Genomic DNA, 50904 nt, shown 5'->3' on the forward strand with positions numbered 1-50904 from the left:
TCGCGGCGAGCAGCTCCCACGGAAGGTGGCAGCCGGGGTCGGAGACGCCCACGGCCGCCGCAGCGGCCCGGTAGGCGGCGAACACCGTGGCCGGCACCGCGGCCTGACCCCCCGTCGGCGTCACCGCGGCCGTCCAGCCCGCGCCGGGCGCGCCGGGCACGACCGGTGCGGCAGGCGGCTGGGCCCAGGCCCGGCGGGTGCCGCCGTCCATCGGCAGCGATGTGTCCGCCGCCCCCGCCGGCGGCTGCTCGGCCGCGACCGCCGCGGCCGGCACCGGCCCGACCGGTCCGCCCGGTGCGGCCACCGCCGCGATCACCACTGCCGCAGCCGCTGCCCGCAGCAGCCCGGCCCACTTCCGTCCGACCCCCACGCCCGTCCCCTCCCACATGATCATGACTGACGTATTACATCATCAACGGGCGACATCGATGCAGGTCGGCCGGGCAACGGCCGTCCACCGGCGGGCGGTTCCACCTCCGGCGGGGCGGAGCAGGGGCGCACGTCCGTGCGGATCAGGGGCGCACGGCGCCCACGTACGGCATGTAGTCGATCGGGAGGATCTCGATGTTCTTGCCGGTGCGCGGCGCGTGGATCATCTTGCCGCCGCCGATGTAGATGCCGACGTGCTGCAGGTTGGAGAAGAACACCAGGTCGCCGGGCTGCAGGTCGCTCTTGGCGACGTGCCGGCCCGCGTTCCACTGGTCCTGCGAGACCCGCGGCAGCGAGACGCCGCCGGCCCGCCAGGCGGCGCCGGTCAGCCCCGAGCAGTCGAAGCTGTCCGGCCCGGTGTCCCCCCATCCGTAGGGCTTGCCGAGCTGGGCGTAGGCGAACTGGAGGGCCGCCGCGGCACGTCCGGTGGCCGGGCCGGTGTACGTCTCGCGGGCGGAGTCGCGGGAGGACCGCGGGTCCTGGGCGTTCACCTTGGCGCGGTCGGCGAGCGACAGGGTGTTGAGCAGCCGGGTGGCCTCGCCCAGCTTGGCCTGCACCTGCTTCTTCTCGCCGGCCAGCGCCCGGTCCGTCTCGTCGAGCCGGGCGAGCACCGCCGTCGCCTCGGACCGCCGCTGGTCGAGGCGACGCTGCTGGTCCTGAAGCAGCCGCAGCAGGTCGCTCTGCGAACTGGCGGCGATGTCCTGGGAGGAGGCCCGCTGAAGGTAGTTGGTCGGGTCGGACGACAGCATGAGGGCGACGGTCGGATCGACGTTGCCGGTGCGGTACTCGTCGGCGGCGACGGCCGACAGCCGCTCGCGGAGGCCCGTCATCTTCTCCTGGGCGGTGGCGACCTGGTCCTGCAGCTGGCCGGCCTCCTTCCGCAGGCGCTCCTGCTCCTCCTTGAACTTGTCGTACTTCTCGGTGGACGCCTCGGCCTGCTCGTTGAGGTCGTCCACCTGTGCCTTGACGGTCGCCAGGTCGGCCGTCGGCTCGGCGTGCGCGCCGCCGGCGGAGGAGAGCAGCGCGGAGCCGGCGGCGGCCGTGGTCAGCAGTGCCATGCGGGTGCGGCCGGGCTGGGCGGGCTTGCGTCGGGTCCCCATCGTCTGCGGTCACTCCCTGGCTCGGGCGGGCCGCCGCGGATGCGGCGGGCCGTCGTCGGCTGTGCGGCGGCGACCGCCGACCGCGCATGTGCGAAGTAACTTAGTAGGCCGGGGTGGGGTGTTGGCAACCCGCCCCCGGAATCACTGACGGCGGATCAGGCGACGTGGCCGATGACCAGCGGCAACGGCGGCGGCGCCACCGCTGCGGCCCGACAGGCGTTCAGCGCTGTTGCGAGCGAGCTGATGTGAGTGATAGTCAGCCGCGGCACGCGTTCCGGCCCGGCGGGGAGCGCGAGGGTCGTCACGGGCGGTCGTCGGGCGCCCGGTCGGCCAGGGCCTCGCGCAGCGCGGCGGTCTGGTCCTCGTCGATGCCGTCGACGAACAGCATCAGGGCGGCCCGCGGGTCCGCGGCCCCGCCGAGCACCTCGCGCATCACCTCGGCGGTGTGGGCCTCGTGCGAGCGCACCGGCTCGTACACCCAGGCCCGGCCCTGCTTGGCCCGGTGCAGGTAGCCCTTGCGGAACAGGATGTCGGCGACCGTGTTGACGGTCGTGTACGCCACCGGCCGCACCCCGTTCAGGTCGTCGACCACCTCGCGGACGGTCGCCGGTCTGCCCCAGGACCACAGTCGTTCCATGATCTCGGTCTCCAGCTGACCGAATCCGCGCATCGAGCCACCGGAACCCTTCACCGCACCCGCTCCGCCACGCCAACGCAGCACAGAGTGCCAGGCCGGGCCGCACCCGCCAATCCCCGGTCGGCGGGACGGGCCCCGACCGGCCGACCGGGACCGTGACGCGGACGTCAGGACCGGGCGGCGGTGGTGCGACCGGCGGCGGACCGCCCGGAGGCGAGGGCGAGCACCAGGGCGACGGCGACCAGCGCGGCGGCCACCGCGAAGGTCGTGTGCAGGCCGGTGGCGACGGCGGCCGGACGCGCGGCGGTGAGGTCGTCCGCCCCCGCCGCGGCCGCGAAGACGGCCCCCATCACCGCGGTGCCGGTGATCAGCCCGAGGTTGCGCGACAGGTTGAGCACGCCCGACACCACGCCCCGGCGGTCCGGCGGGACGTCCGCCATCACACCGGTGTTGTTGGCCGTCTGGAACGTCGCGTAGCCGACCGTCACCAGCACGACGGGCGCGAGGTAGCCGGGCGCGCCGAGGCCCGCCGGCGCCGCGCACAGGGCGAGACAGCCGACGGTCATCGCCGCGAGGCCCGCCGCGGTCGTCCACCGGGTGCCGATCCGGTCCACGATCCGCCCGGCCGGCACCCCGGTCACGGCGGTGACCAGCGGGCCGACCGACATCACCAACCCGACGCCGGCCGCCGGGAGGCCCAGCGCACGGGACAGGTAGAACGGCCCGACCACCAGCGTCGCCATCACCACCGTGGACACCAGCGCGCTCATCGCGAGGCTCGCACGCAGGGCGCCGTCCCGGAACATCGCGGGCCGGACCAGCGGCGCGGCCGAGCGGCGCTCCACCAGCACGAAGAGCACCGCGCCCAGTCCGGCCGCCGCGAGCAGGCCGAGGCCGAGCGTGCCGAACCGGCCGCGTCCCAGCGTCATCGCCAGCGCGTACGCGGCGAGCGTCAGGGCCAGCAGCAGGGTGCCCGCCCGGTCCGGCCGCGGTCGGGCGGACGCCGTGCCGCCGGGGGCGTCCGGGGCGTCCGGCGGCAGATGACGGTGTGCCAGCAGCAGGCCGAGACCGCCGAGTGGCACCAGGACGAGGAAGACCGCCCGCCATCCCGGCCCCGCGACCAGCAGGCCGCCGAGCGAGGGGCCGAGCGCGGTGCCCACCGCCGACATGGTGCCGAGCAGCCCCATCGCGCGGCCCGTCCGCTCCTTCGGCACCGTCCCGCCGACGAAGGCCATGGTGAGCGCCATCATCACGGCGGCCCCCAGGCCCTGTGCCGCCCGGGCGGCGATCAACAGCCAGAGCGCGGGCGCCGCGCCGCACAGCAGCGACGCCACCGTGAAGAGCACGATGCCGCCGAGCAGCAGCCGGCGGCGGCCGACGACGTCACCGAGCCGGCCGGCGCCGACGATCGTGGTGGTGGTCGCCAACAGGAAGGCCAGCACGACCCACTGCACCGCCGCGAACGGCGCCGAGAACGCCACGGACAGGGTGGGCAGGGCGACATTGGCGATGCTGATGCCGAGCGAGGGCAGCAGCATCGACAGCGAGAGCGCGGCCAGCGCCCAGCGGGCGGAGGACGGCGCCGGTGCGGGCGCGGTCGCCCGGGCGGTGGTGGCCGCGGTCGAGGGCTTCACCGGGCGGCCTCCTCACCGGTCGGCGCAGCGGGGGCGGACGGGGAAGCGGGGGCGGACGCGCGGCGGACGGCGACCACGACGGTGTCGTGCACCGTGACGGGCCGACCCGCACGGTCCTCGGCGGGGCGCGGTCGGGTCTGCGCCGTCCGCACCCGCCAGTCGGCCGGGTCGAGGGCGGCGGCGGCCTCCTCGGGGGTGAAGAGCATCTCCGGGAACAGCCGAGGGCCGCCGCCGCCCGCCAGGTCGCGCGGGTGGTGACCGGTGATCAGCAGCGTCCCGCCGGGCGCCACCGCAGCGGCGAGACCCGCGAACAGGGCCGGCCGGGCCGCGGCCGGCACGTGCAGGTACTGCGCGGTGACCAGGTCGAACCCCCCGCCCGCGGGCGGCCGTTCGCCGAGGTCGGCGCGGATCCAGGTGATCCGGTCGGCGACCTGCGGGCCGGCGGCCGCGGCCCGGGCGGCGGCCCGCTCCAGTGCGGTGGCGGCGAGGTCCGTGGCGGTGACCCGCCAGCCCCGGCCGGCGAGCCAGAGCGCGTCGGCGCCCTCGCCGCAGCCGGCGTCCAGCGCCCGCGCGGGGGCCAGCCCGGCGGCCTCGGCGACCAGTTGCGGATTGGGGAGTCCGCTCCAGAGCGAGGTGCGGGTGCGGTACCGCTCCTCCCACGCCTCCCGTCCGAAGTCCGCGTCCGTCCCGGCGGGTCCGCCGGTGTTCCCGATGCCGTGCTCGTGTTCGTCCATGCGGCCGAGACTGGCGCCGACCGTGCCGGACCGGCAACGATCGTTGCCGTTTCCGGGACGTCCGCGGTGGAATGGCCCCATGGACCACACCCCGGCCGTCGCCGCCGCCCTCGCCGAGGTCGGCCCCCGGCTCAGACTCCTGCGCACCCGGCGCGGCATCTCCCTCGCCGGCCTGGCCGAGGCCACCGGCATCTCCAAGAGCACGCTGTCCCGCCTGGAGTCCGGGCAGCGCCGGCCCAGCCTGGAACTGCTGCTGCCGATCGCCCAGGCCCACCGCGTGGCCCTGGACGAGCTGGTCGGCGCCCCGGAGACCGGCGACCCGCGGGTCCGGCTCAGACCCCGCCAGGTCAACGGCCGGACGGTGCTGCCGCTCACCCGGCAGCCCGGCTCGCTGCAGGCCTGGAAGGTGATCGTGCCCGCCGCCCAGAGCGAACCTGAACTGCGCGTCCACGAGGGCTACGAGTGGCTCTACGTGCTCTCCGGACGGCTGCGCCTGGTGATCGGGGACCGCGACACCGTCCTCGGCACCGGGGAGGCCGCCGAGTTCGACACCCGGCTGCCGCACTGGTTCGGCAGCACCGGCGAGCACCCGGTCGAACTCCTCAGCATCCTCGGCCGGCAGGGCGAGCGGATGCACGTCCGCGCGCGGCCCCACCGCACCGCCGCGGACGGGTCCGCCCACTGAGCCGCCGAGGACGTCTCCGCTCCCGGTGCAGCCCGGCCGGGCCGTCACCCGCTCCGGCAGTCACCTGCTGCGGCCGTCACCCGCCGCGCGAGGAGATCAGGCCGGTGGTGAGGACGCTCTCGTCCGACAGGTCGACGATCGCGAAGGCCGACGGCAGCCGCCGGTCGGCCGGACCGAACCGGAGGTCCACCAACCGGTGCCGGTAGCGCGGGCTGTGCAGGTCGACCTCGGCCAGTACCCGGCCGGCGCCGGCGTCGATGTCCACCCCGGCGGCCGCCAGCAGCCGGCTGTCGCGGACGAGGTCCCGGGCCAGGCGCTGCTCCGCCTCCGCCAGGGCCGGCGGCGGGCGGCCGGTCGCCACCTCCAGCACCCGTCCCGCGGCGAGGCCGACGGTGGCCTCCACCGCCGCACCGTCCGTGTAGTTGTAGACGACCACCAGCGGATCCCCCCGGTGCCGCCCGGCCGCCGTGGTGTGCACCCCCAGCACCCGGTACCGGCCGCCCTCGATGCTGCGCCGCACCTCCGGGTCGGCGAGGGCGAGTTCGGCCGCCCGGTCGCGGTCGGCCGCGGTCAGCCCCGGCCCGGCCTCCTCGGCACCGAACCGCCGGGCCGGTGCCACCGGCGTCAGCAGGCCCCGGCGGTACCGGGCGTCCCCGCCCGGCGGCGCGGCGGGGCACGCGGCGGGGACGGCGTCCGTCCCGGCCGCGGGCACTACGGATTCCTCGCACATGGCTGCGCCCTCCGGGCGGTACGCGCCTGCCGGCCGATGCCCTCCGGCGGGCCCGGGGCGGGCCGCGTGCGGCCGACGTCGGGGGCCGGCCGGAGGGGAGGGACGACCGGTCCTCCCTCCATCCTGAGCGCCCGGCCGGGGCCGGGCAACCAGGTCACCGTCCGCCACGCCGGACCTCCGCGGCCGAGGTCACCGAGCGTCAGCCCCGCGGTGGATCCGGCCTCCTGGGCCCGTGGCGCGTCGGCCGACACCGGCGACCACCGTCGCTCGGGCGCTGCCGACGGTGACGCGCAGTGGCGACCGCCACCCGCACCGGCGCTGCGGACGGTCGCCCTCCGTGCACCCGGGCCGTCGCATCCGGTGGCCGCATTCGGCCGCCGCGTCCGGTGGCCCTCCCGGCGGCCGCGCCCCGGATCGGCCGCCCGTCGGATCCGCGGGCGTCAGACCGTCCAGGTGCGGGTGCACAGCACGAGGCGGTAGCCGTCCGGATCGGCGACCGTCACCCCGTACTCGTCCCAGTACGGGTTGTGCGCCGGGACCCGGGTGCCGCCGTGGGCGGTCAGCCGGTCGACCAGGGCCTCGTCCACCGGGGTGCCGAGGTAGAGGACGAGCAGGTCGTCGGCGGTCGGCACGGGCGTGACCGGCAGATCGGGGTCGTGGGTGAGCTCCAGGTGCCAGTCGGCGCCGGGCAGGCCGACCATGAGCAGGTCGTGCTCGCCCGCCACGTGCTCGGTGGTGCGCCACAGCACGGCCATGCCGAGCCCGCCGACCCAGAACCGCTCGGCGGCGGCGAGGTCGAGGGACGGGCGGGCGATCCGGATGCGGACGGAGGGCTCGATCATGCCGACCGCTCCAGGGCCGCACGCCAGACCGGGCTGTCCACGTAGTGGTTGTCGTACTGCTCCGAGGAGGCCGCGATCTCGGCCGGGTCCGCCTCGCCGCGCATCACCCGCCCGAGCAGCCGCAGGTAGTCGAAGCGCCCCATGCCGGGGGTGAACACGAACAGCACGTCCGCCTCCTCGCCGGGGGCGGCGGCGAAGGCGTGCGGGGTGTGCGGCGGCACCGCGAGGAAGTCGCCCGCGCCGAGGACGCTCACCTCCTCGCCGACCAGCACCTGGAGGGACCCGCTGATCACGAAGAAGAGCTCCCACGCCTTGGTGTGGAAGTGCGCCGGTGCGCCCGCCGCTCCCTTGGCGAAGCCGGAGCGGTAGCTGGTGAACCCGCCCCCGGTGCGGGAGGAGTCGGCGAGCAGCGTCATCACACTGCTCGGGTCCGCGCAGGTCTCGGCCTCGGCGCACCGGGTGAGCACGGGTTCGAGCATGTCGCGGGCGGTGCCGGTGTTCTGATCCGTCGTCATGATGATCACTGTACCGAGGCAAAGACCCGCCGGCGCGGGGCAATTCAGTGCCGTGATCCTGGGCCAATTGCGGCCCGCGGCGGTCGCGTGCCCCCGCCTGCGCAGCACCGCTCGCCGCGGCCGCGGCTCAGGTCTCGGGCTTCGGGGACCAGCCGGGCGGGCCGAAGAGGTGGCCGGCGCGGTCCCGCCAGCGGGCCGCCGCCCTGACGTCCCGCCAGACGGCCGCGTACTCGTGGAAGGCCACCCGGAACGGGTTGTGGGTGGTGATGTTCTTCGTCAGTCCGTAGACCACCCGCTCGCCCTCGGGCTCGAAGCTGCCGAACAGCCGGTCCCAGACGATCAGGATGCCGCCGTAGTTGCGTCCAGGTACACCTGGTTGGAGCCGTGGTGCACCCGGTGGTGCGACGGGGTGTTGAAGACCAGCTCGACGGGCCGCCAGAGCCGGTGCACCCGCTCGGTGTGCAGGAAGAACTGGTAGATCAGGCTGATCGACTGCTGCAGCAGGATCATCCACGGCGGGAGACCGAGCGCCGCCAGCGGCAGCCAGAACGGCAGCGAGGTCATCGGCGTCCAGCTCTGCCGCAGCGCCGTCGAGAGGTTGTACCGGACGCTGGAGTGGTGCACCACGTGGCTCGCCCACAGCACCCGCACCCGGTGGTGCGCCCGGTGGAAGGCGTAGTACGCCAGGTCGTCGGCGAGGAGGAGGAGCAGCCAGGTCCAGGCAGACGAGGGGGAGGGGTGCCAGGGCGCGAGGGTGTACACCCCGGCGTACGCCAGGACCGCGGAGACCTTCCACGGCAGGCCGACCACCTGGCTGCCGGCGCCCATCGACAGCGAGGTGGCGGTGTCGCGGACCTCGTAGCCGTACTCCTCGTCGTCGGGCAGGAAGCGGTACGACAGCGCCTCGACGGCGACCAGCAGGACGAACGCGGGTATCGCGTAGACCACCGCGGGAATCATCCGGCCGCCTCCCGTCCTGCCGCGGCGGACGGCGCCGGCTCCGCGGCGGGGGACGGCACGGCGCGCGAGAGCAGCTCCCGGGCGGCCCGTTCGGCGGCCGCGGCGTCACCGGCGGCGATCAGCTCGGCGAGACGCAGATGGGCCGTCACGTCCAGCAGCTCGTCGGCGCGGTGCGCCGGGGGCACTTCGCCGACCGGCAGCGCGCCGCCCACCAGGCTGTTGAACGCCAGCAGGTAGGCGAGGTTGCCGGAGCCGGTGACGATCAGCCGCCACCAGGCGATGTCCGCGGTGCCCAGTGCGGCCAGGTCCGGACCGATCCGCCCGAGGGCGGCCGCCGCCGCGGTGATCTCCGCCGCCTGGTCGGGCGAGCAGCGTTCGGCGCACAGCCGGGCGGCGTCCGCGCCGATGCAGGCCCGCATCTCCAGGGCGTCGCGCTGCAGCCCGGCGAGTGCGGGCGGCACCCGGGACCCGGCGGACGCCTGCAGCACCAGGTCCAGTCCGGCCGAGGCGCGCCAGTCCAGGACGCGGGTGCGCCCGCCCTGGCTCACCTCCACCAGCCGGGCCTGCTGCAGGCGCTTGACCGCCTCGCGCACCGCGTGCCGATTGACCCCGAACTCCGCCGCCAGCTCCCGCTCGGCCGTCAGCGCGCCGCCGGGCGACAGCACACCGTTCAGAATCCGCTCCTCCAGCAGCGAGAACAGCTGGTCCGAGACCGCTTCCCGCCGGATGGTCCGCTCCGTCATGGCCGTCAGCATGCACCCGCCGCGACCACTGGTCAACTGGTTGGACCAGTTGAATGCCCGGAGCCGGCGGCCGCCCGCGGCGGACGGTCAGCGGCCGGTGGCGAGCGTCGCGCCGCCGGCGCAGTCGAGGACGGTGCCGGTGGTGAAGCCGTTGCCCGCGAGGTAGGCGATGGCCTGGGCGACGTCCTCGGGGGTGCCGCTGCTGCCGCAACGAGGCCGCGCGCGAGGCCGTCCTGACCGCGACCATGCAGCTGCTGCGCGAGCCGGGCCGGGAACTGACGATCGACCGGATCGCCCGCGCGGCCGGGGTCGGCAAGCAGACCGTCTACCGTTGGTGGCCGACCAAGGGCGCCGTGGTGGCCGAGGCGATGGCCGACAGCGCGACCGCCGCCGTCGGCCTGCCCGACACCGGCGACCTCCGCGACGACCTCGCCGCCTTCTTCCGGGCCAGCTTCCAGGCCCTCCAGGACCCGGGCATGGTGTGGCTGCTCGGCGAGGCCGTCTCCGGCGCGCAGCGCGAGCCGGCCGTGGCGGAGGTGCTCCGGGACTTCACCGCCCGCCGCCGTGCCGCCCTCGGCGAACTCTTCGCCCGCGCCGCCGCCCGCGGGGTGCTGCGTCCCGGCACCGACCCGGAGGTGCTGGTCGAACTCGGCTACGGCTTCCTCTGGTACCGACTGCTGGTCGGCCACGCACCCCTGGACGACGCCGCGGCCGACACCCTCGCCGCCCACCTGACCGCCGCCGCCACCGCCTGAGTCCCGCCCGGGAGGGCGGCTACCAGGCGACCGGCAGCTCGTGCACCCCGTACACCACCATGTCGGCGCGGTAGCGGACCGACTCGTACGGCACGGCCAGCCGCAGCCCCGGCAGGCGGCGGAACAGCGTCTCCAGGGCGATCTGCAGCTCCGCCCGGGCCAGCGGCTGCCCCAGGCACTGGTGGACGCCGAAGCCGAACGCGAAGTGCCGGCGGGCGTCCCGATCCAGGTCGAGGCGGTCGCCGTCGGGGAAGACCGCCGCGTCCCGGTTGGCGGTCGAGATCATGCAGAGCACGCCCTCGCCGGCCCGGACGAGGGTGCCGCCCAGGTCGACGTCCTCGACCGCCACCCGCGGGACGCCGAGGTGGACCACGCTCAGCCAGCGCAGCAGCTCCTCGACCGCCCCCTTGACCAGGGCCGGTTCGGCCCGCAGCCGGGCCGCCTGCTCCGGGTGGCGCAGCAGGGCGAGGGTGCCGAGCGCCGTCATGTTGGCCGTCGTCTCGTGGCCGGCGACCAGCATCAGCAGGCCGGTCGCCGCCGCCTCCTCGGGGGAGACGTCGGGGCGGGCGGCGAGCCGGCCGAGCAGACTGTCGTCGGGCTCGCGCCGCTTGCGGGCGGTCAGTTCGGTGAGGTAGTCGGTGAGTTCGCGCTGCGCGGCACCGACGCGCTCCGCGGGCGCGGCGATGTCCAGCAGGACGCCGCTGCGGCCCTGGAAGAAGCCGTGGTCCTCGTAGGGCACGCCGAGCAGGTCGCAGATGACCAGCGAGGGCACGGGCAGCGCGAACGCGGCGACCAGATCGGCGGGGGAGCCCCCGGCGATCATCCGGTCCAGCGCGTCGTCGACGATCCGCTGGATCCGCGGGCGCATCGCCTCGACCCGCTTGACGATGAAGTCACCGGTGAGCATGCGCCGTTGGCGGGCGTGCTCGGCGCCGTCGAGGCGCAGGAACGACGGGGTGGCCCGGTTCACCAGCTCGCGCCGGCCGGGGGAGAGGAACGGGAAGCCCGGGTGCCGGGCGTCGGCCGAGAAGCGGTTGTCCGAGAGCACCGTACGGACCTCGGCGTGACCGGTGACCAGCCAGCAGTCGGAGCCGTCCCACAGTCCGGCGCGGGTGACGGGGGCGGTGCGGTGGGCCTCCCGGTAGGCGGGCGGCGGGGCGAACGGGCAGCCGCCCCGGTCGGCGGGCAGCGCCGGCCGGGCGGAGCGCGTGTCGGGGGCGGAACGGGCGGATTCGGTCGGGGTGGTGGTCATGCCGGTCCTTCCGCGTGGGGGTGGGTGGTCACTCGTCGAGCGCGGTGTCGAGCACGGTGATGGCACTCCCGGGGCAGAGCGCGGCGGCGAGCCGGACGGCTGCGCGCTGCTCCTCGGCCGGCCCGGGGCGGACGAGCCGGACGAGCCCGTCCTCGTCGGACTGGTCGAAGACCCCGGGCGCGGTCAGTACGCACTGGCCCGAGCCGCAGCAGCGGTCCTGATCGACGGTCACCTGCATCGCGCGCCTCCAGCGGCAGCGGGAACGGTTGCCTAGGTCAACCGATAGCACGCCGACCATCGCCGTGAGTACGTACCCGGAGAACTTCCGCGAACGTGTCCGATTCCGGGCGCCCGGTTTCGGCCGCCCCCGGCCGAGGGCGGAAACCGGCCGGGAGTTCCGCCCGATGTTTCGTTCCCGGATCGATCGCCACAGCACGGCCGGCCAGCGCAGACGGGTGTCCGGGTTTCGCTTCCGGCCCATTCACCTGCACCGGTCCACGCATGTTCGTCCGACGGTTGACGCCGGTGTTCGACCCGCTGCACCGACGCGAGCTGCTCCTCGTACAAGGGCGCCTTCGCCCGGATCCGCTCGCTGATCGACGGCCGGAGGCGCCAGGCCGACGTCGGCTACGTCCACCATCCGGTGCGCGGCGAGTACGCGCAGCTCCACCCCGGCGACGGGCAGGCCGACCGGATCGGCGTGTCGGTCTTCTCGCACGAGCTCTGCCGGTGGCCCCGCGCGGCGGCCGTCCCATACTTGAAGGACGGATCCTCGCCCGCCGCCGCGCCCGGTGGCGGGGCCCGAAAGGACGGCACGATGTTCCAGGAACGACGGGAACGCCGGGAGGCCAACCGCGCCTTCGACCACGGCGACGGCGTGACCCGGTACCGCATGCAGCAGAAACTGGTGTCGATCGGCGACGACTACTGGATCGACGACGAGTCCGGTGACCACGTGTACAAGGTCGACGGCAAGGCGCTCCGCGCCCGCCGCACCTTCCACCTGGAGGACGGGCAGGGCCACCGGGTCGCGACCGTGCAGAGCAGGCCGCTGCGGATCAAGGACTCGATGGCGATCGACGACGCCGAGGGGCACCGGGTCGCCGTGGTCAAGAAGGCCGTGATCAGCCCCGTCCGCGACCGGTGGACGATCAAGCAGGAGGACGGCGACGACCTCACCGTGGACGGCAACGTGGTCGACCACGAGTACACCATCGAGCGAGACGGCTACAAGATCGCCGAGGTCTCGAAGAAGTGGTTCCGGGTCCGCGACACCTACGCCGTGGACATCGGCCCGGACGCCGACCACACCACCGTCCTGGCGGCGGCCGTGGCCATCGACTCCATGGCCCACCCGGGCGACTGAGACCGGCACCTCGGCGGGGACGCCCGCCGTCCCGCGGCACGGCGGGGTTCCCGCCGGCGGCCGTACGGCAGGATTCCCGCCGTCCCGCGGCACCGGGAGGAAGCGGTCAGCGACCGTGGGCCGTGGGGTGCCGCGGCTCGTACACCGCGAGTTCCGCGCCGCTCGGGAGGCGGATCGCGGCGAGCCGGCCCCAGCCCCGGTCGCTCGGCTCGCGGGCGATCCCGACACCGCGGGCGCGGAGTTCGCCGAGCAGGGCGTCGAGGTCCTCGCACATCAGGTACAGCTCGTGCGAGGCCCCGCCCTCGGTGGGGTGGACGGCGAGCTCGGCCGGCGGCAGCCCGAAGACCAGCCAGCCGCCGCCCGCGTCGACCCCGGGGAACCCGAGGACGTCCCGGACGAAGGCCCGGTCGGCCTCGGCGTCCTGGCTGTACAGGATGACGTGCGCCCCGCTGATGCCGCCGACCCCGCTGCCCATGCGCCGTCCTCGCTCCCGGATCGGGGCGCGGGACCGCGCCCACCCTCATCCTCGCAGCGCGGGCGGCCCGCCCCGGCCACGGACACGCCGACCGTGCCCGGGCTGGAGAACCGTGCCCGGCCGGAGGGCGGTACGGGGCCGGGCGCGGGCTCAGGTCAGGCAGCCGAGATGGGCCAGCGCCCGCTTGAGCAGCACTCCCTGCCCGCCGGGCATCTCCTGCAGCACCAGATCCGAGGCGGCCTCCTGCGGGCTGAACCACACCAGGTCGAGCGCGTCCTGACGCGGCCTGCAGTCGCCGGCCACCGGCACGACGTACGCGAGCGCGACGGCGTGCTGCCGCGGGTCGTGGAAGGAGGTCACCCCCTGCGTCGGGAAGTACTCGGCGACGGTGAACGGCTGCAGCGAGGCGGGGATCCTGGGCAGGGCCACCGGCCCGAGGTCCTTCTCCAGGTGCCGCAGCAGCGCGTCCCGGACGCGCTCGTGGTGCAGGACGCGTCCGGAGACCAGCGTCCGACTGACCGTGCCGTCCGGCCCGATGCGCAACAGCAGCCCGATCTCGGTGACTTCGCCGGTGTCGTCGACGCGCACGGGCACCGCCTCGACGTAGAGGATCGGCAGCCGGGCGCGGGCCGTCTCCAGCTCCTCGGGCGCGAGCCACCCCGGATTGGTTTCCGTCATGTCAGCCATTGGCTGATCGTACGTTCCAGGGCTGTCCTGCGGGATCATCCTGTCACTGCGGGCCGGCGAGCTCTGCGTGTCGCGCCCCCGGCGAGGACGACCTGCCGGACCGTCAGCGTGCCACCGGGCCTCGCGCCCAGGCCCGGGACGTGTCTTCCAGGGCGCTCGGGTGGTCCATCCAGGGGCCCCCACGCGCCCCCATGTGGCATCCGTACGCCCTTGAAGACACGTCCTAGCGGCGGTCCCGGCGCCGGGTGCGCACCGCGACGTAGCCGGTCAGCGCGCCCAGGGTGACGCAGAGCGGCGAGTAGAGCGACAGGTCCCAGTGCCGGAACCCGGCCGGTGCGTCGCCGAGGCCCAGCCCGGAGACCACCAGCCCGCCGGCGCCGCGCAGCGCGAGCACCCCGGAGACCGTCCACACGCCCGAGCGCACCAGCCGGGAGGCGCCCAGCGGGCTCCGGGGCCGGGCGGCGGTGACGACCAGCCAGGCCGCCGTACCCAGCAGGCCCGCGACCGCGACCGTCGCAGGCCCGGACGGCAGCCGCGACTCGTCCACCCCCACCACGACGGTCGCGAACTCGGCCCGTGACTCCAGCGGCCAGGGCGAGAACGCCCACACCGCGTGCAGTGCCGCCGCCGCGCCCAGCCCCGCCGCCGCGGCGACCGCGGCCGCGCGACCCCCCGCGCCGGCCGGCGCCCGCTCACCCTGCACCGCACCGAGCAGCCACTCCCTGGCGTTCACCGCGCCACCCCCGTACTCGTCGACACCGAATCCGTACACCACTGTACGGATGTTCCGTACAGTACTGTACGGAACATGGCCAAGGGGAGAGTCAGCAAGGACGACTGGACGATGGCGGCGCTGCGCGCCCTCGCCCGCGGCGGGGTCGCCGCCGTGGCGGTGGACGTGCTCGCCAAGGAGCTGGGCGTCACCCGTGGCAGCTTCTACTGGCACTTCGACAACCGGGAGGCGCTGCTCGTCGCCGCCCTGGAGGCCTGGGAACGGCGCACCACCACCGAGCTCGTCGAAGCCGTCCGCGCCGAGCCCGACCCCTGGGTTCGTGCCCGGGTGCTGTTCGCCGAGGCCCTCGGCGGCGAGAAGATCGCCGGACTCGAGCCCGCCCTCGTCGCCCAGACCGCCCACCCGGCCGTCGCCGCCGTGGTCACCCGGGTCACCCGCACCCGGCTGGCCTTCCTCGCCGAGGTGTTCGCCGGCATCGGACACGACCCGCAGAGCGCCAGGCACCGTTCCCTGGCGGCCTACGCCGCCTACCTCGGCTGGCTGGAGCTGCGCCGCACCGCGCCGGAGACCGCCCCCGAGGCGCGGCCCGGCGACCCGGACGCGGCGGCCGCCCTCGACCACCTGGTCGCCATGATCCTGACCCCCGCCGCCCCGGCCCGTCCCTGAGCGGACGCCGGGGCGAGCCGCTCCCCGGGCGATCCGCGGAACCCGTCGGCGCCGAGTGCGCGTCAGAGACGGTGCCTGCCGCGTGCGTTCGGGCGGGCCGTCCCGCGGGGGTCGTGGGGGCGTGGTCATGAGGGGGACGGTATGGCCGGTTGGATCTTCTTCTTCGCCCTGCTGCTGGCGCCCGTCGCGTTCGGGCTGGCCCGGGAGGTCGGCACCCTGCGGCGGGCGAAGGCCGCCGATCGGCTGATGCGGCTCCTCGGCGGCAGCCCCGGATGGCGGACGATGGCGCCCGGTGAGACCTGGAACGAGTACGTCCCGCACTACCCCTGGCTGGACGTCCCGCGCGGCACCGCCGTCACCGGCCCGGGTCCGGACGGGCGCGAGGTCACCGTCGCCCGGTTCGTGCGCCTGGAGCAGCGCCGGGGCCTGCACTGGCTGCTGTTCCGCTACGAACTCCCGGAGCACGTGCCGATGATCCGGCTCGAACGGGCCTGGAGCGCGGCCGCCCTGGGACTCCCGGTCGTCCAGCCGGGGCTCTACGTCCCGATGTCGGCGACCGGTACGGAGGCGATCGCCGAGCCCCTGGTGCGCAGCGACCTGATCGACCGCCTCGCCGCCCTGGGCGCGCCCGCGGTCAGCCTCCAACGCAACGAGGCGTGCTTCCTGTACCACCCGCTGCCCGGCGGTCCCGGGACGGAGCGGTACGCGGCGGGGCTCGCCGCGCTGCTCCCCGACCTGTGCCGGCTCGCCTGCGCCACCGGGGAGGCGGAAGCCGCCCCGCCCGCCGACGGCACCGAGGACGACCGGAGCCAGGGCGGCGCCCGCCGCTGAGCCGATCCCCGGGTGTCGAAGCCCTCCCGCCATGAGCTAGGTTAGCCTTGCCTAAATTCGCGTGGTGGGAGGGTGTCATGGGGCACGGCTGGGAGGGCGTCGTCCTCAAGCTGATGCGGGGCAGGGACTTCGAGTTCACGGTGACCGCGGTCGAGGAGGTCACCGACCACTACCGGCGGGTGCGGTTCACCGACGGCGGGATGCTCGCCGCGACCGGCGTCCACCCGACGATGTGGGTGCGCATCTGGTTCGACGACGCGGGGCGGCCGCACCAGCGCGCCTACACCCTCGTCGACCCCGACGCCTCCGGAGGAACGTTCAGCCTCGAATTCGCGCTGCACGACGGCCGCGCCAGCGACTGGGCGCGGAAGGCCGCACCCGGCGACACCGTCCAGGCCACCGTCCAGGGCTCAGCCTTCACCGCGCCCGACCCGCAGCCCCGGCAGCTGTTCGTCGTCGGCGACTCGGCCTCCGTCCCCGCCGTCAACTCGCTGCTCACCGCCCTGTCCGAGGTGCCGGCCACGGTCTGGCTGGAGACCCAGCACGACTCGGACGAGGACCTGCCGCTGCGCGCCGACCCCGAGCGGCACACCGTCCGCCGGCTGCCCCGCCGCGACGCCGGCGCCCACCTCGTCGCCGAGGTCCGGGAGGCGCTGCCGGCGCTGCTCACCGACCCCGCCGGCGCCTACGTGTGGATCGCCTGCGACACCGCGACCACCCGCGCCCTCACCCAGTTCGCCCGCAAGGACCTGGCCCTGCCGAAGCAGCGCGTCAACGCCCTCGGCTACTGGCGGCCCTGACGATCCGTGGTGCCGGCGAGGGGGCGACCCCTCGCCGGCACCAGGCGCGTCCGGCCGCCGCCACCGTCACGCCGCCGCCACCGTCACGCCACTGCCACCGTCGCGCCATCGCCGACCCGAACCCGTGCCACCGGAGGAGAGACCATGACCACCAGCGCCCCGACCGCCGTCCGGGAGACCACCCCCGCCGCCGTCCACGAGCAGACCGTGCCCGGCTTCGGGACGGTCGCCGTCCGCCCGCTGGACCCGTCCGGCGACGCCGCCCTGGTGCACGGCTGGGTGAACGAGGAGAGAGCGCGCTTCTGGGGCATGGTCGGCCACACCCGCGAGGCGGTCCGCCGGATCTACGCCTACGTGGACTCGCTCGACACCCACCACGCCTACATCGTGGAGCGGGACGGCACGCCCGTCGCCCTCTTCCAGACCTACCGGCCCGAACACGACCCCGTCGGCGAGTGCTACCCCGTCCGGCCGGGCGACTTCGGCGTCCACCTGCTCCTCGCGCCCGCCGACGGCGAGCCCGCCCCCGGCTTCACCGCGGGCCTGATCACCGCCCTGCTCGGCTTCGTCTTCGCCGACCCCTCCCGGCTCCGCATCGTCGCCGAACCCGACGCCCTCAACGAGAAGTCGATAGCCCGCACGCTGCGCACCGGCTTCGAGCTCGGCCCGCAGATCGACCTGCCCCACAAGCGCGCCCAGCTGGTCTTCCTCACCCGCGAAACGGTCGCCCAGGCCCTCGCCGCCCGTTCGTAGGAGTCGTCCTCGGGGCGGACCCGGGCCGTCGGTCCAGGGGGCGTGGGGGAAAAGGGGGTGCACCGACCGCAGGCCGCCGCCTAGGGTCGGCCGGGTGAGCACCCGTGACTTCCGAATCACCGTCCGAGGCGTCTTCGACGGCCTCGACGAGGCGCAGCGCGCCGAACTCCTCGCGAACGCCGCCGAGCACGACGTGCTGCGTGCGGCCTTCACCCCCGAGGGGCACCTGAGCTACGACATCGCCGCCCGCACGGCCTTCACCTTCCGCTTCGCGGACTCCGGCGAGGCCGAGGAGGACATCCTCACCGCCACCGAGCGGGCCGAGACCGCGGCCGCGGCCTGGCTGACCGGGCACGGCTACGGCTTCAAGAACCTCCGCTCGCAGGCCGAGGACCTCTCGCAGGCCGCCCTCGGCAAGCGCCGCCGCCGCGAGGCCGTCCGCGGGCTCTGACCCGCTGCCCGGGAGGGCCGGGAGGCCGCCGTCCCCGCTCGGGGGATGTGGGGACGGCGGCGGTACCCGGGGCGCGGCGACTACTTCTGCCAGCCGACCGAGGTGATGACCGTGTCGGCGAGGCTGCCCGCGCCGAAGTTGGCGAGGCCCTTGCGGACGGCGACGATGCTCGGCCGCTGGTACAGCTCGACGGTGTGGCCGAGCTCCCAGATCCGGACGTCCGCCTGGTTGTAGAGGTCGGCGGCCTGCGCCGGGTCGAGGGTCGCCGCGGCCTTGCGCAGCAGCGAGTCGATCTCGGGCGTGCTCAGCTTGGAGTAGTTGCCGAACACGTTGTCGCCCTGCGGCGCACGGTAGATCGGCACCGTCCTGGAGAGCGGGAACGAGCCGGTGTTGCGCCAGCTCGCGAGGTCGAACCGGCCCTGGTTGATGTACTTCGAGAAGTACTCCTTGCTCGGCACCTTGTCGATCGACAGCTTGACCCCGACCTGCTGCAGCATGCTCTGCACCGCGGCCGCCAGGTCCGCCTGGGCCTGGGTGGAGCCGTCGCTCATCACGTAGTGCAGCTCCAGCGGGTGCCCGTCCTTGCCGCGGGTGCCGCCGGCGTCCTTCCAGCCGGCCTCGTCGAGCAGCTTGCCGGCCACCGCCGGGTCGTACTTCACCCAGTCGCCGGCGTTGGCGCGGTAGCCGCTCTGGTTGGTCATGAACAGGTGGCTGTCCAGCGGCTTGAACTCCACCGGCACGCCCTTGTTGGCGATCTTGATCAGTGAGGCCCGGTCCAGCGCCCGGCCGAGCGCCTGACGGACCTTCCGGTCGGCGAGCGCGCCGTTCCCGCCGAAGGAGATGTGCACCTCGTCCCAGGGCGTGCCGGTGCGGATCGCCGCGTCCTCGGCGTCCTTGAGCTGGCCGTACGCGGTGGCGGTGCCGGCCGAGGCGTAGTCCACCTCGTTGTTGAGGAAGGCCTGGGTGATGGCGGCGGAGTCCATCACCCGGTAGGTGATCCGGTCCAGCTTGGGCTTCGGCCCCCACCACTTCGGGTTGGGCACCAGGGTGATGGTCTGCGCGGTCTTGTCGGCGTTCTGCAGGACGAACGGGCCGCCGTAGACCGGGACCTTCTCGATCCAGCCCTCGTTGAACTCCTTCGGCGTGGAGATCCCCGCCGCCGGCAGCAGCGGGTTGAACAGGCTCTGCCAGTCGGCGTACGGCTGGGCGAAGGTGACCTTGACCTCGCCGGGCGCGGCGCCCTGCTCCACGGCGGAGATCTGCTCGTAGCCGGAGGAGTCCGCGAGGTTGTACGCCGGGTCCTTGCCGTTGGAGGCCTGCCAGACGGCCTTGAAGTCCTGGTAGCCGATCGGCTTCCCGTCCGACCAGGCCGCCTTCGGGTTGAGCCGGTAGGTCACCACCTGCGGCGAGGTGGAGGTGACCTCGGCCGACACCAGGTACTCGGGCACCGGCTGGTAGACGCCCTTGGCGTCCGAGCGGAAGAGCCTCGCCTCCAGGTAGCCCATGATCTCGACCGCGTCGCCGTAGGTGCCGTCGACCTGGTACGGGTTCCACTGGGTGATCCACTGCTGGAGCGGCTCGCGCAGCTCGCCGCCGTCCTTGATCCGGTCCAGCGGCTGCGGGTTGTTGTCCTCGGCGCCCACCGTCGGCACCACCGTCTTGGCCGCGTCGTCCGCCGTGCCGTCGGTCTGGCTGCTGCAGGCCGTGGCGGCCAGCGCCACGGCGAGTGCCGCGGCGGCGGCCCGGCCGAGTCTGCGGGTGGCGAGCGATGCGTCCATCGGGAAGTCCTCGGGGGTCTCGAAGAGTCGTGGGCGGCCGCCAGGTGTGGCGGCACTTGAACGTGGGCAGCCAAGTCGGTGCCGGCAGGCAGAACGTAACAGCCCATCAGCTCCGGCGACAGGGGGTCATGCGCAGAACTGATCGAAACGAAACGGGGCGCAATCCGGTGGCAACATGCTGTCCGCACCCGTCTGATCGACTGTGACCAGCGCGTTCACCGACCCGTCCGCACCGCGCCGTGCAGCAGGCCCTGGACGGACCGTCCGAGGTGCCGTACAACTGCTGCGCGAAACTGCGTCAAAAACCCTCCGAACGAAGGCGAACGACCATGTTCTCCAGGTGTGCGAACCACACCGGCGGTACGCCGTGACCCGCTACCTCGCGAAACGGCTCGGCTACTACGCCGTCCTCCTGGTCGCCGCCGTCTTCCTCGCCTACGCCCTCTCCTGCGCCGCCCTCGGCCCCCGCGCCTACTTCGAGGCCAAGCAGCCCAGGCCCTCCGCGGCCGCCGTCGACCGCCAGCTCACCGCGCTCAACATCAACGACCGCACCCCGGTCGTCGAACGCTTCGCCACCTGGACCGACGGCCTGCTGTTCCACGCCGACCTCGGCCGCACCATCCACAACACCCCGGTCAACGAGGAGTTCGGCCGCCGGATCTGGGTCTCGCTGCGCCTCCTGCTGATCGGCAGCCTGCTCGGCATGCTGCTCGGCGTCGCCGGCGGCGCCTGGAGCGCCGTCCGCCAGTACCGGCTCTCCGACCGGGCGCTCACGCTGCTCTCCTTCGTGCTGCTCTCCACCCCGGTCTTCCTCGTCGCGCTGCTCCTCAAGAACGGCGCCATCGCCGCCAAGGACGCCGCCGGCCACGAGGTGGTCCCCTTCACCGGCTACGAGACGCCCAACCTCGCCGGCGGACTCGGCGCCCACCTCGCCGACTGGAGCCTGCACCTGCTGCTGCCCACGCTCTCGCTCGCCCTCGGCGGCCTCGCCGTCTACAGCCGCTACCAGCGCTCCACCATGCTCGACGTGCTCGGCTCCGACTACCTGCGCACCGCCGAGGCCAAGGGGCTCACCCGAAACCGCGCCCTGCTCAAGCACGGCCTGCGCACCGCCGTCATCCCGATGTCGACGATGTTCGCCTACAGCTTCCTCGGCATCTTCACCGGAGCCGCCTTCACCGAGACCATCTTCGGCTGGCACGGCATGGGCGAATGGTTCATCCAGGCCGTCAACGAACAGGACATCAACGCCGTCGTCGCGGTCAACCTGTTCGCCGCCGTCGTCGTGCTCGCCGCAGGCTTCCTCGCCGACGTGCTGCACGCCGCGCTCGACCCCCGGGTGAGGTACTGATGACCGCCACCGCCCTGCCCGAGACCGCCGCCCCCGCGCCCGCCGCGGACCGCGCCCCCGCCGGCCGGCTGCGCCTGGTCGCCGGCCGCCTCGCCGCCTCCAGGGGCGTCGTCGTCGGAGCCGCCGTCCTGCTGCTGCTCTTCCTGCTCGCCTTCCTCGGCCCGCACCTGACGCCCTGGGACTACGCCACCCCCAACTACGGCCAGATCCGCCGCCCGCCCTCCGCCGAGCACTGGTTCGGCACCAACGGCATCGGCCAGGACGTCTTCGCGCAGACCGTCCGCGGCCTGCAGAAGTCCCTGGTCATCGGCCTTCTCGTGGCCGTGCTCTCCACCGGCCTCGCCTCCCTGGTCGGCGCCTGCGCGGGCTACTTCGGCGGCTGGACCGACCGGCTGCTGATGTTCCTCGTCGACCTGATGCTGATCTTCCCCGGCTTCCTGGTCATCGCCATCGTCTCGCCGCGGCTGCGCGGCACCGGCTGGCTCGCCTTCGTCCTGCTGCTCGCCCTGTTCAACTGGATGATCACCGCCCGGGTGGTCCGTTCCATGACCAGGTCGCTGCGCGAACGCGAATTCGTCGCCGCCGCACGGTTCATGGGCGTCGGCGCGTTCCGCATCATCTGGCGGCACGTGCTGCCCAACGTCTCCTCCTTCCTGATCATCGACGCCACCATCGCCGTCGGCGGCGCCGTGATGAGCGAGGCCGCGCTCTCCTACTTCGGCTTCGGCGTCCGCGCCCCCGACGTCTCGCTCGGCACCCTGCTCGCGGCCGGCACCGCCGACGCCCCCGTCTTCCCCTGGCTGTTCTACTTCGCCGCCGCCCTCCTCGTGCTGTTCGTCCTCGCCGTCAACCTGGTCGGCGACGGCCTGCGCGACGCCCTCGACCCCACCGCCGAGGCCGGACGCCGCTCCGCCCGGCTCGCCCGCGCCGCCCGCACGCCCGTCGGGGGAGTCCCGGCCGACGGGCCGGCCGACGACCCGAGCACCCCCGCCGCCCGAACCCGCCGGAGCACCCCGTGACCCCCGCCCTGCTCACCGTCCGGGACCTCACCGTCGACTTCGGCACGGCCCCCGCCGTCCGCGGCGTCGACCTCGACCTGCACCACGGCGAAACCCTCGGCATCGTCGGCGAGTCCGGCTCCGGCAAGTCCGTCACCGCGCTCGCCGTGCTCGGCCTGCTGCCCGGCACCGCCCGGGTCGGCGGCTCCGTCCGGCTCGACGGACGCGAACTCGTCGGCCTGCCCGCCCGCGAACTCGCCGCCGTCCGCGGCCGCCGCATCGCCATGGTCTTCCAGGACCCGCTCTCCGCCTTCACCCCCGTCCACCGGATCGGCGACCAGATCGCCGAAGCCGTCCGCATCCACCAGGACGTCGACCGCGCCACCGCCCGCAAGCGCGCCGCCGACCTGCTCGACCTCGTCGGCATCCCCGCCCCCGACCGCGCCCTCGACAGCTTCCCGCACGAGTTCTCCGGCGGCATGCGGCAGCGCGCCATGATCGCCATGGCGATCGCCAACGACCCGGACGTGCTGCTCGCCGACGAACCCACCACCGCCCTCGACGTCACCATCCAGGCCCAGGTCCTCGACGTGCTGCGCACCGCCCAGCGGGAGACCGGCGCCGCCCTCGTCCTGGTCAGCCACGACCTCGGCGTCATCGCCGGCAGCGCCGACCGGGTCGCCGTCATGTACGCCGGACGGATCGCCGAGGCCGCCCCGGTCGACGAACTGTTCGCCGCACCCCGCCACCCCTACACCCTCGGCCTGATCGGCGCGGTGCCCCGCCTCGACGGCCGCGGCGGCCCCCTGGTGCCGATCCCCGGCCGCCCGCCCGCACCCGGCGAACTCGGCCGCGGCTGCCCGTTCGCCCCCCGCTGCCCGCTCGTCGAGGACCGCTGCCGGACCGCCGAACCCGCCCTCGACACCGGCTCCGACAGCTCCGACGGCGCCCACGACCGGGCGTCCGGCCACCTCGCGGCCTGCGTCCGCGCCGACGAACTCGCCGCCCGCCGACCCGCACCCGCCGAGGTCTACCCGGTGCCCGCCGTCCCCGCCTCCGCCCGGGCGCTGCCGCCGCGCGCCGAACGGGACGCCGTGCTCGCCGTCCGCGGCCTCACCAAGAGCTTCCCCCGGCTCAAGGGCGCCGTCCTCAAGCGCCGGATCGGCGACGTCCACGCCGTGGACGGCGTCGACCTCGACATCCGCCGCGGCGAAACCCTCGGCCTGGTCGGCGAGTCCGGCTCCGGCAAGTCCACCACCCTCTACGAACTGTTGCGCCTCGCCGCACCGCAGGGCGGCCGGATCGAACTCCTCGGCCAGGACACCGCCGCCCTCGACCGGGCCGCCGCCCGACGCCTACGGGCCCGGGTGCAGATCGTCTTCCAGGACCCGGCGGCGAGCCTCGACCCCCGGATGCCGATCGGCGACATCGTCGCCGAACCGCTGCAGGCCCAGCGCACCCCGCGCGAGGAGGTCCGCCGCCGGATCCCCGAGCTGCTGCGGCAGGTCGGGCTCGACCCGGAGCACGCGGACCGCTACCCGCACCAGTTCTCCGGCGGCCAGCGGCAGCGGATCTCGATCGCCCGGGCCCTCGCCGTCCGGCCCGACCTGCTCGTCCTCGACGAACCCGTCTCCGCGCTCGACGTCTCCGTCCAGGCCGGGGTGCTCAACCTGCTCCAGCAGCTCAAGGCCGAACTCGGCCTCGCCTACCTCTTCGTCTCGCACGACCTGTCCGTCGTCCGGTACCTCGCCGACCGGGTCGCCGTCATGTACCTCGGCCGCACCGTCGAGACGGGCGCCGTCACCGAGGTCTTCGAACGGCCGCGGCACCCGTACACCCGTGCCCTGCTGTCGGCCGTCCCGCTGCCCGACCCGGCGGCGGAACGCCGGCGCAGCAAACTCCTGCTGGCCGGCGACCCGCCCTCGCCGACCGTCCGGCACGAGGGCTGCCGCTTCCGCTCCCGCTGCCCGGTGTACGCCGCCCTGGACGCGGAGCGGCGCGGCCGCTGCGAACGGGACACCCCGCCCGACACCGCCGCCGCCCCCGGCGTCGACCACGTCACCGCCTGCCACTACCCGCACGGTGCCTGAGCCGCCGTCGGCGTCACCCCCGTACCGAGACCGCTGCTGGTCGACGGACTCGCGTCCGAGGACGGCCGCCTCCTCGCCCTCGCCGGGCCGCTCTTCCCGGCGCCCGGCGACCGCGTCGCCCTGGACGGCCACCGGGTGGTGGTGACCCGAGGCGCCGGCCGGTCGTCCGCCCCGGCCGGCGGCCCGGCCAGGGGCTGCTGGAACCGCGGACGGCTGCACCGGCGCTGACGGGCCGTCCGGCCCGATCCGGTCCCCTCGGGCAGCGGCGGCGCGTACGGTCGTCCCATGGCCGTAGAGCGCACCGCCGCCGTCCGGGGCATCCGACTCGCGTACCGGGAGTGGGGAGCGCCCGGTGCCCCGCCGCTGGTGCTGCTGCACGCCCTGGGCGAGAGCGCCGCCGACTGGGGAGCGGTCGCGCCCGCCCTCGCCCGGCACCGCCGGGTGTACGCGCCGGACCTGCGCGGCCACGGGCGGACGGAGTGGCCGGGGGAGTACTCGCTGGAGGCGATGCGCGACGACGTGCTCGCCCTGCTCGACACCCTGGGCCTCGACACGGTCGACCTGGTCGGCCACTCGATGGGCGGCGTGGTCGGCCACCTGCTCGCCCAGCAGCAGCCCCACCGCGTCCGCCGCCTGGTGCTGGAGGACGCGCCGCCGCCGCTGCCGAGGGTGCCCTCCGTCCCGACCCGGCCGGACGGCCCGCTCGACTTCGACTGGGACATGGTGCTCGCCCTCCGCCGGCAGATCGACTCCCCGGACCCGGCCTGGCTCGACGGCCTCGCCCGGATCACCGCCGACACCCTGGTGATCGCCGGCGGCCCGAGCAGCCACGTTCCGCAGCAGGGCCTGGCCGAGCTGGCCCGGCGGATCCCCGGCGCCCGGCTGATCACCGTGCCCGTCGGCCACCTCGTCCACGCGGCCGCGCCGGAGGCGTTCACCGAAGCCGTGCTGGCCCTCCTGCTCGGCGACCGGGAGCGGTAGCCGCCCCGGGCGCGGACGATTCGGTTCGGGACGATCCGGTTCGGTCCGGTCTGGCTACGCTGGAGCCATGACTGCGATGGCGACCTCCCGGACCGAACCCGACCTCTCCTTCCTGCTGGACCGCACCAGCCACGTGCTGCGCACCCGGATGGCGGCCGCGCTCGCGCAGATCGGCCTGACCGCGCGGATGCACTGCGTGCTGGTGCACGCGCTGGAGGAGGAGCGGACGCAGATCCAGCTCGCCGAGATCGGCGACATGGACAAGACCACCATGGTGGTCACCGTGGACGAGCTGGAGAAGGCGGGCCTGGCGGAGCGGCGGCCGTCCAGCCGGGACCGCCGCGCCCGGATCGTCGCCGTCACCGAGAAGGGGGCGCAGGTCGCGCAGGAGAGCCAGAAGATCGTCGACGGGGTGCACCGGGAGGTGCTGGCCTCACTCGCCGGCCCGGACGGCGAGGCGCTGCTGCGCGGCCTCAAGCAGTTGGTCCAGGGGGAGCTGGCGGCACCGGTGGAGTCCGCCCGACCGGCCCGGCGGGCCCGCCAGTAGCCGCCCGCCAAGAAACCATCCATAACTAGATAGTCCGCAACGGGATTAGTTGCTAGGGTCGTACCTGTCGCACCGCACCGACGGGAGAGACCTCATGCCTGCTTCACCCGCACCTGTCACCGCCGCCCCCGCTGCCGCCGCTCCGGCCCCGCGCGGCCTCCGCTCCCGGTGGATCGCCCTCGTCGTCCTGTCCACCGGCCTGCTGATGACGATCCTCGACGGCAGCATCGTCACCGTGGCCATGCCCGCCGTCCAGGCCGACCTGGGCTTCTCCCCGGCCGGGCTGAGCTGGGTCGTCAACGCCTACCTGATCGCCTTCGGCAGCCTGCTGCTGCTCGCCGGACGGCTCGGCGACCTGCTCGGCCGCAAGCGGACCTTCCTCGCCGGAACGGCCCTGTTCACCGCCGCCTCGGTGCTCGCCGCGGCCGCCGGATCCCCGGCCGTCCTGCTCGCGGCCCGGTTCCTCCAAGGCGTCGGCTCCGCCGCGGCCTCCGCCGTCGGACTCGGCATCCTCGTCACCCTCTTCACCGACCCCCGCGAACGAACCCGGGCGATCGCCGTCTACTCCTTCACCGGCGCGGCCGGCGCCTCCATCGGCCAGGTCCTCGGCGGCGTCCTCACCGACGCCCTCGACTGGCACTGGATCTTCCTCATCAACCTGCCGATCGGCGCCGCCGCCCTGCTCCTCGCCCTCCCCGCGCTCCCGGCCGACCGCGGCACCGGCCTGCGGGCCGGCGCCGACGCCCCCGGAGCCGTCCTGCTCACGGCCGGCCTGATGCTCGGCATCGCCACCCTGGTCGGAGCCGAACAGCACGGCTGGGCCTCCGCCCGCACCCTCGGACCCGGCACGCTCGCCGCCGCCCTGCTCGCGGCCTTCGTCCTGCGGCAGGCACGGGCGGCCGCCCCGCTGGTACCGCTGCGGATCTTCCGCAACCGGACGGTGGTCGCCGCCAACCTCGTCCAGATGCTGATGGTCGCCGCGCTCTTCTCCTTCCAGGTCCTGGTCGCCCTCTACCTGCAGAAGGTGATCGGCCACGGCGCCGCCGCCACCGGCCTCGCCATGCTGCCCGCCGCCGTGGTGATCGGCGCGACCTCGCTCGGCGCCGCCGCCCGGCTCAACGCCCGGTTCGGCGAGCGCGCCGTCCTGCTCGCCGGCCTCGTCCTGCTCGCGGCGGCCCTCGGCTGGCTCGTCCGGCTGCCCGTGCACGCCCACTACGCCACCGACCTGCTGCCGGTGATGCTGCTCGCCGCCGGTTTCGGCCTCGCCCTGCCGGCGCTCACCACCCTGGCCATGTCCGGTGCGGACGAACACGACGCCGGGCTCGCCTCCGGCCTCTTCAACACCACCCAGCAGATCGGCATGGCCATCGGCGTCGCCGTGCTCTCCACCCTCGCCGCCGGCCGGACGACCGCCCTCACCGCGGCCGGCCGCACCACCGCCGAAGCCCTCACCGGCGGCTACCGCCTAGCCTTCGCCGTCGGCACCGGCCTCCTCGCCGCCGCCGCAACCGTCGCCGCCACCCTGCTCGGGCGGTCGATTCAGGGGCGCGGGGAACTGCGCAGTGCGGGGGCACAGGTCAGGACAGCACGGGTCGAGCCGTGATCCGTACGGTGGCCCGCGTCCGAATCGCGCAGTTCTCCCCCAGCCTTCGGCCGGGAGGTGCCCCCACGCGCCCCTGGTGGTGCTTTTTTGCAGGTTCCCCGCGCCCCCGGTGGTGCCCTCCGCAGGGTCCCGTCGCCCCTGGTGGTGATCCACCCGCCGTAGGGTTGGCGCATGGTTCAGGGGCGGGCGGGTTCGGGCGGGCAGGAGCGGGTTTCGTTGGCGGAGGTGCTCGCGGCGGTGCCGCAGGCGCTGGTCGACGAGGCCGTGGAGGTGTGCGGGGTGGCCGACGGGGGCCCGGACGGAGGACTCCCGCCGTACCTGACGGCCTGTCTGGCGATGGCGTCGTGCCTCCTCCCCGAGGACGGGCCCGAAGAGCTCGCGGAGAAGGTCATCGCGGCCTTGCCGCAGTTCGGGGTCCGGGACGCCGGGTGGGGACCGTTGACGCCGTCGGGGATCGCCGAGGCACGCGAGCGGCTGGGCCGGGACGTGCTGCGGGAGACCTTCTACCGGGTGGCCGAGCCGGTCGCCACCCCTGCGACCCCGGCCGCACAGCTCGGCGGTCGGCGGTTGACGGCCCTCCACGGGTTCGGGTTCGACGTCCCCGACTCGGCCGAGAACGCGGCCGAGTTCGGCCGCGCCGACGGTGACCCGTCCGGCTCCGGCGCTCCGCGGGCCCGGGTCGTGGCCGTCGTCGAGTGCGGATCGCACGCCGTCGTCGACGCCGAGGTCGGGCCGTGGTCCCGGAGCGGGACGGCGACGGCGGCCGCGCTGCTGCCGTCGATCTCCACCGACTGGCTGCTGCTGGCCGATCAGGACCTCTACGGCTTCGCCGCGTTCGGCGCCGCGGAGCAGACCGGGGCGGCGCAGTGCTGGCGGGTGCCGGCGCAGCTGTCCCTGCCGGTCCTGGAGGTCCTGTCCGACGGGACGTACCTGTCGGCCCTGGTCGATCCCCGTCTGGGCGGCGACCTGCGGGAGGAGCAGCTGCAGGTGGTGAGGTCCGGTGCGAAGCCGGATCCGGCGGCGGCCCACGTCGTGCGGGTCGTCGCCGACGACGACCCGGACCGAGGCGGCGGGCGGCCGGTCCGGCTGATCACCACCCTCACCGATCCGGGGACCGCGCCGGCGGCCGACCTGGCGGCCGCCCACCGGCGGCGACAGCCGGAGGCGCTGCTGCTGCCCGGTGCCACGCGGGCACTGCGGTCCGAGAGCCCGGACCTGGTCCATCAGGAGATCTGGGCGCACCTGCTGGTCCAGTACGCGGTCAACTCCCTGCACTGCCGTGCCTCGGACTCGGACTCGGCCTCGGCCGGTGCCGGCACCGACCCGGGCCCCGGGTCTGACATGCTGCTCCGGTGTGGCGTGAACTGATCCTGGAAGCGGCGGGCGACGCCGAGCTCGGCGAGCCGGCGGGGGAGGAGGCGCTGGCCGCGGTCGAGGCGGCGCTCGGCCAGCCGCTGCCCGCCGAGTCGGCCGCGCTGCTGCGGGAGTGCGACGGGGTGCGGGGACGAAGCGGTGACGACGTCGTCCGGAGCGCAGAGCGGATCGCCCGGGACAACGCCGAGTTCCGCGCCGCGGCCGACTTCGCCGCGCTCTACATGCCGTTCGAGCCGCTGATGTTCTTCGGCGACAACGGGGGAGGCGACCAGTTCGCCTTCGTCCGCACGCCGCCGCGGACCGAGGTCTTGGTCTGGGACCACGAGACGGACAGCCGCTCCCTGGTCTGTTACGGCCTCGCCCACTACCTCGGACGGGCACTGCGCGAGACCGGCGACTGGTACCGGTAGCCGGGCGCGGGCTCAGCCCGTGCGGGGGACGGGCAGCCGGAGTTCGGCGACCGCGCCGCCCTCCGGGTGGTTCCCCAGGCGGAGGGCCACCCCGATGGCCTCGGCGTGGCCCTGGGCGATCGTCAGGCCCAGTCCGTGGCCGTGGCCGCGTTCCCGGGCGCCGGTGCGGAAGCGCTGCGGGCCGTCGCGCAGCACGGACTCCGGGTACCCCGGACCGTGGTCGCGGACGGTGACCACCGGCCCGTCCACCCGCACCCGCACCGGCGGCTCGCCGTGCCGGTGGGCATTGGCCACCAGGTTGGCCAGCACCCGGTCGAACCGCCGCGGATCGGTGCTGACCGTCGCGTCGGCGGACACCACCAGCTCGACCGGCCGCCCGGCGGCGGCCGCCGTGCGGGCCACCAGCTGCGCCAGCGGCAGGTCGGCCAGGTCGGCGGACTCGGCACGGGCGTCCAGCCGGGAGACCTCCAGCAGGTCCTCGGTCAGGTCGCGCAGCGCCCGCACCCGGTTCTGCACCAGCTCGGTGGGCCGCCCGTCCGGCAGCAGCTCGGAGGCGGTGAGCAGGCCGGTCAGCGGGGTGCGCAGCTCGTGTGCGACGTCGGCGGTGAAGCGCTGCTCGTTCTCCAGCCGGCTGCGCAGCGCGGCGGCCATCGAGTCGACGGCGGTGGCCAGTTCGAAGACCTCGTCGCGGCGGCGGCCGAGCGGTCCGATCCGTGCGTCGAGGTCGCCGGCGGCGATGGTGCGGGCGGTACGGGCGGCCGTCCGCAGCCGGTGGCTGATCCGGTCGGCGGCGAGCACCCCGGCCAGCACCGTGACCGCGACGGACAGCGCCGCGGCGATCTGCACCGCCCGGTCGAGGTCCGCCACCGCCTGCTCGTCACCCGCGAAGTCGAGGCGCACGGACACCACCCGGCCGCCGGCGCCGGCCGCCGCCCACATCGCGGTGCCGTTCGGGCCGGGGCCGAGCACGGAGCCCTGCCGGCCCCGCGCGGCCAGTGCCCGAAGGTCGGCGGGCACCGCCGGGTCGTCCACCGCGGCGTGCCAGCCGCCGACCAGCTCGCCGGTGCGGTCGTACCCGGTGAGCACGGCGTCCAGGGCCGCCTCCGCGGAGGCCCGGGCCTGGTCGGTGTGCTGGCCCACCGACGCCCGGTGGACGAGCACGGCGACGGTGCACGCGACCAGGCAGGAGACCAGCGCGATGACGGCGGCGATCTGCCGGCGGAGCGTCACCGGATGCGCCGCAGGCGGTAGCCGAAGCCCCGGACGGTCTCGATCCGGCCCGCGCCGATCTTGGCGCGCAGGCGCTGGACGTGGACGTCCACCACCCGGCTGTCGGCGTCCCAGGAGTAGTCCCACACCCGGGAGAGCAGGGTCTGGCGTTCCATCACCACGCCGGGGGCGGCGGTGAACTCCAGCAGCAGCCGCAGTTCGGTCGGGGTGAGCGGCACCGGCTCGCCGGCCACCGTCACCTCCATCGCGTCGGTGTCCACCGCCAGGTCGTCGATCACCCGCAGCGCGGACGGGCCGGGCTGCGCCGCGTCCGCCGGGGCGCCGCCGGCCGCATCGGACGGGCCCGGGGCGACGGACGCGGCGGCCGGGCCGGTGCGCCGCAGCACGGTGCGGATCCGGGCGACCAGGACGGCGATCTCGAAGGGCTTCACCACGTAGTCGTCGGCCCCGGCCTCCAGACCGGAGACCACGTCGACCGCCTCGCCGCGGGCGGACATCATCAGGATCGGCAGGCTGCTCTCCTCGCGGACGCGCCGGCACAGGCCGACCCCGTCGAGCATCGGCAGCATCACGTCGATCAGCATCAGGTCCGGCCGCCGGGCACGGAACCGCTCCAGGCCCTGGAGGCCGTCCGCGGCGGTGTCGACGGGGAAGCCGTACCGTTCCAGCGCCATCTGGGTCGCCTCGCGGATCACCTCGTCGTCCTCGACGAGCAGGATCCGCGGCATGGGCGGCGCGGCCGGCAGGGACGGGACGGGTGCGGTCATCGCTGCCTCGCCGGGAGGGTGGGGACGGGGGACGGGGCGGCCGAGCGGCCGAGCGGCCGGCCGTCCGGGCCGATGACGACGCCGTCCGGGCGGGTGGGCGTGGGCGTCGGCCGGGCGGCGGGGACGGTGGGTTCGGGGGTCGGGCAGCCGGTCGCACCGTCGGCGGGGCCGGTGTAGACGGTCTGCCGGTCGACGAAGGCCATCCTGACGGCGTTCCAGCGGTAGGTGCTGCTGGTGCGGGCGGTCGGCCCGTCCGGCTCGTGCAGGACGAGGTCCCGTCCGACGGTGTCGGCGGTGAACCCGGCGTTCGCGCCGACCGCCAGCACCGGGACGACCTTCCCGTCCCGGTCGCTGTAGACGTGCAGCACCGCGCGCCCGTCGGCCTCCGGCGTCAGCACGGCGGTGATCAGCTCGGGCCGGCCGTCCCCGCTCAGGTCCCGGTACTGCGCGGGCTGGACGGTGCAGCGGGTGCAGTCCCCGGACAGCGCGCGGTGTTCGAGGTCGGTCAGGGAGGGGTCGTGGAGCAGGACGGCCCGGGCGTCCAGTTGCCCGAGTCCACCGGCCGGGGCGGCCAGGCCGGGCAGCGGGGACGGCGGCGGCGCGTCCGACTCGGCCCGCGGGGTCGCCGGGGCCGAGGTCGCGGCCGCCGGCCACAGCGGCTGCGGGCTGGGGTGCTCCGCGACCTGCCGGGCCGGGCCGGCGTCGTGCAGGGTGCCCGGGCTGTCGCAGCCGGCGAGCACCAGGACCGCCGCGACGACGGCCGCGACCGCCGCCACGGCACGGCCGGCCGTCCCGGTCCGGGCAGGTGGGCCTGTCCACTTCCTCACGTGCTGCGGTGCCTTTCCTGGTGGCCCCAAGGGGACTGACGGTCGTACGGGGACGCTGACGGTCGTACCGGGACGACACGAGGGCAGCCAGTCTGCCCCATGCCGACCGGCGGCCCGCCACCCGGCCGCCGGTCGGCCACGGCCCGCCGGTCGGACGGTCCCCGTCGGCGACCGCCCGGCCGCCGACGGGGTCACGCTCCGTCGGAAAGGTCGGCGAGGACGACGATGTTGTCGCTGTAGTGCCCGTCCTTCCCGATCGTGCCGCCGCAGGTGACCAGCCGAAGCTGTGCGTCGGGGGTGGCGCCGTACACCAGGTCGGTCGGGAAGGCGGACTTCCGGAACTGGCGGATCGCCCGGACCCGGTACGTCACCGTGCGGCCGTCCTCCTGCCGCACCCGGACGGTGTCGCCCGGGCGCAGCGTCGGCAGCCGTTCGAAGACGGCGGGGCCCTGGCGGGTGCGGTAGTGGCCGAGCAGGACGGCCGGTCCGGGCAGGCCCGGTGCCGCGCCGTCGCGGTACCAGCCGACCCGGCCGGGCCGGTCCAGCGGCGGGACCTCGACCGTGCCGTCGCCGTTCAGGCCGACCGGGCCGACCGGGGCGTCCACCCCGATCCGGGGGATCAGCAGCCGGACCGGCGGCGAGGCCGACCGTTCGGCCTCCGGCGCGGAGCCGGGACCGGCGGCACCCGTGGACGGCACGGCGTGGGTCGGCGGCGAGGCGTCGGGGCCGGTGTACGAGATCCGCACCGGCTCCCCGTCGGGCGAGAGGCCGTAGGCCACCGTGCCGAGCCCCAGCGCGAGGACGAGCGCGCCGGCCGACGCGGCCGGCACCCACGAGGGGCGCCGGCCGCGCCGGTTGCGGCCGGGGCCTCTCTTTCGGATCTTGCCGGGCGCACGACGCCGGGCATCTCCCCCAGCCCCGAGGGGGCCGGGAGGTGCCCCCAACCCGGACGCACCGGCGAATCGTCCGAGTACGGTCCAGTACGAGGCCGATCCGCCGGCACGCCCAGTCGGGCGCCCACCGCCGCGCGCCGATCCGGCATGATCCGAAAGAGAGGCCCTACGCCTGCGCGCCGGCACGGCGCCGACGGACGACGGCGGTGCCGATCCCGGCCGCGCCGGCCAGCGCCAGCACGGAGCCGAGCACGACGGCGGTCGGCGAGGTGCCCGCGTCCGCCTCACCGGTCTGGGCGCCGCCCCGCGGCACGGTGCCGGCCGGGCGGCCGCCCGGACCGATCGGTGCCGGGGTGCTCCGGCGGCCGTCCGCGCCGACCGGCGGCAGGGTGGGGACGGGGCTGGGCACGGTGCTGCGCGTGGCCGTCGGCGCCGGGGCCGAGGGGACCGGACTCGGCGACGACCCGTCGGCGGCCGCGGCGCCGGCGGACAGCACCACGGCGACCCCGGCTCCGGCGCAGACCAGCGCGGAGCGCACCGAGCGGTGCACGGTCGAGGTACGTGACATGAGGACTCCTCCGAATGCTCGCCACTCCCGTCCGGGTGAACGCGAGTTGGTGACGCACACGCTAGGAACCGCTCCTCACGGACTCCCCTCGGCCGTGTAACGGCCACCCCGCGGATCGGTAACAGCCCCCGTCACGGCCGCACGGCCGCCCCGGCCGGTGCCGGGACCGCCCCCTACAGCGGAGTCGCGCGGGCCGCGAGCGGCAGCGGCGGGAGGCGGTGGCGGCCGATCCAGGCGTCGAGCAGGCCGTCCGCGGCGTGGCCGCCGTAGCGGGCGAGGTGCGCGGCGAACTCGGCGGTGGTGACCACCGAGTGCCGGCGGCTGCTCGCCCAGTCGCGGACCATCCGGAAGAAGACCTGGTCGCCGAGGGCGGTGCGCAGGGCGTGCACGGTGAGACCGCCGCGCTCGTACACCCGGTCGTCGAACATCAGGCTCCTGCCCGGGTCGCCGATCCGGATGTTCTGCGGCAGCGCGAGGAGCTTGCGGTACGCGGCCTCGGCCTTGCGCTGGGCGCTCGGGCCGCCGGAGTGCTCCGACCACAGCCACTCGGCGTACTTGGCGAAGCCCTCGTTGAGCCAGATGTCCGGCCAGCCGCCGAGGGTGACGCTGTTGCCGAACCACTGGTGGGCGAGCTCGTGCGCGATCAGGCGCTCGCTGCCGCGGGCGCCGTCGACGTGGTTGGTGCCGAAGGTGGCGAGGCCCTGCGCCTCGACCGGGACGTCCAGCTCCTCGTCGGCGACCACCACCGCGTACTCGGCGAACGGGTACGGCCCGAAGAGCTCCTCGAACAGCGCCATCATCTGCGGCTGCCGCGCGAAGTCGTGCTCGAACCGCCCCTGCAGCCGGGCCGGGACCCAGCCGGTCTGCGCCACGCTGCCCGGGCCCGGCCGCGCCAGCGGGACGCCGCGGTACGGCCCCACGGAGAGGCCGACGAGGTAGCTGGCGGTGGGCGCCGGCTGGTCGTACACCCAGGTGGTCGAGGAGGCGCGGGTGGTGCGGGTGAGCAACCGGCCGCCGGTGACGACGGTGTACGGCGAGGGGGTGGTGACCGACAGGTGGTAGCTCGCTTTGTCGGACGGCCGGTCGTTGCACGGGTACCAGGACGGCGCGCCGACGGGCTGGCTGGCGACCAGCGCGCCGTCGGTGAGCTCCTCCCAGCCGAGACCGCCCCAGGGACTGCGGACGGGCTTGGGGTTGCCGGACCAGTGCACCTCGACGGTGAAGGCGGCGCCGGCCGCGGGCGCCTTGGCCGGCTTGATCCGCAGCTTGCCGCCGCGGTGCGTGTAGTGGCCCGGGCGGCCGTCGACCAGCACCCGGCCGATCCTGAACGCCGCGAGGTCGAGCGCGAACTCGCGCAGCGGCGCCCGGCCCGCTATGGCCGTGATCCGTGCCGTGCCGGCCAGCCGGTTGGGGCCCGGCCGGTAGTCCAGGGTGAGTTCGTACCGGTGGGTCCGGTACCGGTGGTCGCCGTTGTTCGGGAAGTACGGGTCGGCGGCAGCGGCCTCGGTCTGCTTGGGGCTCACCGGTCGGTTCTCTCCGTGCGCGGTCTCGGTCATGTGGCTCGGTGCCCGGGGCGCTGCCAGGCCTCGATCGGGTTGCCGAGCCAGCGGGTGTCGTCGGGGACGGACTCCGCACGCATCACCAGGGAAGCCGGGCCGAGCGTGGAGCGGGCCCCGACCGTGCTGCCGGGCAGCACGATCCCGCCCGGGCCCAGGGTCGAGCCCTCGCGGAGTTCCACAGTATCGAGCCTCATGATCCGGTCGTGGAAGAGGTGCGTCTGCAGGACGCATCCCCGGTTGACGCTGACCGCGTCGCCGAGGGTGACGAGGTCGGTCTCCGGCAGCCAGTAGCTCTCGCACCACACGCCGCGGCCGACCCGGGCGCCGAGGGCCCGCAGCCAGACGTTGAGCACCGGGGTGCCGAGCACCCGGCCGATCAGCCACGGCACCGCCAGCACCTCGACGAAGGTGTCGGCGAGCTCGTTGCGCCACACGAAGCCGCTCCACAGCGGGTGCTCCGCCGCCCGGCAACGCCCGACCAGCAGCCACTTCGCGGCGACCGACACCGCGCAGGCCGCGGCCCCGGCGGCGAGCAGCACCGGCCCGGCGAACAGCACCGCACCGCCCGGCACGGCACCGTCCAGGGCGCAGAGCGCGACCGCGGACAGCACCGCCAGCGCGGCCGAGGCGAACACCGGGACGAGCCGGCCGAGCTCGGTCAGGCCGCGCGCCCACAGCAGCCTGCCGGGCGGCTCGTAGGTGCGGGCGGCGTCCGCGGTGTCCGCCGACCGCGGCAGCTTCACCGGCGGCATCCCCAGGTAGGAGCTGCCCCGCTTGGCCTTCTTCGGGGTGGCGGAGAGCACGCCCACCAGGCCCCGGTCCGGCACCGAACGGCCGGGCGCGGTCATCCCGGAGTTGCCGAGGAACGCCTTGCGCCCCACCGCGGCCCGGCCCACCCGCAGCCAGCCGCCGCCCAGCTCGTACGGGGCGATCAGGGTGTCGTCCGCGAGGAAGGCGCCGTCGCCGACGGTGGTGAGGCTGGGCAGCGCGAGCACCGTCGAGACCTCGGCGCGCCGGCCGACCCGCATCCCGAGCAGCCGCAGCCACAACGGGGTGATCAACCCGGCGTACAGCGGGAAGAGCGTCTGCCGGGCGTGGTCCATCAGCTGGCTGACCGTCCACACCTGCCACCCCGTCCGCCCGTGCAGCGGATGGTGGCCGGTGCGCAGCCCGAGGCTGAGCAGCCGGACGAGCGCCAGCACGACCGCCGCGTACGCCAGGCCGTACACCAGGGTGGCGGGCACCACCGCGGCCAGCGCACCGCGCAGCGCCGTCGGCAGGTCGTCGCCGGAGTGGACGAACAGCCCGGCCGTGAGCAGGGCCGGAACGAGGCACAGCGCGGGCAGCAGGGCCAGGGCGGAGCCGGTCAGGCCGTAGACCGCGGCCCACCGGGTGCTGCGGGCGGGCCGCTGCTTGGGCCAGCCGCGCTCCGCCTTGCCGATCTTGACGGCGGGGGCGCCGCCCCAGCGCTGCCCGGTCGGCACGTGCCCGGCCACGCCGGAGCCCGGCGCGACCTCGGCGCGCTTGCCGACCCTGGAGCCGGGGAACAGCACCGAGCGCGTCCCGACCACCGCGCCCGCGCCGACCCTCATCGCGCCGACCTCCAGCCGGTCGCCGTCCAGCCAGTACCCGGCGAGGTCGACCTCGTTCTCGATCGCACAGCCCTTGCCGAGCCGCAGCAGACCCGTCACCGGCGGCAACGTGTGCAGGTCGACGTCCTCGCCGACCTGCGCGCCCAGCGCCCGGGCGTAGCGCGTCAGCCACGCCCCGGAGAGCGAGGTGGCACCGGCCGCCTCGGCCCACTGCTCCGCGGCCCACAGCCGCAGGTGGACACCGCCGCCCCGCGGGTGGGTCCCCGGCCCGACACCGCGCAGCAGCAGCCGGACGCCGCCCGCGGCGACGGCCAGCCGCCCGGGCGCGGAGAACAGCAGCGCCGCACCCGCCGCCACCGCCCACCAGGGCGCGGCCGGCACCCAGGCCCAGCCGCCGAGCACGTGCAGCACCGAGCCGAGCGCCAGCAGCGGGACGCTCCAGCGCAGCCCGATCAGCGCGGACAGCGGCAGCAGCGCCGACAGCTGCACCAGCCCCGCCCGCAGCGGTGTCGGCTCCACCCGGCGGGCCGTCGCCTCGGCCGGCGCCGCCCGCTCCAGCAGCCGGGCCAGCTTGCGCAGCGTCGGCTGCTGGTAGACGTCCAGCACCGACACGGCCGGGCAGCGGGTGCGCAGCCGGGTGGTCAGCTGCGCGGCCGCCAGCGAACCGCCGCCGATCGCGAAGAAGTCGTCGTCGGCGCTGCGCACCGGCACCCCGAGGACCTCGGCCCACTGCTCCGCCAGCCACGCCTCGGTGCCGTACAGCTCCTCGCCCGGGCCGACCTGCTCGACCTCGGGCAGCGGCCAGGGCAGCGCGGCCCGGTCGACCTTGCCGGAGGTGCGGCACGGCAGTTCCTCGACGGTCGCGAGCAGCGGGACGAGCGCCGCGGGCAGCTCGGAGCGCAGCCGCTCGACCGCGGCCGCCCGGTCGAAGCCCTCCCGGACGACCAGGTAGCCGACCAGCAGCTGGTTGCCGCTGCGGGCGGAGCGCACGGCGGCGGCCGCCCCGGCCACCCCCGGCAGCGCCTGCAGGGCGGCGTCCACCTCGCCCAGCTCGATCCGGCGGCCGCCGAGCTTCACCTGCTCGTCGCCGCGGCCGAGGAAGACCAGGCCCTCGGGGTCCGCGCGGACCAGGTCGCCACTGCGGTACGCGCGGGCCCAGCCCAGCGCCTCCAGCGGGGCGTACTTCTCCTCGTCCTTCACCGGGTCGAGGTACCGGGCCAGCCCCGCACCGCCGATCACCAGCTGGCCGCTGCCGCCCATCGGCACCGGCCGGTCCTCCTCGTCGACGACGGCCAGCTCCCAGCCGTCCAGCGGCAGCCCGATCCGCACCGGGCCCTCGCCCGTCAGCGGGCAGGCGCACGCCACCACGGTCGCCTCGGTCGGGCCGTAGGTGTTCCACACCTCGCGGCCCTCGGTGACCAGCCGCTCGGCCAGCTCCGCCGGGCAGGCCTCACCGCCGAAGATCAGCAGCCGGACCTCGTTCAGCGCCTCGGCGGGCCAGAGCGCCGCCAGCGTCGGCACGGTGGAGATCACCGTGATCTCCTGCTCGGCCAGCCACGGGCCCAGGTCGGCGCCGCTGCGCACCTGCGCCCGGGGGACGGGCACCAGGCAGGCGCCGTGCCGCCAGGCCAGCCACATCTCCTCGCAGGAGGCGTCGAAGGCGACGGACAGCCCGGCCATCACCCGGTCGCCCGGCCCGATCGGCTCGCCCTGCAGGAACAGCCCGGCCTCGGCGTCCACGAAGGCGGCGGCACTGCGGTGGGTGACGGCGACGCCCTTGGGCCGGCCGGTGGAGCCGGAGGTGAAGATGATCCACGCGTCGTCCTCCGGGCCGGGGCCCGCGGCCTCGTTCCCGGACGGCTTGACCCGGCCCAGCTCCCGGTCGGGGCCGAGCACGGCGTTGACGTCGGCCTCGCCGAAGACCAGTTCGGCGCGCTCGTCCGGGTCGTCGGCGTCCACCGGCACGTAGGCGGCGCCGACCGCCAGCACGGCCAGGATCGACACGTACAGGTCGTTGGTGCCGGACGGCACCCGGACGCCCACCCGGTCGCCGAGGCCGATGCCCGCCCGGGCCAGGTGCCGCCGCAGCAGCTCGACCTCGTCGAGCAGCTCGGCGTAGCCCAGCACCGTGCGACCGTCGTCCAGCGCGGGGTCGTGCGGGTGCGCCGCGGCCGTCGCCCGCAGCACGTCCACCAACGTGCGGACGGCTGCCGGGGGACGGCCGGGGAACAACGCGAGCGGTGTCTCGGGGTCGGTCATCACAGTCATGCAGTCCCCTTCCCGGCTCCCGGGAGACCCATCGAAGGCGTCCAAAGCGCGACAACCCGGACAATCTACCGACCTGGGCATTGCCGCCCCTGCCAAGCCGACCACCCGGCGCGCCGAGCCACCGCTCGGCCGAGCCGGCCGGAGCACCGGTGACCACTCGGGCCGCGCTGCGTCCCTCCCCCGGGCGACCGGGAGCCCCGCCGCCCATGCGGCAGCCTGCCGGACCGCTCCGAGGCGGACAAGACCGCGTCGTGCGGGCGAGGGCACGTTGGTGGTGCACCCATGACCTTCGAAGGCGCCCTAGTCGCGCAGGAAGGGGAGCAGGGCCGTCGCGACCTCGGTCGGGCTCTCCAGCTGCGGGTAGTGGCCGGTGGGTGGCGGGCCGGCGAGTTCGACCACCTCCGCGTGCGGGATCCGCTCGCGGACCCGGGCCAGCACATGGGCGCCGCTGATCGGGTCGGCGGGGCCCCAGACGAACAGCATCGGTCCGCCGTAGCCCTCCAGGGCGGCACTCCAGCGGGCCGCGTGGCGGCGCCGCTCGTCGATGTACCGCAGCAGCCGCGGTGCGAGCAGCCGGCCGTCCGCGCGGGCGATGCCGAGCCACATCTCGTGCAGTGCCGTGTCGGACACCGGCCGGGCCAGCACCTGCCGCATCGAGGCGGCGAAGCGCCGCTCGGTCGTCGCCCGGGCCAGCAGCGGCCCGAGCGGGCCGTGCAGCAGCCGCTGGATCGGGACCGGCCGGTGCAGGTCGGCCCAGAGCCCGCCGTTCAGCCAGGCCGTGCGGGTGATCCGCGGGGCGTCCCGGGCCAGCAGCTCCTGCGCGACGCTGACCCCGTAGTCGTGCGCCACCAGCGCCGTCGCGCCGACGCCGAGCTCCTGCCACACCGCCTGCACCAGGTCGGCCTGCTCCAGCAGCGAGTACGCGTGCCGGCGCGGCTTGTCGCTCCCGCCGAAGCCGAGCAGGTCGAGGGTGGTCACCCGGCAGCCGTCCGCGGCCAGCCGGGGCGCCACGGCCGCCCAGTCGTGCGAGGAGGTCGGGAATCCGTGCAGCAGTGTCACCGGCCGCCCGCCGGGCGGACCGTCCTGGCGGACGAACAGGGTGTGCGCACCACGCGGGCCGCGGACGGCCAGGCGGTGCCCGCCGGCGGTCCACTCCGCCAGCGGCGGCAGCTCGGTCTCGGTCGGCGGGGTCACGGTGCCTCCTGTCGGGGACTGCCGGTGGTCGGGGGCGCGGTGGTCGGGGGGGTTCACGGCGCCGGGCGGCGCAGGGCGACGCCGTCCAGCAGTGCGGTGAGCCCGAAGTCGAACTCCTGGTCGCTGTCCGGCGCGTTGAGCAGCTCGGCGTGGCGGCGGACGACCGGGTGGGTGGACTCCGGCAGGGCCGCGAACAGCTCGGCCATCGCGGCCCGCTCGGCCGCCGTCCGTGCGGCGCCGCCCGCGTCCATCTGGGCGGAGCCGATCACGAAGTGCATGACCGTCAGGTAGACGTGCACCGCGGTGGCGGGCTCCCAGCCGGTCGAGATCAGCACGCCGAGGGCGTGCTCGCGGGCGCGCAGCGCGTTCGGGCCGAGCAGCTGGCCGGCGACGAACAGCGGCGCCACCGCGGGATGGCCGAGCAGGACGCCGCGGAACCCGCGGGCGCCCGCCGCCAGGGCGGACCGCCAGTCGGCCGTCGCCTCCGGCAGCCGGACCTCGGCGAGCACGTGGTCCACCAGCTCCACCAGGAGCTCCTCCCGGCTGGCTACGTGCCGGTACAGCGAGGTGTGGCGGGTGCCCAGCCGGTCGGCGAGGCGGCGCATCGTGAGGGCGTCCAGCCCCTCGCCGTCCGCGATCTCCAGGGCAGCGGCGGTGATCGCCGCCAGGGTCAGCCCGCCCGCCCGGGGCCGGCGCCGGGCCCGCTCGTCGTACCGCTGCCGCCACCAGGCGGCCGAGCCCGGAGCGGCCGACCCGGTCACTCGAAGAGGTCCGGGTCGGAGCGCACGACGTCCTGCCACAGCGGCTGGAAGGAGAACCAGCCGGCGAGCGGGAAGCCGGTCTGCTCGCGGGTGTACCGGGCCGCCTCCGCGCTCATCACCCGCGGCGTCCCGGCGGCCTCGGCGAGCAGCTGGGCCTGGGCGCTGCGCTCCATGCTGATGAACCACCAGGCGGCCTCCTCGACGGACTCGCCGACCGTGAAGACGCCGTGGTTCTGGTGGATCGCGGCCCGATGCGGGCCGAGGCCGGCGGCGAGCAGCGCGCCCGCCTCCTCGTCGAGGACGACCTCGCCGCCGCCCTCGGACACCACCACGTGGTTCTCGAACAGGGCGCAGGCGTCCTGGGTGATCGGGTCCAGCGGGCGGCCCAGGCTCGACCAGGCCTTGCCGTGCACGGCGTGCGCGTGGCAGGCGGCGACCACGTCCGGCCGGGCCGCGTGGATCGCGGAGTGGATGACGAACCCGGCCCGGTTCACCGGGCGGCGTCCGTGCCGGACCCGCCCCTCGTGGTCGACCAGCAGCAGGTCGGACACCCGGACCTGACGGAACGACAGGCCGAACGGGTTGACCCAGAACATGTCCGGGAACTCCGGGTCGCGGACGGTGATGTGCCCGGCCACCCCCTCGGAGAAGCCGAGCCGCCCGAAGACCCGGCAGGCGCCGGCCAGGCGCTGCTTGCGGTGCTCGCGCTCCTCCTCGACGGTCGCGAACTGCGGTGGCAGGTCGAACTCGAGGCCCTCCTGCACCGGCATGAACGCGCTGATCGTCTCCGCCACGGTGTCCCCTCTCCCGGTCGGTACCGCTTCGGCGCCCCATCATGCGTCCAGTGGACGCATTTCACAAGGGGTGCGGCACGGCGCTTCCCGGCCGGGATGGCGCGATCCGTCCTGGCGTGTCGCCCGGCGCGGGGTGGGATGATCGACCCGCCCGGCACCATCACGCAGAGGGAGCAGACGATGGCGATCAGTCACCGAAGCATCGGAACCGGCACGCACAAGGTCCTCGTGCTGCACGACTGGTTCGGCACCAGCGCGGGCTGGGGCGACTTCCCCGACCTGCTCGATCCGGACGCGTTCGGCTACGCCTTCCTCGACTACCGCGGCTACGGCGAACGGATCGACGTGGACGGCGAGTTCACCCTCGCCGAGATCGCCGCGGACGCGCTCGCGCTCGCCGACCAGCTCGGCTGGGACACCTTCTCGCTGGTCGGGCACTCGATGGGGGCCAAGGCCGCGCAGCGGATCCTCGCCGAGGCGCCGACCCGGGTGCGCAGGCTCGCCGCGGTGGCCCCCGTCCCCGCGAGCGCCTACCCGCTGGAGGGCGACGCCCACGAACTCTTCCACGGCGCGGTGCAGTATCCGGCCAACCGCAGGGCCATCCTCGACCTCGTCACCGGCCACCGGGCCTGCGGCCGCTGGCTCGACCGGATGACCGCCCGCTCGGTCGCCGGCTCCCGACCGGAGGCCTTCGCCGGCTACCTGGCGGACTGGACGACGCAGGACTTCGCCGCCAAGGTCGCGGGCAGCCCGCTGCCGGTCGGCGTGTTCGTCGGCGAGCACGACCCGGCGCTCTCCGCCGAACTGATGCGCCACACCTGGCTGGAGCACTACCCGAACGCCGGACTGACCGTCCTCGCCAACTCCGGGCACTACCCGATGCACGAGATCCCGGTGGCCTTCGCGACCGCCCTGGAGGCCTTCCTGCGGGCCTGACCCGGCAACCCGGCGGATTGTCAGTACCCCCGCCTACCATGGGATTCATCAGCGAGCGCCCCCAACCACCGCACCAGGAGGTCGTCGATGTCCGCTGCCCAGGCACTCGTCCCGTCCGTCCGCCGAACGCCGTCCACCCACCGCACGCCGTCCACCCGGCGGGCGCGTCCCGTCCACCGCTCCGGCCCGCCCGCCGTCCGGCCGCTGCCGGCCGGCATGCCCCGCGAGTGGTACGTCGACCACAACCGCCGGCTGAAGGCCATGCGCCTCGCGGTCGTCCTGCTCGACTCCGGGGTGTACCTGCCCCAGCAGGCCACCAACCGCCGGATCCGGTCGACGGCCGTCCGCCTCGGCATCCACCGCCCGTCCGCGATCACCTGCCGCGCGGTCCGGGCCCTGCTCGCCTGACCGGCCCCGCCGCCCCGGGGCGGGTGCCCTCGCACCCGCCCCGGGGCGGCGGCCGCCGCAGCGGCCGAGCGGTTCAGACCAGTGCCGTGCCCAGCCAGGCGGCGACCAGGGCCAGCACCGACAGCACCAGGTTCAGCCCGATCTCCCGCACCTCGCCCCGGGACAGGTGCAGCGCCGCGCCACCGACCTGCACCAGCACCAGACCCACCGCGGCCGCCACGGCCAGCCCGACGGCGACCCCCGTCAGCGGCGGCAGCAGCAGACCCAGCGCACCCAGCACCTCCAGCGCCCCGACCACCCGGACCAGCGGGAGCGGCACGGCGTCCACCCAGCCCATCATCGGGCGCAGCGCCTCCCGGTCCTGCAGCACCTTCTTGCCGCCCGAGTAGAGGTGGAACAGCGCGAGGAGCGCAGCGACGAACCAGTACGCGACATGCACGAGAAGCCCCCTGGGAGCAGTGACCTGCGGTGAGGCGCCCATCATGGGTCACGGCCGGAGGGCCTACAAAAGGCACACGGATGTGCGTGAGACACGGGGAGCAGCCATGACGCAGTACGAACACACCTGCATGATCCGCGGCGACGGCGGCAGCACCGTCCGCGCCGTCCTCGACCGGATCTGCGACAAGTGGACGCTGCTCGTGGTCGCCACCCTCGACGAGGGCCGGCTGCGCTTCGGTGAACTGCACCGGCACATCCCCGGCATCTCGCAGCGGATGCTCACCCTGACCCTGCGCAACCTCCAACGCGACGGCCTCGTCTCGCGCACCGCCCACGCCGAGGTCCCGCCGCGCGTCGAGTACGCGCTCACCGACCTGGGCCGGAGCCTCATCCCGCCCGCGCTGGCGCTCGCCGGCTGGGCCGTCGAGCACAACGCCCGGATCCAGGCCAGCAGGGCCGCCTACGACGGGGGATGATCGGACGGACACCCGTTCGGAGAGGACCACCGGCATGGAGTTCCGTCACCTGGGCCGCAGCGGCCTGGTCATCAGCGAGATCGCCTACGGCAACTGGCTCACCCACGGCTCCCAGGTCGAGGAGGACACCGCCGCGGCCTGCATCCGCGCCGCCCTCGACACCGGCATCACCACGTTCGACACCGCCGACGTCTACGCCGCCACCCGCGCCGAAGCGGTGCTCGGCCGGGTGCTGAAGGGCGAACGCCGCGAAGGGCTGGAGATCCTCACCAAGCTGTTCTGGCCCACCGGCCCCGGCCGCAACGACCGCGGCCTCGGCCGCAAACACGTCATGGAGGCCATCGACGGCTCGCTGCGACGCCTGCAGACCGACTACGTCGACGTCTACCAGGCGCACCGCTACGACCCCTCGACCCCCCTCGAGGAGACCATGGAGGCCTTCGCCGACGTCGTCCGCGCCGGCAAGGCCCTCTACATCGGCGTCTCCGAGTGGACGGCCGACCAGATCCGCGCCGGCCACGCCCTCGCCCGCGAACTGCGGGTGCCGTTCGTCTCCAGCCAGCCGCAGTACAGCGCGCTCTGGCGGGTCATCGAGGCCGAGGTCGTCCCCACCTGCGAGGAACTCGGCATCGGCCAGGTCGTCTGGTCCCCGATCGCCCAGGGCGTGCTCACCGGCAAGTACCTGCCCGGCGCCGCCCCGCCGGCCGGCTCCCGGGCCACCGACGAGAAGGGCGGCGCCGAGTACGTCGCCCGGTGGCTGCGCGCCGACGTCCTCGAACGCGTCCAACTGCTCCGCCCACTGGCCGAGCAGGCCGGCCTGAGCATGGCCGGGCTGGCCGTGGCCTGGGTGCTGCAGAACCCCAACGTCTCCGCCGCGATCATCGGCGCCTCCCGACCCGAGCAGGTCGTCGAGAACGCCAAGGCGGCCGGCGTCCGGCTGGACGCCGACCTGCTCAAGGCGATGGACGACATCCTGGCCCCGGTCGCCGAGACCGACCCGGCCCGGACGGCCCAGAACGCCCCCAAGGAGCGCCCGTAGCCACCGGAGCTCCCCGCGCCACCGGATCTACCGGAGCGGCACGCGGTTGGTGGCGCTCAGCACGTCCCCGCGGACGGGCGAGCCCGCGGCGCGCCGCGCATCGCCGACCGCCGGGTCCGAGACCGAGACCGTCAGCGTGTACCGCGGCTGGCCGGTGATCGTGTTCGAGCCGTCCACCGGCGGGGCGAGCCCGCGGGAGACCGCAAGGGCGTCGACGCCGGGGCAGAGCGCCGCGAGCGGGAGCACCAGATCCGCGTCGCCGCCGGAGCGGAGGTCCACCGGCCTCGCCCCGGCGTCCTGCGGCGCGGCCTCCCCGTCCGTGAGCGGCAGGCCGTAGGCACCGCCGACCAGCCCGTCCGGGCCCTCGATCTCGACCGCGGCGGTCAACGGACCCGACCCCGGCAGCGGGCGCGCCGACCCCTGCATGCCGGCCCGCCCGCCGACCTGCGCGAACGCCAGGCCGACGGTGAAGTGTCCGGGGTCGCCGCTCCCCAGCCGCTCGAAGCCGTAGGAGGTGAGGACGAGCTGCGGACCCGGCGGCTCGTCCGCCGTGCCCGGGCTCGTACCCGGGCCCGCGGCCGGGCCGGACTGCGGCGGCACGGCGTAGTGGTGGAAGCCCTTCGTGCCGCATGCGCTGCCCGTGGTGGTCCCCCCGCCCGGCAGTGCGGTGTCCTGCGCCTTGGTGACCACCGGGACCTCGGGGGCCGGACCGGCGCCCGCCGGCAGACCGTCCGGCCGGAGCGTCACCGCCACGACCGCACCGACCGCCGCCAGCACGGCCAGCGCCACCGTCAGCGCCCGGCGACCGCCGCGCGGCCGCCGGACGGCGCCCGGGGACGACGGCGACCAGCGGCGGCCACCCGGATCGACCGGCGGCTCGACCCGCCACCTCGCCGACAGCTCGCGGGTCCGTGCCGCGGGCTCCTTCACCGTGGCGGCGCGGACGAACCGCTCGTCCAGCACCAGCCCCTCGAACGGGTCGGGGGCACCGGGCTCCGGCTCCTCGGAGGGGTGCGGCTGCGGGTCGTCGGCCATCGGCATCGCGCCAGTATGCCCACGGCCGCCGACACCGCGGCCGCCGGGTCCCGCCGGGCGCCTGACGTCCCGTCGGCCGTCTGCTGCGCCCGGCGGGAAGAACTTCTTCGGCGAAGCCGTCACATCCGCCGGACGGCATCCGTCAGTGCAGTGCAAGCACATCGGAACCCGCCGGGAGGAACCCGCCGTGAACACCAGCACCAGCACCGCCGCCGAGACCGCTGCCGTTGAGACCGCTGCCGTTGAGACCACTGCCACGGAGACCGCTGCCCCGACCTCGCGGATGTCCGACCCCGTGGCGCTCGTCCCCGAGCTGAAGGAGCTGAGCGGCTGGCTCTTCCGCGCCACCGGCAACCGCTCCGTGCCGCGGACCACCATCGGGCTCGTCCAGCTGCGCGCCGGACAGCTCGTCGGCAGCACCTACCTGGTCGTGATGCACGCCGGGATGCTGCGCAAGGCGGGGGAGAGCGAGGAGCGGATCACCGCCGTCGCCACCTGGCGCGACGCCCCGTACTTCACCCCCGCGGAGCGCGCCGCGCTGGCCCTGGTCGAGGCCGTGCTCACCCCCAACCCGGCCGGCGAGCGCGTCCCCGACGAGCTCTACGCCGAGGCCGCCCGGCACTTCGACCCGACGGCCCTCACCACCCTCACCCTGGCGATCGGCCAGGTGAACTTCTTCGTCCCGCTCGCCCTGATCGGCAGGCCCGTCCCCGGCGTCGCCCCCTCCGAGCAGTGGACCTGACGCACCGTCCGACCCTGCCGGGCCCGGCCCGTCCCCCCGGACGGCCCGGGCCCGGCACGGTGACGGGGCGCGGTCCTCGTCAGCCCCGGTCGGCCGCGCCGGCACGGTCCTCGCGTGCCTGGCGGTCCTCCAGCAGGCGGCGGATGTCGTGGAGGCGTGCCGCACCCGGGCTGCGGACGTGTTCGATGCCGGAGCGGATCTCGCCGAGGACCGCCGAACCGCGTGCGTCGCCGCGCAGGGCGAGCCCGGCCGCGGCCTCGATCCTCGCGTCGAGGTGCGGGTCCGCCAACCGTGCCGCCAGCACGGCGCGCAGCTCGGGGGTGTCGACGCGAGACAGGGTGAACTTGTGGAGCGCGGTCGCCCGGGTCGAGGGGACGGGGTCAGCAGCCAGCCGCATCGGGGCCGCCACGACCTCCGGGTGCTCGGCCGGGTCGATGAAGGGGTTCGAGGCGACGGTTCGACGGACGTGCGGATCGGGATGGTCGGCGTGGACCCGGACGGCCCCCTTTCCGGAGCGGCAGTAGGAGGTGAAGGCATCGATGACGACGGCAAGGGCGTGGGGGTCCCGCTCGGTCTCCAGCAACGGACACAGGAACTCCGCCGTCTCCCGGGTCTACGGCGGCTCGTCGTCGGAGGCGACACCGAGGCCGAACCCCAGGAAGCCCACCGCGGGGAGCCCGAAGTGCCTGCGGACGGGAGAAGAAGAGACGTCCTCGGCGACCTTGCGTGCCCAGGCGAACGTCTCCTGGTCGGCCCGCCGTCCCCACTGGAGGAGCGAGGCGGACCAGTCGTCGTGCTGGGGATCGGCATGCACCATGGCGCGGGCCGTCAGTTCGTCCGGCGAGCGCCGGATCCCGAGCTCGGCCTCCAGATCGGTGATGATCGCCCGGTGCGCGGGAGGCGGACTGACCGCGCGACTCGGTCGGCGCGTCAGTCGGACGCTGCGGCCGATCGGTGGTGCCGGCAGGGGACGGCGGGCGCGACCTCGTGGCCGGCCAATGCTGCCATTCCCGTCGTCCACCCGGGGGTGCCGTCGACGCGGCCGACGACGAAAACCCGGTTCTCCCCCGACGCCACGTGGTACCGGTAGGCGCGGATGAACGGCGCGGCGTCCAGCTCCAGGAGGTGGGCGAGGACGTCCTCGACCAGGCAGTACGGGCAGCCCTCGGTGAGCCGTACGCGCGGCGGGGCACCGTCCTCCAGCGGAGGCTTGTCCGGAAGGATGACGCCGCCGTCCGCGGTCACGCCGAGCATGAGGCTGCCGGAGGCGGTGTGCGTGGTGGCGATGATCCGGCGGAACAGCCGCACGGGCGTGCCGGTGCGCATCGCCCGGCCGCTCGCCGGCGTCCGGAGGGCCCGCACCACCGGGACGACCAGCAGCAACGCGGCGGCGCCGAGCAGCACGCAGGCGACCGGCACAAGGAAGGCGGGGCCGCCGTGCGAGCCGACGTACAGGGTGCCGCCGCTCCAGATCCCCAGGCTGACCGAGTTCCCGAACCGGGGCGCTTCGGACCGGCTGACGCTCCCCGCGATCCGCAGGACGTCCCAGGCCGCCAGCGCGGGCAGGCAGAACGAACCGAGCGCCATCACGACGTCCACGCGTCCACCCCCCCGGCCACGGCGACCCTGTGCGGACTCGATTGGACCGCCCGACCTGACGCTACGTCAATCCCTTTGGAGCAGTGGTCGGGTGTTCTTCGCCCGGCACCTGGGCTGTCACACAGTCGCCGTGACCGAACGCGCCGGCCGGGACTCGTTCCCGGTCGGCGTTCCCGGTCCCGCTCAGGCCGCGCGGCGGCCGGCCGTCACTGGCCCACCCGTCCGTCGACGCGCTCGCGCAGAAGATCGGCGTGCCCGCAGTGACGGGCGTACTCCTCGATCCGGTGCGCCGTCAGCTCTCGGACCGCGATCCCCTCCTTGCCCACCCGCGCACCCAGGTCCGGGTGCCCGGCCAGCGCGGCGTCGACCACGGCCTGTTCGCGCTCCAGCTCGAGGTACGCGGCGTCGACCACGGCCTGTTAGGACCTGTAAGACAGCTACGCCAGGATGTCGGCATGACGGATGAAACGATCACCGCGCGCACCATCGCTGATCGCCACCTCGACCAGGTAGCCGCGCACGACCCGCTGGAGGCTGCCTGGCTAGGTCTGCACCCGGGCGACGACCGGCAGCCGGACCTCTCCCCGGAGGGGTTCGAATCGCTCGCCGACATCGCCCGACGCACCCTGACCGCGCTCGACGCCGTTCCCACCAGCGAGGACCCCACCGACCGGTCCTGCGCGCGGCTGCTCCGCGAGCGACTCACCGCCGAGCTGGCCATGCACGACTCCGGCGAGAACTTCCGCCAGCTGCGCAACATCGGCGCGCACGTTCACCACGTACGGGACATCTTCACCTTCATGCCGACCGCCACCGACGACGACTGGGCGGCAGTGGCCGGGCGGCTGCGCAACCTGCCCACCGCGCTCGACGGGTACCGCGCCACCCTCACCAAGGCGATATCCCGGCGCCTGCTCGCCGCACCTCGCCAGGCGGCCGCGGTCATCGACCAACTCGCCGCCTGGACCGGCGAAAACGCAGGCAGCGCAGGCTGGTTCGCCGACTTCGTCTCCCCCGGGCCCGAGCGGCTGCGCGGCGAGCTGGACGCCGCCGCCCTGCGCGCAACCGCTGCCGTCGCCGACTTCCGTGACTGGCTGCGCGACACCTACGCGCCCGCCACCGCCGACACCCCCGACGCCGTCGGCCGGGAGCGCTACCGGCTCGCCGTGCGCCACCACACCGGCGCCGACGTCGACCTGGACGAGGCCTACGCGTGGGCCTGGGACGAGTTCCACCGGACCGCGGCCGAGATGCGCGCCGAGGCCGAACGCGTCCTGCCCGGCGCGGGCGCCCTCGCCGCGATGCGGCACCTGGAGGAGCACGGCCACGCGGTCAAGGGCGAGGAGGCGATCCGCGACTGGCTGCAGTCGGTCATGGACCGGGCGATCACCGCCCTCGACGGCACCCACTTCGACATCTCCGGACCGCTGCGCCGGGTGGAGTCCCGGATCGCCCCGGCGGGCAGTGCCGCCTCGCCGTACTACTCCGGTCCCAGCCTGGACTTCAGCCGCCCCGGCCGCACCAACTTCCCCACCCTCGGCCGGGAGTCATTCCCGACCTGGCAGCTCGTCAGCGTCTGGTACCACGAGGGCGTTCCCGGCCACCACCTGCAACTCGCCCAGTGGGTCGCGCTCGCCGACCGGCTCAGCCGCTACCAGACCACCCTCGGCATGGTCAGCGCCAACGTCGAGGGCTGGGCCCTGTACGCCGAACGGCTCATGGACGACCTGGGCTTCCTCACCGACCCCGCCCACCGCCTCGGCTTCCTCGACGAGCAGATGCTGCGCACCATCCGGGTGATCATCGACATCGGCATGCACCTGGGCCTGGCCATCCCCGCCGATGCGGGCTTCCATTCCGGCGAGCGCTGGACTCCCGAGCTCGCCACGGAGTTCATGGCCACGTACAACGGCAGCCCTGCCGATCTGCGCGACAGCGAGATCGTCCGCTACCTCGGCTGGCCCGGCCAGGCCATCGGCTACAAGCTCGGGGAACGTGCCTGGCTGCGGGGGCGTGACGCCGCCCGCAGCCGGCAGGGCGCCGCGTTCGACCTCAAGACCTGGCACATGAAGGCACTCGCCCTGGGCTCACTCGGCCTCGACGACCTGGTCGTCCAACTCGCCACACTCTAGGACCACCGGCGGCGGACACCGTCCCGCGAGACCGGGGACGGGCCCGTTCGCTCTCTCCGTCTGCCACCGCTTCCCTCGGGTCTCTGGAACTGGTGCCGAGAAGACCGACAACTCGCGGCTGATTGATGTCGCTCTTCGCCGTGCTGGAGATCGAGCCGGCCAAGGGCGCGGTCGCGCACGGCTGGTCGGACCAGACCTGGACCCTGACCCGGATCAAGACGCTGATCGGACGACGCTTCCACAACTCGTTCACGCTCTCGGGCATCTCGCAGATGCTGCGCCGTCACGGCTGGAGTCACCAGGTTCCGGCTCGGCACGCGGTCGAGCGTGACGAAGCCGCCGTGGCAGGCTGGGTGAAGGAGATCTGGTCGTCCGTGGAAGCAGCACGGTGGCACTCGACGCCTACCTCGTCTTCGAGGACGAGGCCGGCTTCTCGATGACGCCGCGCACCGCCCGCACCGCCCCTGATCAGGAGTATCCGTCAAAGCGGATCAAGCCCACCCCGGGGGAACCCCGGCCGGTGTCCGGCCGGGGTTCCCCGGGGTGGTGGGTGTCGGTCAGCGGGTGTGGCCGCCTGTGCCATGGACCTCTCGGCTGCGTGTCAGCGGGCGGAGTCCGGTGGTGATCACCCCGGGTCGCGGGTCAGTGCTGCAGGGTGAGGACGCCCGGCCGCCACGGCAGCTGGTCGTAGGGGCCGCTCGCGGTGGGGGACTTGCCCTGGTAGAGGAACTGC

The 50904-nt window shown here is 74.9% G+C and carries 51 protein-coding genes and 4 pseudogenes; 23 read left to right on the forward strand and 32 right to left on the reverse strand.

Translation table 11 applies throughout. The annotated features are described in order from the left end of the window. From AB0442_RS30660 to AB0442_RS30680, 5 genes and pseudogenes are all read right to left on the reverse strand, one after another. Positions 1 to 394 (reverse strand): annotated as a pseudogene (locus AB0442_RS30660) (hypothetical protein); the annotation flags it as partial. Between the two features lie 118 nt (positions 395 to 512). Continuing rightward, the gene (locus AB0442_RS30665) at positions 513 to 1529 is read right to left on the reverse strand and encodes an NlpC/P60 family protein (RefSeq protein ID WP_366166888.1); all 1017 of its coding nucleotides are present in this window, start codon (positions 1527 to 1529) and stop codon (positions 513 to 515) included. A gap of 301 nt (positions 1530 to 1830) precedes the next feature. Then, complete coding sequence (locus tag AB0442_RS30670; RefSeq protein ID WP_366166889.1) at positions 1831 to 2199, reverse strand: BlaI/MecI/CopY family transcriptional regulator; 369 nt, start codon at positions 2197 to 2199, stop codon at positions 1831 to 1833. A gap of 134 nt (positions 2200 to 2333) precedes the next feature. Further along, a complete protein-coding gene (locus AB0442_RS30675) occupies positions 2334 to 3800 on the reverse strand; it encodes an MFS transporter (protein ID WP_366166890.1) in 1467 nt (488 codons plus the stop codon). Continuing rightward, positions 3797 to 4534 (reverse strand): class I SAM-dependent methyltransferase, encoded by a 738-nt coding sequence (locus AB0442_RS30680; RefSeq protein ID WP_366166891.1) that lies wholly within the window; start codon positions 4532 to 4534, stop codon positions 3797 to 3799. Before AB0442_RS30680 ends, AB0442_RS30675 begins: the two co-directional genes overlap by 4 nt. Positions 4535 to 4613: 79 nt before the next feature. Between AB0442_RS30680 and AB0442_RS30685 the strand changes: the two genes are divergently transcribed. Beyond that, on the forward strand, positions 4614 to 5219 hold the full coding sequence (locus AB0442_RS30685) for an XRE family transcriptional regulator (RefSeq protein WP_344627631.1): 606 nt from the start codon (positions 4614 to 4616) through the stop codon (positions 5217 to 5219). A gap of 76 nt (positions 5220 to 5295) precedes the next feature. Here AB0442_RS30685 and AB0442_RS30690 read toward each other — a convergent pair whose 3' ends face one another. The 5 genes and pseudogenes from AB0442_RS30690 to AB0442_RS30710 all read right to left on the reverse strand — a co-directional run bounded on the left by AB0442_RS30690 (position 5296) and on the right by AB0442_RS30710 (position 9009). Further along, positions 5296 to 5949: a hypothetical protein gene (locus AB0442_RS30690; protein ID WP_366166892.1), complete on the reverse strand. Its 654-nt coding sequence runs from the start codon at positions 5947 to 5949 to the stop codon at positions 5296 to 5298. Positions 5950 to 6389: 440 nt separating this feature from the next. After that, entirely contained in the window at positions 6390 to 6791 is a 402-nt protein-coding gene (locus tag AB0442_RS30695) for a VOC family protein (RefSeq protein WP_366166893.1), read from the reverse strand. Next, positions 6788 to 7306, reverse strand: a complete 519-nt coding sequence (locus tag AB0442_RS30700; protein ID WP_366166894.1) for a cupin domain-containing protein — start codon at positions 7304 to 7306, stop codon at positions 6788 to 6790. Before AB0442_RS30700 ends, AB0442_RS30695 begins: the two co-directional genes overlap by 4 nt. A gap of 127 nt (positions 7307 to 7433) precedes the next feature. Beyond that, positions 7434 to 8266 (reverse strand): annotated as a pseudogene (locus AB0442_RS30705) (sterol desaturase family protein). After that, positions 8263 to 9009 (reverse strand): GntR family transcriptional regulator, encoded by a 747-nt coding sequence (locus AB0442_RS30710; protein WP_366166895.1) that lies wholly within the window; start codon positions 9007 to 9009, stop codon positions 8263 to 8265. The pseudogene AB0442_RS30705 and the gene AB0442_RS30710 overlap by 4 nt, the downstream one beginning before the upstream one ends. A gap of 245 nt (positions 9010 to 9254) precedes the next feature. On the opposite strand from AB0442_RS30710, the gene AB0442_RS30715 reads away from it, so the two are divergent. Then, the gene (locus AB0442_RS30715) at positions 9255 to 9764 is read left to right on the forward strand and encodes a TetR/AcrR family transcriptional regulator C-terminal ligand-binding domain-containing protein (protein WP_366166896.1); all 510 of its coding nucleotides are present in this window, start codon (positions 9255 to 9257) and stop codon (positions 9762 to 9764) included. 19 nt (positions 9765 to 9783) lie between these two features. Here the strand turns inward: AB0442_RS30715 and AB0442_RS30720 are convergent, their stop codons facing one another. Together AB0442_RS30720 and AB0442_RS30725 are read right to left on the reverse strand one after the other, a co-directional pair. Further along, positions 9784 to 11016, reverse strand: a complete 1233-nt coding sequence (locus tag AB0442_RS30720) for a cytochrome P450 (RefSeq protein WP_366166897.1) — start codon at positions 11014 to 11016, stop codon at positions 9784 to 9786. A gap of 28 nt (positions 11017 to 11044) precedes the next feature. Then, complete coding sequence (locus AB0442_RS30725) at positions 11045 to 11254, reverse strand: ferredoxin (RefSeq protein ID WP_363544218.1); 210 nt, start codon at positions 11252 to 11254, stop codon at positions 11045 to 11047. A gap of 405 nt (positions 11255 to 11659) precedes the next feature. Here AB0442_RS30725 and AB0442_RS30730 point away from each other — a divergent pair, with 405 nt between their 5' ends. Beyond that, positions 11660 to 12382, forward strand: a complete 723-nt coding sequence (locus AB0442_RS30730; RefSeq protein ID WP_366166898.1) for an LURP-one-related family protein — start codon at positions 11660 to 11662, stop codon at positions 12380 to 12382. A gap of 106 nt (positions 12383 to 12488) precedes the next feature. Here AB0442_RS30730 and AB0442_RS30735 read toward each other — a convergent pair whose 3' ends face one another. The 3 genes from AB0442_RS30735 to AB0442_RS30745 all read right to left on the reverse strand — a co-directional run bounded on the left by AB0442_RS30735 (position 12489) and on the right by AB0442_RS30745 (position 14319). Next, on the reverse strand, positions 12489 to 12857 hold the full coding sequence (locus tag AB0442_RS30735; protein ID WP_366166899.1) for a VOC family protein: 369 nt from the start codon (positions 12855 to 12857) through the stop codon (positions 12489 to 12491). Between the two features lie 150 nt (positions 12858 to 13007). Continuing rightward, a complete protein-coding gene (locus AB0442_RS30740) occupies positions 13008 to 13535 on the reverse strand; it encodes an NUDIX hydrolase family protein (RefSeq protein ID WP_344627635.1) in 528 nt (175 codons plus the stop codon). A 232-nt stretch (positions 13536 to 13767) separates the two neighbouring features. Further along, on the reverse strand, positions 13768 to 14319 hold the full coding sequence (locus tag AB0442_RS30745; RefSeq protein WP_366166900.1) for a DUF3995 domain-containing protein: 552 nt from the start codon (positions 14317 to 14319) through the stop codon (positions 13768 to 13770). A 33-nt stretch (positions 14320 to 14352) separates the two neighbouring features. On the opposite strand from AB0442_RS30745, the gene AB0442_RS30750 reads away from it, so the two are divergent. The 5 genes from AB0442_RS30750 to AB0442_RS30770 all read left to right on the forward strand — a co-directional run bounded on the left by AB0442_RS30750 (position 14353) and on the right by AB0442_RS30770 (position 17778). Then, complete coding sequence (locus AB0442_RS30750) at positions 14353 to 14943, forward strand: TetR/AcrR family transcriptional regulator (protein ID WP_366166901.1); 591 nt, start codon at positions 14353 to 14355, stop codon at positions 14941 to 14943. Positions 14944 to 15084: 141 nt separating this feature from the next. After that, positions 15085 to 15774, forward strand: coding sequence for a hypothetical protein (locus AB0442_RS30755; protein ID WP_366166902.1), 690 nt, complete (start codon positions 15085 to 15087; stop codon positions 15772 to 15774). A gap of 77 nt (positions 15775 to 15851) precedes the next feature. Further along, on the forward strand, positions 15852 to 16574 hold the full coding sequence (locus AB0442_RS30760) for a siderophore-interacting protein (protein WP_366166903.1): 723 nt from the start codon (positions 15852 to 15854) through the stop codon (positions 16572 to 16574). A gap of 144 nt (positions 16575 to 16718) precedes the next feature. Continuing rightward, positions 16719 to 17327 carry a GNAT family N-acetyltransferase gene (locus AB0442_RS30765; RefSeq protein WP_366166904.1) on the forward strand — a complete coding sequence of 203 codons (609 nt, stop codon included), beginning with the start codon at positions 16719 to 16721 and terminating at the stop codon, positions 17325 to 17327. Positions 17328 to 17421: 94 nt separating this feature from the next. Continuing rightward, positions 17422 to 17778 carry a DUF6204 family protein gene (locus AB0442_RS30770; RefSeq protein ID WP_363544233.1) on the forward strand — a complete coding sequence of 119 codons (357 nt, stop codon included), beginning with the start codon at positions 17422 to 17424 and terminating at the stop codon, positions 17776 to 17778. 80 nt (positions 17779 to 17858) lie between these two features. Here the strand turns inward: AB0442_RS30770 and AB0442_RS30775 are convergent, their stop codons facing one another. Beyond that, on the reverse strand, positions 17859 to 19556 hold the full coding sequence (locus AB0442_RS30775; protein WP_366166905.1) for an ABC transporter family substrate-binding protein: 1698 nt from the start codon (positions 19554 to 19556) through the stop codon (positions 17859 to 17861). A 367-nt stretch (positions 19557 to 19923) separates the two neighbouring features. Between AB0442_RS30775 and AB0442_RS30780 the strand changes: the two genes are divergently transcribed. The 8 genes from AB0442_RS30780 to AB0442_RS30815 all read left to right on the forward strand — a co-directional run bounded on the left by AB0442_RS30780 (position 19924) and on the right by AB0442_RS30815 (position 28910). Continuing rightward, positions 19924 to 20907, forward strand: coding sequence for an ABC transporter permease (locus tag AB0442_RS30780; protein WP_366166927.1), 984 nt, complete (start codon positions 19924 to 19926; stop codon positions 20905 to 20907). After that, positions 20907 to 21926, forward strand: a complete 1020-nt coding sequence (locus AB0442_RS30785) for an ABC transporter permease (RefSeq protein ID WP_366166906.1) — start codon at positions 20907 to 20909, stop codon at positions 21924 to 21926. Before AB0442_RS30780 ends, AB0442_RS30785 begins: the two co-directional genes overlap by 1 nt. Continuing rightward, positions 21923 to 23995: an ABC transporter ATP-binding protein gene (locus tag AB0442_RS30790; RefSeq protein ID WP_366166907.1), complete on the forward strand. Its 2073-nt coding sequence runs from the start codon at positions 21923 to 21925 to the stop codon at positions 23993 to 23995. The genes AB0442_RS30785 and AB0442_RS30790 overlap by 4 nt, the downstream gene beginning before the upstream one ends. 285 nt (positions 23996 to 24280) lie before the next feature. Further along, positions 24281 to 24976, forward strand: a complete 696-nt coding sequence (locus AB0442_RS30795) for an alpha/beta hydrolase (protein ID WP_363544242.1) — start codon at positions 24281 to 24283, stop codon at positions 24974 to 24976. 67 nt (positions 24977 to 25043) lie between these two features. Then, a complete protein-coding gene (locus AB0442_RS30800; RefSeq protein ID WP_363544243.1) occupies positions 25044 to 25523 on the forward strand; it encodes a MarR family transcriptional regulator in 480 nt (159 codons plus the stop codon). Positions 25524 to 25617: 94 nt separating this feature from the next. Beyond that, positions 25618 to 27126, forward strand: a complete 1509-nt coding sequence (locus AB0442_RS30805) for an MFS transporter (RefSeq protein WP_366166908.1) — start codon at positions 25618 to 25620, stop codon at positions 27124 to 27126. A 225-nt stretch (positions 27127 to 27351) separates the two neighbouring features. Continuing rightward, on the forward strand, positions 27352 to 28494 hold the full coding sequence (locus AB0442_RS30810; protein ID WP_366166928.1) for a transposase domain-containing protein: 1143 nt from the start codon (positions 27352 to 27354) through the stop codon (positions 28492 to 28494). Further along, entirely contained in the window at positions 28479 to 28910 is a 432-nt protein-coding gene (locus AB0442_RS30815; protein WP_366166909.1) for an SMI1/KNR4 family protein, read from the forward strand. Before AB0442_RS30810 ends, AB0442_RS30815 begins: the two co-directional genes overlap by 16 nt. A 12-nt stretch (positions 28911 to 28922) precedes the next feature. On the opposite strand, the gene AB0442_RS30820 is transcribed toward AB0442_RS30815, so the two are convergent. From AB0442_RS30820 to AB0442_RS30865, 10 genes are all read right to left on the reverse strand, one after another. After that, positions 28923 to 30140, reverse strand: coding sequence for a HAMP domain-containing sensor histidine kinase (locus AB0442_RS30820; protein ID WP_366166910.1), 1218 nt, complete (start codon positions 30138 to 30140; stop codon positions 28923 to 28925). Next, the gene (gene cseB, locus AB0442_RS30825; protein ID WP_366166911.1) at positions 30137 to 30907 is read right to left on the reverse strand and encodes a two-component system response regulator CseB; all 771 of its coding nucleotides are present in this window, start codon (positions 30905 to 30907) and stop codon (positions 30137 to 30139) included. The genes AB0442_RS30820 and cseB overlap by 4 nt, the downstream gene beginning before the upstream one ends. Then, entirely contained in the window at positions 30904 to 31734 is an 831-nt protein-coding gene (locus tag AB0442_RS30830) for a hypothetical protein (RefSeq protein WP_366166912.1), read from the reverse strand. Before AB0442_RS30830 ends, cseB begins: the two co-directional genes overlap by 4 nt. A gap of 191 nt (positions 31735 to 31925) precedes the next feature. Further along, positions 31926 to 32564, reverse strand: a complete 639-nt coding sequence (locus AB0442_RS30835) for a class F sortase (protein ID WP_366166913.1) — start codon at positions 32562 to 32564, stop codon at positions 31926 to 31928. A gap of 229 nt (positions 32565 to 32793) precedes the next feature. After that, positions 32794 to 33195: a hypothetical protein gene (locus AB0442_RS30840; protein ID WP_366166914.1), complete on the reverse strand. Its 402-nt coding sequence runs from the start codon at positions 33193 to 33195 to the stop codon at positions 32794 to 32796. Positions 33196 to 33368: 173 nt separating this feature from the next. Then, positions 33369 to 34718, reverse strand: a complete 1350-nt coding sequence (locus tag AB0442_RS30845) for a M1 family metallopeptidase (RefSeq protein WP_366166915.1) — start codon at positions 34716 to 34718, stop codon at positions 33369 to 33371. 29 nt (positions 34719 to 34747) lie between these two features. Next, positions 34748 to 38614, reverse strand: coding sequence for a Pls/PosA family non-ribosomal peptide synthetase (locus AB0442_RS30850; RefSeq protein ID WP_366166916.1), 3867 nt, complete (start codon positions 38612 to 38614; stop codon positions 34748 to 34750). A 300-nt stretch (positions 38615 to 38914) separates the two neighbouring features. Beyond that, entirely contained in the window at positions 38915 to 39808 is an 894-nt protein-coding gene (locus tag AB0442_RS30855) for an alpha/beta hydrolase (protein ID WP_366166917.1), read from the reverse strand. 53 nt (positions 39809 to 39861) lie between these two features. Beyond that, positions 39862 to 40569 (reverse strand): TetR/AcrR family transcriptional regulator C-terminal domain-containing protein, encoded by a 708-nt coding sequence (locus AB0442_RS30860; RefSeq protein ID WP_366166918.1) that lies wholly within the window; start codon positions 40567 to 40569, stop codon positions 39862 to 39864. Beyond that, the gene (locus AB0442_RS30865) at positions 40566 to 41339 is read right to left on the reverse strand and encodes a class II aldolase/adducin family protein (RefSeq protein ID WP_366166929.1); all 774 of its coding nucleotides are present in this window, start codon (positions 41337 to 41339) and stop codon (positions 40566 to 40568) included. Before AB0442_RS30865 ends, AB0442_RS30860 begins: the two co-directional genes overlap by 4 nt. A 204-nt stretch (positions 41340 to 41543) precedes the next feature. Between AB0442_RS30865 and AB0442_RS30870 the strand changes: the two genes are divergently transcribed. Both AB0442_RS30870 and AB0442_RS30875 read left to right on the forward strand, forming a co-directional pair. Next, a complete protein-coding gene (locus tag AB0442_RS30870; RefSeq protein WP_366166919.1) occupies positions 41544 to 42299 on the forward strand; it encodes an alpha/beta hydrolase in 756 nt (251 codons plus the stop codon). An 87-nt stretch (positions 42300 to 42386) separates the two neighbouring features. Then, a complete protein-coding gene (locus AB0442_RS30875) occupies positions 42387 to 42707 on the forward strand; it encodes a hypothetical protein (RefSeq protein WP_363550479.1) in 321 nt (106 codons plus the stop codon). Between the two features lie 73 nt (positions 42708 to 42780). Here AB0442_RS30875 and AB0442_RS30880 read toward each other — a convergent pair whose 3' ends face one another. After that, positions 42781 to 43146 carry a DoxX family protein gene (locus tag AB0442_RS30880; RefSeq protein ID WP_366166920.1) on the reverse strand — a complete coding sequence of 122 codons (366 nt, stop codon included), beginning with the start codon at positions 43144 to 43146 and terminating at the stop codon, positions 42781 to 42783. A gap of 106 nt (positions 43147 to 43252) precedes the next feature. On the opposite strand from AB0442_RS30880, the gene AB0442_RS30885 reads away from it, so the two are divergent. Together AB0442_RS30885 and AB0442_RS30890 are read left to right on the forward strand one after the other, a co-directional pair. Beyond that, the gene (locus AB0442_RS30885) at positions 43253 to 43624 is read left to right on the forward strand and encodes a helix-turn-helix domain-containing protein (protein WP_344621726.1); all 372 of its coding nucleotides are present in this window, start codon (positions 43253 to 43255) and stop codon (positions 43622 to 43624) included. A gap of 34 nt (positions 43625 to 43658) precedes the next feature. Continuing rightward, positions 43659 to 44663, forward strand: a complete 1005-nt coding sequence (locus tag AB0442_RS30890) for an aldo/keto reductase family protein (RefSeq protein WP_366166921.1) — start codon at positions 43659 to 43661, stop codon at positions 44661 to 44663. A gap of 27 nt (positions 44664 to 44690) precedes the next feature. Here the strand turns inward: AB0442_RS30890 and AB0442_RS30895 are convergent, their stop codons facing one another. Then, a complete protein-coding gene (locus tag AB0442_RS30895) occupies positions 44691 to 45704 on the reverse strand; it encodes a hypothetical protein (RefSeq protein ID WP_366166922.1) in 1014 nt (337 codons plus the stop codon). 277 nt (positions 45705 to 45981) lie between these two features. On the opposite strand from AB0442_RS30895, the gene AB0442_RS30900 reads away from it, so the two are divergent. Beyond that, positions 45982 to 46440: a carboxymuconolactone decarboxylase family protein gene (locus AB0442_RS30900; protein ID WP_366166930.1), complete on the forward strand. Its 459-nt coding sequence runs from the start codon at positions 45982 to 45984 to the stop codon at positions 46438 to 46440. A 79-nt stretch (positions 46441 to 46519) separates the two neighbouring features. On the opposite strand, the gene AB0442_RS30905 is transcribed toward AB0442_RS30900, so the two are convergent. The 4 genes and pseudogenes from AB0442_RS30905 to AB0442_RS30920 form a co-directional block, all read right to left on the reverse strand. After that, positions 46520 to 47023 (reverse strand): hypothetical protein, encoded by a 504-nt coding sequence (locus tag AB0442_RS30905; RefSeq protein WP_366166923.1) that lies wholly within the window; start codon positions 47021 to 47023, stop codon positions 46520 to 46522. Between the two features lie 30 nt (positions 47024 to 47053). After that, the gene (locus AB0442_RS30910) at positions 47054 to 47257 is read right to left on the reverse strand and encodes a hypothetical protein (RefSeq protein ID WP_366166924.1); all 204 of its coding nucleotides are present in this window, start codon (positions 47255 to 47257) and stop codon (positions 47054 to 47056) included. Positions 47258 to 47370: 113 nt separating this feature from the next. Further along, positions 47371 to 48039: a hypothetical protein gene (locus tag AB0442_RS30915; RefSeq protein WP_366166925.1), complete on the reverse strand. Its 669-nt coding sequence runs from the start codon at positions 48037 to 48039 to the stop codon at positions 47371 to 47373. Positions 48040 to 48245: 206 nt separating this feature from the next. Then, positions 48246 to 48458 (reverse strand): annotated as a pseudogene (locus AB0442_RS30920) (DUF664 domain-containing protein); the annotation flags it as partial. Positions 48459 to 48494: 36 nt separating this feature from the next. Between AB0442_RS30920 and AB0442_RS30925 the strand changes: the two are divergent. Together AB0442_RS30925 and AB0442_RS30930 are read left to right on the forward strand one after the other, a co-directional pair. After that, positions 48495 to 50171, forward strand: coding sequence for a DUF885 domain-containing protein (locus AB0442_RS30925; protein WP_366166926.1), 1677 nt, complete (start codon positions 48495 to 48497; stop codon positions 50169 to 50171). A 131-nt stretch (positions 50172 to 50302) separates the two neighbouring features. Continuing rightward, positions 50303 to 50611 (forward strand): annotated as a pseudogene (locus tag AB0442_RS30930) (winged helix-turn-helix domain-containing protein); the annotation flags it as partial. Between the last annotated feature and the right edge of the window lie 293 nt (positions 50612 to 50904).

The organism is Kitasatospora sp. NPDC085895, assembly GCF_040702125.1.
GTDB lineage: Bacteria > Actinomycetota > Actinomycetes > Streptomycetales > Streptomycetaceae > Kitasatospora > Kitasatospora arboriphila.

What these genes read in the sequence shown, in the direction of transcription:
- AB0442_RS30665 (WP_366166888.1), bottom strand. Translation starts at nt 1,529, where the DNA reads ATGGGGACCCGACGCAAGCCCGCCCAGCCCGGCCGCACCCGCATGGCA.
- AB0442_RS30670 (WP_366166889.1), bottom strand. Translation starts at nt 2,199, where the DNA reads ATGCGCGGATTCGGTCAGCTGGAGACCGAGATCATGGAACGACTGTGG.
- AB0442_RS30680 (WP_366166891.1), bottom strand. Translation starts at nt 4,534, where the DNA reads ATGGACGAACACGAGCACGGCATCGGGAACACCGGCGGACCCGCCGGG.
- AB0442_RS30685 (WP_344627631.1), top strand. Translation starts at nt 4,614, where the DNA reads ATGGACCACACCCCGGCCGTCGCCGCCGCCCTCGCCGAGGTCGGCCCC.
- AB0442_RS30690 (WP_366166892.1), bottom strand. Translation starts at nt 5,949, where the DNA reads ATGTGCGAGGAATCCGTAGTGCCCGCGGCCGGGACGGACGCCGTCCCC.
- AB0442_RS30695 (WP_366166893.1), bottom strand. Translation starts at nt 6,791, where the DNA reads ATGATCGAGCCCTCCGTCCGCATCCGGATCGCCCGCCCGTCCCTCGAC.
- AB0442_RS30700 (WP_366166894.1), bottom strand. Translation starts at nt 7,306, where the DNA reads ATGACGACGGATCAGAACACCGGCACCGCCCGCGACATGCTCGAACCC.
- AB0442_RS30710 (WP_366166895.1), bottom strand. Translation starts at nt 9,009, where the DNA reads ATGACGGAGCGGACCATCCGGCGGGAAGCGGTCTCGGACCAGCTGTTC.
- AB0442_RS30715 (WP_366166896.1), top strand. Translation starts at nt 9,255, where the DNA reads ATGCAGCTGCTGCGCGAGCCGGGCCGGGAACTGACGATCGACCGGATC.
- AB0442_RS30720 (WP_366166897.1), bottom strand. Translation starts at nt 11,016, where the DNA reads ATGACCACCACCCCGACCGAATCCGCCCGTTCCGCCCCCGACACGCGC.
- AB0442_RS30725 (WP_363544218.1), bottom strand. Translation starts at nt 11,254, where the DNA reads ATGCAGGTGACCGTCGATCAGGACCGCTGCTGCGGCTCGGGCCAGTGC.
- AB0442_RS30735 (WP_366166899.1), bottom strand. Translation starts at nt 12,857, where the DNA reads ATGGGCAGCGGGGTCGGCGGCATCAGCGGGGCGCACGTCATCCTGTAC.
- AB0442_RS30740 (WP_344627635.1), bottom strand. Translation starts at nt 13,535, where the DNA reads ATGACGGAAACCAATCCGGGGTGGCTCGCGCCCGAGGAGCTGGAGACG.
- AB0442_RS30750 (WP_366166901.1), top strand. Translation starts at nt 14,353, where the DNA reads ATGGCCAAGGGGAGAGTCAGCAAGGACGACTGGACGATGGCGGCGCTG.
- AB0442_RS30755 (WP_366166902.1), top strand. Translation starts at nt 15,085, where the DNA reads ATGGCCGGTTGGATCTTCTTCTTCGCCCTGCTGCTGGCGCCCGTCGCG.
- AB0442_RS30760 (WP_366166903.1), top strand. Translation starts at nt 15,852, where the DNA reads ATGGGGCACGGCTGGGAGGGCGTCGTCCTCAAGCTGATGCGGGGCAGG.
- AB0442_RS30765 (WP_366166904.1), top strand. Translation starts at nt 16,719, where the DNA reads ATGACCACCAGCGCCCCGACCGCCGTCCGGGAGACCACCCCCGCCGCC.
- AB0442_RS30775 (WP_366166905.1), bottom strand. Translation starts at nt 19,556, where the DNA reads ATGGACGCATCGCTCGCCACCCGCAGACTCGGCCGGGCCGCCGCCGCG.
- AB0442_RS30785 (WP_366166906.1), top strand. Translation starts at nt 20,907, where the DNA reads ATGACCGCCACCGCCCTGCCCGAGACCGCCGCCCCCGCGCCCGCCGCG.
- AB0442_RS30795 (WP_363544242.1), top strand. Translation starts at nt 24,281, where the DNA reads ATGGCCGTAGAGCGCACCGCCGCCGTCCGGGGCATCCGACTCGCGTAC.
- AB0442_RS30800 (WP_363544243.1), top strand. Translation starts at nt 25,044, where the DNA reads ATGACTGCGATGGCGACCTCCCGGACCGAACCCGACCTCTCCTTCCTG.
- AB0442_RS30805 (WP_366166908.1), top strand. Translation starts at nt 25,618, where the DNA reads ATGCCTGCTTCACCCGCACCTGTCACCGCCGCCCCCGCTGCCGCCGCT.
- cseB (WP_366166911.1), bottom strand. Translation starts at nt 30,907, where the DNA reads ATGACCGCACCCGTCCCGTCCCTGCCGGCCGCGCCGCCCATGCCGCGG.
- AB0442_RS30840 (WP_366166914.1), bottom strand. Translation starts at nt 33,195, where the DNA reads ATGTCACGTACCTCGACCGTGCACCGCTCGGTGCGCTCCGCGCTGGTC.
- AB0442_RS30850 (WP_366166916.1), bottom strand. Translation starts at nt 38,614, where the DNA reads ATGACTGTGATGACCGACCCCGAGACACCGCTCGCGTTGTTCCCCGGC.
- AB0442_RS30865 (WP_366166929.1), bottom strand. Translation starts at nt 41,339, where the DNA reads ATGCCGGTGCAGGAGGGCCTCGAGTTCGACCTGCCACCGCAGTTCGCG.
- AB0442_RS30870 (WP_366166919.1), top strand. Translation starts at nt 41,544, where the DNA reads ATGGCGATCAGTCACCGAAGCATCGGAACCGGCACGCACAAGGTCCTC.
- AB0442_RS30875 (WP_363550479.1), top strand. Translation starts at nt 42,387, where the DNA reads ATGTCCGCTGCCCAGGCACTCGTCCCGTCCGTCCGCCGAACGCCGTCC.
- AB0442_RS30885 (WP_344621726.1), top strand. Translation starts at nt 43,253, where the DNA reads ATGACGCAGTACGAACACACCTGCATGATCCGCGGCGACGGCGGCAGC.
- AB0442_RS30890 (WP_366166921.1), top strand. Translation starts at nt 43,659, where the DNA reads ATGGAGTTCCGTCACCTGGGCCGCAGCGGCCTGGTCATCAGCGAGATC.
- AB0442_RS30895 (WP_366166922.1), bottom strand. Translation starts at nt 45,704, where the DNA reads ATGCCGATGGCCGACGACCCGCAGCCGCACCCCTCCGAGGAGCCGGAG.
- AB0442_RS30900 (WP_366166930.1), top strand. Translation starts at nt 45,982, where the DNA reads ATGTCCGACCCCGTGGCGCTCGTCCCCGAGCTGAAGGAGCTGAGCGGC.
- AB0442_RS30910 (WP_366166924.1), bottom strand. Translation starts at nt 47,257, where the DNA reads ATGGTGCATGCCGATCCCCAGCACGACGACTGGTCCGCCTCGCTCCTC.
- AB0442_RS30925 (WP_366166926.1), top strand. Translation starts at nt 48,495, where the DNA reads ATGACGGATGAAACGATCACCGCGCGCACCATCGCTGATCGCCACCTC.